General features: G+C 59.7%; 51 protein-coding genes, 1 tRNA gene and 1 pseudogene (2 of these 53 only partly in view). 29 read left to right on the top strand and 24 right to left on the bottom strand.

The window, feature by feature from the left end:
- On the bottom strand, positions 1–1,037 hold the 5' portion of the coding sequence (locus tag SH664x_RS18955) for a M20 family metallopeptidase (RefSeq protein ID WP_437203541.1). It extends 100 nt beyond the left edge of the window; 1,037 of the gene's 1,137 nt are visible here — the first part of the coding sequence; the start codon lies at positions 1,035–1,037; its stop codon lies off the left edge, out of view.
- Positions 1,038–1,158: 121 nt separating this feature from the next.
- Positions 1,159–1,974 (bottom strand): DUF4912 domain-containing protein, encoded by an 816-nt coding sequence (locus SH664x_RS18960; RefSeq protein WP_437203543.1) that lies wholly within the window; start codon positions 1,972–1,974, stop codon positions 1,159–1,161.
- Between the two features lie 260 nt (positions 1,975–2,234).
- On the opposite strand from SH664x_RS18960, the gene SH664x_RS18965 reads away from it, so the two are divergent.
- The 14 genes from SH664x_RS18965 to atpC all read left to right on the top strand — a co-directional run bounded on the left by SH664x_RS18965 (position 2,235) and on the right by atpC (position 11,893).
- Complete coding sequence (locus tag SH664x_RS18965) at positions 2,235–2,483, top strand: AtpZ/AtpI family protein (RefSeq protein ID WP_437203544.1); 249 nt, start codon at positions 2,235–2,237, stop codon at positions 2,481–2,483.
- Entirely contained in the window at positions 2,480–2,902 is a 423-nt protein-coding gene (locus tag SH664x_RS18970; RefSeq protein ID WP_437203546.1) for a hypothetical protein, read from the top strand. Before SH664x_RS18965 ends, SH664x_RS18970 begins: the two co-directional genes overlap by 4 nt.
- Entirely contained in the window at positions 2,896–3,804 is a 909-nt protein-coding gene (gene atpB / locus SH664x_RS18975; RefSeq protein WP_437203548.1) for a F0F1 ATP synthase subunit A, read from the top strand. Before SH664x_RS18970 ends, atpB begins: the two co-directional genes overlap by 7 nt.
- Positions 3,805–3,943: 139 nt before the next feature.
- A complete protein-coding gene (locus SH664x_RS18980) occupies positions 3,944–4,171 on the top strand; it encodes an ATP synthase F0 subunit C (protein ID WP_437207272.1) in 228 nt (75 codons plus the stop codon).
- 58 nt (positions 4,172–4,229) lie between these two features.
- A complete protein-coding gene (locus SH664x_RS18985) occupies positions 4,230–4,892 on the top strand; it encodes an ATP synthase F0 subunit B (protein ID WP_437203550.1) in 663 nt (220 codons plus the stop codon).
- A gap of 22 nt (positions 4,893–4,914) precedes the next feature.
- Positions 4,915–5,565: a F0F1 ATP synthase subunit B family protein gene (locus SH664x_RS18990; RefSeq protein WP_437203552.1), complete on the top strand. Its 651-nt coding sequence runs from the start codon at positions 4,915–4,917 to the stop codon at positions 5,563–5,565.
- 56 nt (positions 5,566–5,621) lie between these two features.
- Positions 5,622–6,260, top strand: coding sequence for an ATP synthase F1 subunit delta (gene atpH / locus SH664x_RS18995; protein ID WP_437203553.1), 639 nt, complete (start codon positions 5,622–5,624; stop codon positions 6,258–6,260).
- Positions 6,211–7,743, top strand: a complete 1,533-nt coding sequence (gene atpA, locus SH664x_RS19000; RefSeq protein ID WP_437203555.1) for a F0F1 ATP synthase subunit alpha — start codon at positions 6,211–6,213, stop codon at positions 7,741–7,743. The genes atpH and atpA overlap by 50 nt, the downstream gene beginning before the upstream one ends.
- 191 nt (positions 7,744–7,934) lie before the next feature.
- Positions 7,935–8,813, top strand: a complete 879-nt coding sequence (gene atpG, locus SH664x_RS19005; protein WP_437203557.1) for an ATP synthase F1 subunit gamma — start codon at positions 7,935–7,937, stop codon at positions 8,811–8,813.
- Between the two features lie 61 nt (positions 8,814–8,874).
- Positions 8,875–9,180: a four helix bundle protein gene (locus SH664x_RS19010; RefSeq protein ID WP_437203558.1), complete on the top strand. Its 306-nt coding sequence runs from the start codon at positions 8,875–8,877 to the stop codon at positions 9,178–9,180.
- A gap of 91 nt (positions 9,181–9,271) precedes the next feature.
- A complete protein-coding gene (gene atpD, locus SH664x_RS19015; RefSeq protein ID WP_437203559.1) occupies positions 9,272–10,720 on the top strand; it encodes a F0F1 ATP synthase subunit beta in 1,449 nt (482 codons plus the stop codon).
- Positions 10,721–10,809: 89 nt separating this feature from the next.
- Entirely contained in the window at positions 10,810–10,998 is a 189-nt protein-coding gene (locus SH664x_RS19020) for a hypothetical protein (RefSeq protein WP_437203561.1), read from the top strand.
- Positions 10,995–11,381: a Uma2 family endonuclease gene (locus SH664x_RS19025; protein ID WP_437203562.1), complete on the top strand. Its 387-nt coding sequence runs from the start codon at positions 10,995–10,997 to the stop codon at positions 11,379–11,381. The genes SH664x_RS19020 and SH664x_RS19025 overlap by 4 nt, the downstream gene beginning before the upstream one ends.
- 107 nt (positions 11,382–11,488) lie before the next feature.
- On the top strand, positions 11,489–11,893 hold the full coding sequence (gene atpC, locus SH664x_RS19030; RefSeq protein WP_437203564.1) for an ATP synthase F1 subunit epsilon: 405 nt from the start codon (positions 11,489–11,491) through the stop codon (positions 11,891–11,893).
- A 63-nt stretch (positions 11,894–11,956) separates the two neighbouring features.
- Here atpC and SH664x_RS19035 read toward each other — a convergent pair whose 3' ends face one another.
- Entirely contained in the window at positions 11,957–12,289 is a 333-nt protein-coding gene (locus tag SH664x_RS19035; RefSeq protein ID WP_437203566.1) for a thioredoxin family protein, read from the bottom strand.
- 294 nt (positions 12,290–12,583) lie between these two features.
- On the opposite strand from SH664x_RS19035, the gene SH664x_RS19040 reads away from it, so the two are divergent.
- Both SH664x_RS19040 and SH664x_RS19045 read left to right on the top strand, forming a co-directional pair.
- Positions 12,584–13,618 carry a class I fructose-bisphosphate aldolase gene (locus SH664x_RS19040; protein WP_437207273.1) on the top strand — a complete coding sequence of 345 codons (1,035 nt, stop codon included), beginning with the start codon at positions 12,584–12,586 and terminating at the stop codon, positions 13,616–13,618.
- A gap of 123 nt (positions 13,619–13,741) precedes the next feature.
- Positions 13,742–14,332, top strand: coding sequence for a histidine phosphatase family protein (locus SH664x_RS19045; RefSeq protein WP_437203568.1), 591 nt, complete (start codon positions 13,742–13,744; stop codon positions 14,330–14,332).
- Positions 14,333–14,482: 150 nt separating this feature from the next.
- Here the strand turns inward: SH664x_RS19045 and SH664x_RS19050 are convergent, their stop codons facing one another.
- The 5 genes from SH664x_RS19050 to SH664x_RS19070 all read right to left on the bottom strand — a co-directional run bounded on the left by SH664x_RS19050 (position 14,483) and on the right by SH664x_RS19070 (position 18,863).
- Entirely contained in the window at positions 14,483–15,673 is a 1,191-nt protein-coding gene (locus SH664x_RS19050) for a ribonuclease D (protein ID WP_437203570.1), read from the bottom strand.
- A gap of 179 nt (positions 15,674–15,852) precedes the next feature.
- Entirely contained in the window at positions 15,853–16,410 is a 558-nt protein-coding gene (locus SH664x_RS19055; RefSeq protein WP_437203572.1) for a hypothetical protein, read from the bottom strand.
- A 25-nt stretch (positions 16,411–16,435) separates the two neighbouring features.
- Positions 16,436–16,618 carry a CPXCG motif-containing cysteine-rich protein gene (locus SH664x_RS19060; protein ID WP_437203573.1) on the bottom strand — a complete coding sequence of 61 codons (183 nt, stop codon included), beginning with the start codon at positions 16,616–16,618 and terminating at the stop codon, positions 16,436–16,438.
- 167 nt (positions 16,619–16,785) lie between these two features.
- Positions 16,786–17,484 (bottom strand): hypothetical protein, encoded by a 699-nt coding sequence (locus tag SH664x_RS19065; protein WP_437203575.1) that lies wholly within the window; start codon positions 17,482–17,484, stop codon positions 16,786–16,788.
- Between the two features lie 170 nt (positions 17,485–17,654).
- Positions 17,655–18,863 carry a 2,3-bisphosphoglycerate-independent phosphoglycerate mutase gene (locus tag SH664x_RS19070; RefSeq protein ID WP_437203577.1) on the bottom strand — a complete coding sequence of 403 codons (1,209 nt, stop codon included), beginning with the start codon at positions 18,861–18,863 and terminating at the stop codon, positions 17,655–17,657.
- Between the two features lie 245 nt (positions 18,864–19,108).
- On the opposite strand from SH664x_RS19070, the gene SH664x_RS19075 reads away from it, so the two are divergent.
- Positions 19,109–20,230: a GTPase gene (locus tag SH664x_RS19075; protein WP_437203578.1), complete on the top strand. Its 1,122-nt coding sequence runs from the start codon at positions 19,109–19,111 to the stop codon at positions 20,228–20,230.
- 120 nt (positions 20,231–20,350) lie between these two features.
- On the opposite strand, the gene SH664x_RS19080 is transcribed toward SH664x_RS19075, so the two are convergent.
- Positions 20,351–21,424 (bottom strand): substrate-binding domain-containing protein, encoded by a 1,074-nt coding sequence (locus SH664x_RS19080; RefSeq protein ID WP_437203580.1) that lies wholly within the window; start codon positions 21,422–21,424, stop codon positions 20,351–20,353.
- A gap of 706 nt (positions 21,425–22,130) precedes the next feature.
- On the opposite strand from SH664x_RS19080, the gene SH664x_RS19085 reads away from it, so the two are divergent.
- From SH664x_RS19085 to SH664x_RS19095, 3 genes are all read left to right on the top strand, one after another.
- Positions 22,131–22,565: a hypothetical protein gene (locus tag SH664x_RS19085; protein WP_437203582.1), complete on the top strand. Its 435-nt coding sequence runs from the start codon at positions 22,131–22,133 to the stop codon at positions 22,563–22,565.
- Positions 22,566–22,575: 10 nt separating this feature from the next.
- On the top strand, positions 22,576–24,102 hold the full coding sequence (locus SH664x_RS19090) for a hypothetical protein (RefSeq protein ID WP_437203584.1): 1,527 nt from the start codon (positions 22,576–22,578) through the stop codon (positions 24,100–24,102).
- Between the two features lie 496 nt (positions 24,103–24,598).
- The gene (locus SH664x_RS19095; RefSeq protein ID WP_437203586.1) at positions 24,599–26,245 is read left to right on the top strand and encodes an Nramp family divalent metal transporter; all 1,647 of its coding nucleotides are present in this window, start codon (positions 24,599–24,601) and stop codon (positions 26,243–26,245) included.
- A 139-nt stretch (positions 26,246–26,384) separates the two neighbouring features.
- On the opposite strand, the gene SH664x_RS19100 is transcribed toward SH664x_RS19095, so the two are convergent.
- Both SH664x_RS19100 and SH664x_RS19105 read right to left on the bottom strand, forming a co-directional pair.
- Complete coding sequence (locus SH664x_RS19100) at positions 26,385–27,134, bottom strand: helix-turn-helix domain-containing protein (RefSeq protein WP_437203588.1); 750 nt, start codon at positions 27,132–27,134, stop codon at positions 26,385–26,387.
- Between the two features lie 174 nt (positions 27,135–27,308).
- A pseudogene (locus tag SH664x_RS19105) lies at positions 27,309–28,217 on the bottom strand (DUF1501 domain-containing protein); the annotation flags it as partial.
- Positions 28,218–28,360: 143 nt separating this feature from the next.
- Here SH664x_RS19105 and SH664x_RS19110 point away from each other — a divergent pair.
- Positions 28,361–28,483 carry a hypothetical protein gene (locus tag SH664x_RS19110; protein WP_437203590.1) on the top strand — a complete coding sequence of 41 codons (123 nt, stop codon included), beginning with the start codon at positions 28,361–28,363 and terminating at the stop codon, positions 28,481–28,483.
- A gap of 310 nt (positions 28,484–28,793) precedes the next feature.
- Here SH664x_RS19110 and SH664x_RS19115 read toward each other — a convergent pair whose 3' ends face one another.
- The 6 genes from SH664x_RS19115 to SH664x_RS19140 form a co-directional block, all read right to left on the bottom strand.
- Positions 28,794–30,260: a hypothetical protein gene (locus SH664x_RS19115; RefSeq protein WP_437203592.1), complete on the bottom strand. Its 1,467-nt coding sequence runs from the start codon at positions 30,258–30,260 to the stop codon at positions 28,794–28,796.
- Positions 30,257–32,275 (bottom strand): hypothetical protein, encoded by a 2,019-nt coding sequence (locus SH664x_RS19120; protein WP_437203593.1) that lies wholly within the window; start codon positions 32,273–32,275, stop codon positions 30,257–30,259. The genes SH664x_RS19115 and SH664x_RS19120 overlap by 4 nt, the downstream gene beginning before the upstream one ends.
- Before the next feature lie 188 nt (positions 32,276–32,463).
- Positions 32,464–34,392, bottom strand: a complete 1,929-nt coding sequence (locus SH664x_RS19125) for a hypothetical protein (protein ID WP_437203595.1) — start codon at positions 34,390–34,392, stop codon at positions 32,464–32,466.
- A 10-nt stretch (positions 34,393–34,402) separates the two neighbouring features.
- A complete protein-coding gene (locus tag SH664x_RS19130) occupies positions 34,403–36,385 on the bottom strand; it encodes an RAMP superfamily CRISPR-associated protein (RefSeq protein ID WP_437203596.1) in 1,983 nt (660 codons plus the stop codon).
- Positions 36,378–37,028 carry a hypothetical protein gene (locus SH664x_RS19135; protein WP_437203598.1) on the bottom strand — a complete coding sequence of 217 codons (651 nt, stop codon included), beginning with the start codon at positions 37,026–37,028 and terminating at the stop codon, positions 36,378–36,380. The genes SH664x_RS19130 and SH664x_RS19135 overlap by 8 nt, the downstream gene beginning before the upstream one ends.
- Positions 36,988–37,899 carry a hypothetical protein gene (locus tag SH664x_RS19140; RefSeq protein ID WP_437203599.1) on the bottom strand — a complete coding sequence of 304 codons (912 nt, stop codon included), beginning with the start codon at positions 37,897–37,899 and terminating at the stop codon, positions 36,988–36,990. The genes SH664x_RS19135 and SH664x_RS19140 overlap by 41 nt, the downstream gene beginning before the upstream one ends.
- 827 nt (positions 37,900–38,726) lie before the next feature.
- Between SH664x_RS19140 and SH664x_RS19145 the strand changes: the two genes are divergently transcribed.
- On the top strand, positions 38,727–39,059 hold the full coding sequence (locus SH664x_RS19145; RefSeq protein ID WP_437203601.1) for a transposase: 333 nt from the start codon (positions 38,727–38,729) through the stop codon (positions 39,057–39,059).
- 474 nt (positions 39,060–39,533) lie between these two features.
- Positions 39,534–40,016 (top strand): hypothetical protein, encoded by a 483-nt coding sequence (locus SH664x_RS19150; protein ID WP_437203603.1) that lies wholly within the window; start codon positions 39,534–39,536, stop codon positions 40,014–40,016.
- A gap of 255 nt (positions 40,017–40,271) precedes the next feature.
- Here the strand turns inward: SH664x_RS19150 and SH664x_RS19155 are convergent.
- Positions 40,272–40,344: transfer RNA gene (locus SH664x_RS19155), tRNA-Asn, on the bottom strand.
- 614 nt (positions 40,345–40,958) lie between these two features.
- Between SH664x_RS19155 and SH664x_RS19160 the strand changes: the two genes are divergently transcribed.
- A complete protein-coding gene (locus SH664x_RS19160) occupies positions 40,959–42,131 on the top strand; it encodes a GNAT family N-acetyltransferase (RefSeq protein WP_437203605.1) in 1,173 nt (390 codons plus the stop codon).
- Between the two features lie 165 nt (positions 42,132–42,296).
- Here the strand turns inward: SH664x_RS19160 and SH664x_RS19165 are convergent, their stop codons facing one another.
- Together SH664x_RS19165 and SH664x_RS19170 are read right to left on the bottom strand one after the other, a co-directional pair.
- Positions 42,297–42,644: a hypothetical protein gene (locus SH664x_RS19165; RefSeq protein ID WP_437203607.1), complete on the bottom strand. Its 348-nt coding sequence runs from the start codon at positions 42,642–42,644 to the stop codon at positions 42,297–42,299.
- Positions 42,631–43,485: a DUF1559 family PulG-like putative transporter gene (locus SH664x_RS19170; protein WP_437203609.1), complete on the bottom strand. Its 855-nt coding sequence runs from the start codon at positions 43,483–43,485 to the stop codon at positions 42,631–42,633. The genes SH664x_RS19165 and SH664x_RS19170 overlap by 14 nt, the downstream gene beginning before the upstream one ends.
- A 372-nt stretch (positions 43,486–43,857) precedes the next feature.
- Here SH664x_RS19170 and SH664x_RS19175 point away from each other — a divergent pair, with 372 nt between their 5' ends.
- Positions 43,858–44,625: an undecaprenyl-diphosphate phosphatase gene (locus SH664x_RS19175; protein ID WP_437203611.1), complete on the top strand. Its 768-nt coding sequence runs from the start codon at positions 43,858–43,860 to the stop codon at positions 44,623–44,625.
- Positions 44,626–44,646: 21 nt separating this feature from the next.
- Here SH664x_RS19175 and SH664x_RS19180 read toward each other — a convergent pair whose 3' ends face one another.
- Complete coding sequence (locus SH664x_RS19180) at positions 44,647–46,164, bottom strand: carboxypeptidase M32 (RefSeq protein WP_437203612.1); 1,518 nt, start codon at positions 46,162–46,164, stop codon at positions 44,647–44,649.
- 632 nt (positions 46,165–46,796) lie between these two features.
- On the opposite strand from SH664x_RS19180, the gene SH664x_RS19185 reads away from it, so the two are divergent.
- The gene (locus SH664x_RS19185; RefSeq protein WP_437203614.1) at positions 46,797–49,400 is read left to right on the top strand and encodes a zinc-dependent metalloprotease; all 2,604 of its coding nucleotides are present in this window, start codon (positions 46,797–46,799) and stop codon (positions 49,398–49,400) included.
- A 159-nt stretch (positions 49,401–49,559) separates the two neighbouring features.
- Here SH664x_RS19185 and SH664x_RS19190 read toward each other — a convergent pair whose 3' ends face one another.
- The 3 genes from SH664x_RS19190 to SH664x_RS19200 form a co-directional block, all read right to left on the bottom strand.
- On the bottom strand, positions 49,560–50,135 hold the full coding sequence (locus tag SH664x_RS19190) for a hypothetical protein (protein WP_437203616.1): 576 nt from the start codon (positions 50,133–50,135) through the stop codon (positions 49,560–49,562).
- 72 nt (positions 50,136–50,207) lie between these two features.
- The gene (gene rseP / locus SH664x_RS19195; protein ID WP_437203618.1) at positions 50,208–52,211 is read right to left on the bottom strand and encodes an RIP metalloprotease RseP; all 2,004 of its coding nucleotides are present in this window, start codon (positions 52,209–52,211) and stop codon (positions 50,208–50,210) included.
- Entirely contained in the window at positions 52,160–53,359 is a 1,200-nt protein-coding gene (locus SH664x_RS19200; RefSeq protein ID WP_437203620.1) for a 1-deoxy-D-xylulose-5-phosphate reductoisomerase, read from the bottom strand. The genes rseP and SH664x_RS19200 overlap by 52 nt, the downstream gene beginning before the upstream one ends.
- A 389-nt stretch (positions 53,360–53,748) precedes the next feature.
- On the opposite strand from SH664x_RS19200, the gene lpxK reads away from it, so the two are divergent.
- The 3 genes from lpxK to recJ form a co-directional block, all read left to right on the top strand.
- Entirely contained in the window at positions 53,749–54,834 is a 1,086-nt protein-coding gene (lpxK, locus tag SH664x_RS19205) for a tetraacyldisaccharide 4'-kinase (protein ID WP_437203621.1), read from the top strand.
- A 213-nt stretch (positions 54,835–55,047) separates the two neighbouring features.
- Positions 55,048–55,818 carry a methyltransferase family protein gene (locus SH664x_RS19210; protein WP_437203623.1) on the top strand — a complete coding sequence of 257 codons (771 nt, stop codon included), beginning with the start codon at positions 55,048–55,050 and terminating at the stop codon, positions 55,816–55,818.
- Between the two features lie 471 nt (positions 55,819–56,289).
- On the top strand, positions 56,290–57,671 hold the 5' portion of the coding sequence (recJ, locus tag SH664x_RS19215; RefSeq protein WP_437203625.1) for a single-stranded-DNA-specific exonuclease RecJ. Its footprint extends 328 nt past the window's final position; the window shows 1,382 of its 1,710 coding nt (coding positions 1–1,382); its start codon is at positions 56,290–56,292; its stop codon lies off the right edge, out of view.

Genomic DNA, 57,671 nt, shown 5'->3' on the forward strand with positions numbered 1-57,671 from the left:
GCAATGCTGCCCGGCCCCATCACCACACAATTGCGAAGCTCCGTAAACCGCGCGGCGTCCGTCCCGTAGGAGACCGTCCGGGGAACGGGATTCGTGGAATACTCCAAGCATTCCCGCACAAAGGGTGACTGCGGATCAGCACGAAACGGGGTGGCCCGGAACCTGAGTTCGAAGTCCAGTCCCTGCTTTGCGGCGGCTGTGCGAATGCGATCGAGCACCGGATCGGTGTCGACCCCGGGCATCGCCCGGAAGTAGATCGTGCAGACGCTTTGAGGGGCAGTGATGTTGAGCGCCGGGTTGTGATCGTTGATGCCCAGATTAAGGCTCATCGTCGGGGGATCGAACTCCTCGTTCTGCCAGCGGGGATCGGATTCCAGCTCGTCATGCAGAGCTTTCATTTCCGCCAGAAAGGGAATCATCTTCCAGTTAGCGTTGATCCCCTGACTGGTACTCGAATGAGCTGCTCGACCATGCGCGGTCAGCTGGACTCCGCAACCACCTTTGTGACTGTAAATCACGTCAAACAGGGTCGGCTCGCCGACGACGGCGCGCGTCTGGTGCTCCACCATTTCCCGGTAAAGCTGCGAGTGGCCGACCACCTGCATGGCTCCCAGCATGCCGACCTCTTCATCGGCCGTCACGCAGAAGTAAACGGGCTCCCGCAGCTTCTTCTGTGTCAGCGATGCCATGACCGCCAGCATGCAGCTGACCGAGCCCTTCATATCGCAGCTCCCCCGCCCGTAGAGTCGCCCGTCACGGACCGTCGGCTGAAACGGTCCGTGCTCTGCGAATTTCCAGTCGTGAGCGGGGACCACATCGGTATGGCCGAAATATGCAAAGCCACCGTGGCCCGACCCCAGTCTGGCGATCAGATTGGCTTTGGGAACTCCGCGGGGATCACGAAAATCGACCCGCTCTGTGTCACAACCAAACCGCTTGAGCAGTTCCTCGAGGTGATCGGTGATCAGCAGGTTTGACTTCGAACTGACGGAGTCAAATTCGATCAGTTCGCTGGCGTAGTCCAGTGCAGTCTGCATGGGAGAGAACAGGATTTCAATGAAAAATCAAAACGCCGGGACAGCCCCAGCGAACAGCTTCGACCGACCGTTACATTTTATCAAGCATCCGGAATTTCCCCCGCTCTACCCGTGCAAATCGTCAGTCCTCATCGACGACCTCATGGGGCAGGATATGAAAGTTGACGTCGACCGCCAGCAGCGCCCGCTGCAGTTTTCCTCGATCCGAAACAATGATCGGCAGGACCCGACGCCCATTGGCCAGCGAAAGCTCCCAGCGGAACTGCCCCGTCTGCGGATCGATCGCGACCGGTTGGTCGTCGATGGTCAATTGGGCCGCAGGACGGGTCTGCCCCAGAACGAGGAGCCGGCCGGCCAGCGTCAGCGGCGGAGGAAGACCGGCATCCGGCAGATTGGTGAGGGGGGTCGGGTCAAACACTTCACGTGCCGCGTCATTTCCTTCACGACGGAGAACGAGCATGATTGGCGTCGTATGCAGCAGGGAGAAGAACCGCTCCTTGCCGAACACAAACCCGATCTCCACAGCCCAGGCGGCCTGTAACCGGGGAACCGCCAGGAACCACTCCCGTGCCTCTTCGGGAATCTCCACCTCGCTGGCAAAGACTTTGGCTCGCGGCCCGGTTTCATCCTGATCGACCCGATGCAGGCGCAACACTTGCCGTCGACGAAATCCGTCGCGTCCCATCGACGAGTGGGCCCGCTCAAGCGTCCGGGCAGAAACAGTCCACCGCACGTGCAGCCAACTCTCCCCCGCCTGAACCACTTCCAGTCTGTCCGCTTGCGGGTCTTCGCGGCCTGAAGCCGCTGTATTAGTGCGAGACGGAGGGGTCTTCCCCATTCCGGTCGGGGAGTCGAACGAAGACGCCTCCCCCGCTCCTGGTGCCCCCTGTGGCCTCTGCTTGCCCTGCGCCATCTGCACCCCCTTTTTTCCCATCATCAGGAAACGGCATTCCAAAGAAAAGGGTACGGTGCCGAACTGCGGGGAAACCAGCGAAAACCGGCCTGTTCCCGATGCGCCTCTGCCCCTCGACGAATGGGATTAGAACGGGAGTGTCGCCTGTGCGGATCACGGTGCTCGCCAAATTTGGGGAAACCTGCGGCAAGTAAATCACCGGCTTTGACTTCATTTTGGGGCGTCACTAGACTCCTCGGGACACCTCGCGCACGTCTTCTGTACCCAATTTATTCCGGGTCAAAGTGATCAAGGCCAACAGGAAGCCGACGCTAGGATTAACCCTTTACTGGGCCACCCAGCTTTCCGGAGTTGCTCTGGAAGTTGCGGTTTGTGTGGTGCTCGGCTACTGGGGAGACCGCCGCTGGGGAACAACCCCGTGGCTGCTGATTGCGGGAAGTATTGTCGGGATGACCGTCTCGACATGGCATCTCTGGAAGCTCGTGAGGTCGATGGACCGGTACACGAGCACCGGATCGGGAAGTGATTCGTGAAAACCTTTGGGGTTCAAATTGCCGCCATGATTGCCGCGACTCTGGTCGCGGGTGTCGCGTGCGCAGTTGTCGCCCAGGTGCTCGACGTTCCCGATGTCCTGCGAGCCACTGCCTGTGCGGTCCTCGCCTCCCTGATTGTGGGGACAGCGGCCGTGACATTGCTCACGGCTTTCGGAGCGGCGCCGCCCGCCATCCTGCTGGTGACGGGGGTGCGAATTAGTCTGACCCTCGGCCTGGGTTTCGTCCTGGCCAAGGGAATTGAAGGTTTGTGGTCACCCGTGTTCTTCGTGACACTGGGTGTGATTTATCTCGCGAATCTGGCCGTCGAAACCTGGTTTCTGTACCGGGCTTGCCTGTCAGGCGGAACAGTTCACCAGCCCGGCCCTTTTCCGGCCGCAAGTGAGAAGGTTGCATGTTAGCCGCTCACGGAACATTTCATCACGTTTACGACTTCCAGGAGTTCGAGCTTCCGTTCGGGATGAAGGTCCACATCCCGGAGTTTCTCGGCCTTCCCTTGACGAAGTTCATGCTGCTGCAGCTTATTGCAGTCTTGCTGGTCTTCATCATTTTCCGGGGTCTGGCCAAACGGGGTGCCAACGGGCAGCCGGTCAACGGCTGGTTCTGGAATTTCTGGGAAATGCTCGCCGTCTACCTGCGGGATGAACTCGTTCGCCCCGTGATCGGCGATCCGCATGCCCACCACGAACACGACGTCGGGCACGGGCATCAGCCGAATCAGGTTGCGGCTTCGCATACCGATGCCCACGAGATCGTTAAACACGCCAAAAGCGGACACCCGGCCGACAAGTACCTGCCGTTCATCTGGTCCTGCTTTTTCTACATTCTGTTCTGCAACCTGTTGGGGGCCTTCCCCTGGGCCGGGTCCGCGACCGGAAACATCAGCATGACCGCCGCACTGGCCCTGGTCGCCTTTGCAGCGACATACTACTACGGTGCCCAGCAGCATGGGGCCGTCGGCTTCTGGGCTCACCTGGTGCCTGGAATCGATGCACCCGGAGCATTGAAGCCGATTCTGATCGGCATGCTGTTTGTCATTGAAGTCGCCGGTCTGTTCATTAAGCACTCTGTGTTGGCCGTCCGTTTGTTCGCCAACATTATGGGTGGCCATACCGCCCTGGCAGCCATTCTGACCTTCATCGCCTCCGCCTCCCATCACTGGAGCTGGGGACTGGTGACCTTCGGCAGTCTGGTCGGCCAAGTGGGTGTGGGGCTGCTCGAGTTGCTCGTGGCCTTCATTCAGGCCTACGTGTTCGCGTTCTTGTCCACAATCTTCATTGCCATGTCGCTGCACGAGCACTGAGTCGGCAGCCAGGGGAATCAAGGTTCAAAATTCCGACGAATTAGGTTCGCATTTCCAAGTAGAGGAGTTTCCAGTGAATCGCGCAATTCAAATCAGTTTCACCTTCGCAGTGGCGTTGCTGGCATTTGCAGTTCCGGCCATGGCTCAGGAAGGTGCCCGTGCGTTCATCGACCTGACGCCGACCTTCGGTGCGGGCCTGATCATTCTGGGTGCCGGCTACGGCATCTCCAAGATCGGTGCTGCCGCCATGGAAAGCATCGCCCGCCAGCCGGCTGCTGCTGGTGACATCCGCGGGGGCATGATTCTCGCCGCCGCTCTGATCGAAGGGGTGACGCTGCTCGCCCTCATCGTCTGCTTCATCAAGTAATTTGCAGTTTTGCGAATTTCACATTCGTCGTGAGAGTTCCTCGTCCCAGCGGTTCAACATGCAAGCACAGCCAATCATTCAAAGCCGAATGTGGATCGTGATCGCGATTTGCGTCACGGCCTGGAGTTCGCTGGCGTGGGCTGAACCGGCTGCCACCGCCACCAAGGCGTCCGGTTCCAACGCACACGACTCGATCACTCATGGAGAGTTCGACAAGATCATCGAACACGCCACGGGCGAGCATGTGGTTGATCCTGGTCACGTTGACGGTCATCCCGACTACAACGTTCCGCCTCTGGCGTTCGACCTGACGATGTTTCTGTTCACGCTCATCGTGTTCGGAAGCTTTGTCTACTGGATGCGGCCGCTGGTGTGGGTGCCGCTCATCAACAGCCTCAACAGCCGTGAAGAACGGGTGTCACAGGCGACCGCCGATGCGCGGGCCGCCCGGCTGGAGATCGAGCAGCTCAAGCAGCAGGCAGACCGGCGGCTGGCTGAGATTCAGGAACAGGTGAGCTCGATTCTCGCGAAAACTCGCGCGGAAGCCGAGGCCCGGAAACTGGAGATCGTGGCCGCTGCCGAACAGGAAGCCCGCCGGATCAAGGAATCTGCTCTGGCGGAAATTGAACAGGCCAGAAAATTCGCGATCCAGGATCTGGAATCGCGGGTGGAAGAACAGGTGGCACTTGCAACAGAACATGTTGCGGGTCGCCGATTCTAGGCTTCGAAAAGGATACCTCTTCGTGTTTCAGTCGATTCGCCTCTGGCTGACGTGTCTGACAGGCATGGCTCTGATCTCCATCGGAGCGATGGACGCAGTCGCCGCGCCCGAGCAGCACGCCGCTCCGCATGAAGCCTCCTCCGCGGATGCCCATGCAGACGCTGCCGAGGCAGGCCATCACGATGCCTATTCCCTGAAGTCCGACCTGCCGCTGTGGTCAGCCATTGCCTTTGTGCTGTTCCTGGCGGCAATCAAGAAGCTCGGACTGTGGGATCACATGGTGTCGTCCATGGCCGACCGGGAACGAGCCGAAACGGAAGCGATTCAACTCGCCCAGGATGACCTCGACACGGCACATAGCCTGTTGCAGGAAGCCCGCGGACGAATGGAATCGCTCGATGAGACCGTGAGAGAGATTCTGGCCGAAGCGGACCGTGATGCGAAGTACACACGGGATGAGATCATCGGCCTCGCCCAGAAAGAAGCGCAGGCTTCCGTCGAGCGGGTCCGACACGAGATCAACCGGGTCAGCAACCAGACCCTGAATGAATTGTTTGAAACGCTGGCAGACAAGGTCACGTCCGCAACCGAAGCCCGGCTGCGAGCAGGCCTGCAGGCCAGCGATCAGGCGCGACTGGTGGACAAGACATTGGGCGAGATGGCCATTCGCTGATGCAGCGGATGCCCCTCGATTTTCCTGACGCTCAAGATTTCAGTTGAGACAGACAAATGGCCGAAACCCCGAAGACACGTCCGTCACATGTGCTGGAAGATCCCAGTGCGCAGGCGGTCGCGCGGGTCTACGCGATTGCCTATCTCGATGCAGCGAAGTCAGCTGCCGTGGAACATCCGCTCGAAGAACTGACGTCATTCCACGATGACGTGCTGGAGCGGAACCCGCAGTTTGCCCAGCTGCTGACGTCGGAAATGATTGGCCGGGACGACAAGGTGGGCTTGATTGAACGGGCGATCCAGCCCAGCGCCACCCCCTTCCTGGCGAACTTTTTGAAGGTGCTGGGACGACATGAACGGCTGGACCTCCTGCCGCTCATTCTCAGCGAAGCCTGGCAGGAACATGAACGCCGTGCCGGGCAAAAGCGGGTACAAATCAAGAGTGCCGTCCCGCTGAGTGAAGAACAACTGGCAAGTATTAAAAGTCGACTTCATTCCGTACTGGGCAGCGAGCCGATTCTGCTTCCTTCGGTGAACGAAGAGTTGATCGGCGGACTGGTGATTCAAGTCGGTGACACAGTTTACGACGGGTCGCTCAGCACGCGGTTGAAAAACCTGCGGCAGCGCCTGCGCGAGGGATACCTCAATGAAATTCAAAGCGGACGAGATCGCTTCAGTTATCCAGAAGGAAATTGAAGACTTCCAGGGTCAAATCCAGACCGCGGAGGTGGGACGCGTCATCGAAGTGGGCGACGGAATCGCCCGCGCGGTCGGCCTGTCATCAGCCATGGCTGGTGAAATGGTCGAATTCGCCAACGGCGTGCGCGGCCTCTGCTTCAACCTGGAAGAGACCTCGGTGGGGATCATCATCCTGGGGGACTACCTGTCCATCCAGGAAGGGGACGAAGTCAAAACCACGGGCGAACTGCTCTCGGTGCCCGTGGGCGATGCGCTCATCGGCCGTGTGGTCGATCCGCTCGGAAATCCGCTCGACGGCAAAGGTCCGATCGTCACCGCCGATTCCCGACCGGTCGAATACCCCGCCCCCGGTGTGGCCCAGCGGCAGCCAGTGAAGCAGCCGCTGCAGACCGGAATCAAGGCGGTCGACGCCATGACCCCGATCGGACGCGGCCAGCGCGAATTGATCATCGGTGACCGCAAGACCGGAAAAACCGCCGTCGCGATCGACACGATCATCAACCAGAAGGGGGGCGACGTCATCTGCGTGTACGTCGCCTGTGGACAACGTGCCGCCAACGTGGCCGCTGTGGTGGAAGCTCTGACCGCCAACGGAGCGATGGACTACTCCATCGTCGTGGCCGCCTCCGCCGCCGACCCGGCTCCGCTGCAGTACATCGCCCCATATGCCGGTGCGGCCATTGCCGAACACTTCATGTACCAGGGGAAGCACACCCTCTGCGTGTATGACGACCTGACCAAGCAGGCACAGGCTTACCGCCAGCTGTCGCTGCTCATGCGTCGTCCGCCAGGACGTGAAGCCTACCCCGGGGACGTGTTCTACTGTCACAGCCGTCTGCTCGAACGGGCCGCCAAGCTCAATAATGAACTCGGCGGCGGATCGATGACGGCACTGCCGATCATTGAGACACTCGAAGGGGAAGTGTCGGCCTACATTCCCACCAACGTGATTTCGATCACCGACGGGCAGATCTACCTCGAGCCGGACCTCTTCTTCGCCGGGGTTCGTCCCGCCATCAACGTGGGGATCTCGGTCTCCCGCGTGGGGGGGAACGCCCAGACCAAGGCGATGAAGAAAATCGCCGGCTCCCTGCGACTCGACCTTGCGGCCTTCCGCGAACTGGAAGCTTTCGCCCAGCTCGGAACCGAGCTCGATGCCGCCACCCAGCGGCAGCTCGACCGCGGTTACCGCATGGTGGAACTGCTCAAGCAGCCGCAGTTCGAACCGCTGCATGTCGCCGACCAGGTGATTTCGATCTACGCCGGAACCAAGGGATATTTCGACCAGATCCCCCGAAACCAGGTGGCCCGCGCCGAGAAAGAACTGCTGCAGTTCATTCGAGACGAGAAGAGTGAGATCCGCAACGCCTTGGTGGAAACCCAGGCGTTGTCGGACGACCTCGAAAATCAGCTGAAGACAGCACTGAGTGAGTTCCAGCAGCGGTTTGCCACTTCTCAGCAGGCCGTCGCAGCCAAGTAACAAGCAGCAACGACACACATCGGAGAGCAACCCGCCCTGGCGTTTTGCTCTCCGATCCCGTCGACACGATCTGAACACCGTAGAATTTGGCAAGGATACAGCAGCGACTCACAGCAGTGAACCGGGAATCTCACCGGCTTTCATTGTCCGAGTGTCACTTCTGCCCACTGCCCTGACCCCTCTTCCATTCCATGGCCAAAGCCCGCGCACTTGTGAAACGGCGTAAAGCCGTCCGAAACATCCGCAAGATCACGCGGACGATGGAACTGATTGCCACCGCGCGTTTCAAAAAGGCGATGGACCGCGCCACCGAGGCTGCCGCCTACACCCGCAAGATCAACGAGATCGTGGCGGATCTGGCGCAGTCGGACCTGACCTTCAGCCATCCTCTGCTGAAACAGCCGGAACAGACAGAGAACGTGACGGTTCTCGTTCTGACCTCCAACCGGGGTCTGTGCGGCGGTTACAACGGCGGCATCCTGCGGACGGCAATTGCCCGCATTCGTGAGATCAAGGCGGCCGGACAGCAGGTTTCCATCGAAGTCTCCGGGAAGCGGGGACTCTCCTTCATGCGGTTCGAAAAGATTCCGGTGGACCACCACTATACCCAGTTTGAAGACCGTCCCGGCTTCGCTGAAGTGGATGCCATCGCCGACCGTTACGTTGCCGATTTCATTGCCGGCAAGCTGCATCGTCTCGACGTCGTTTACCAGCGGTTCCTGTCCTCCGCTCGGCAGGCACCGGTCGTGGAAACGCTGTTGCCGTTCGGCGACCTGGCAACGGGGACCAAGTCAGACCGGATCTCGACGGCGGTCGATTACGAATTCCTTCCCAGCTCGGAAGAAATTCTGACAGAGATCGTCCCGGCGGCCTTCAAGGCGCGGTTCTTCAAGTGCTTCCTCGACGCCGCGGTCGGCGAACAGATCGCCCGGATGGTGGCGATGAAGTCCGCCACCGAGAATGCCGACGAGATGATCCGCGACATTTCGATGGAATACAACCGGGCCCGACAGACACAGATTACATCCGAACTGGCCGAAATCATCGGCGGAGCAGCGGCACTGGAATAGGGGATCGGAAACAGGAGTCAGGATTGAGGAAATCAGGAGGAAGGTTGCGAGTCACCGCGATTTGCCGGTTTGGCACGAATCGATCGAGCTCGTAACAACCTGTTACCCAGACAACCCAATCGTTTCCGAAATCAGAACAAGATGGTCATGCCTCATCGTTGCAGCGGTGTCCGTTCCAGCGATGATCGCTGAAGGAACAAGGCGAGGCTCAACCGGAACCTATTTGAATCACCTGAGCATCGCAGCAGCATCACTGGCGGAACTCGACATACATTTCGAAGTCGCACAGCGACTCGGTTTTATTTCAAAAGATCAAACAGCACGCATTACGGAACAACTCGAGGAAATCGGGAGAGAGTCAATCTGATTCAGAAAATCATTGGACACGCCTGTGTCCTGATTCCTGGATCCTAACTCCTAATTCCTCTCTTCATCAGCGAAGAGAAAGAAGACCCATCATGTCCACAGCAGCAGCCACCGGCACCGGTCGCATCACCCAGATCATCGGTTCGACTTTTGACGTGGAGTTTTCCGAAGAGAACCTCCCCGAGATCTACAACGCATTGAAAGTCACCGCCAACGTCAAGGGTGTGAACATCAATGTGACAGGGGAAGTGCAGCAGCACCTCGGCGGCGGACGTGTCCGTTGTGTGGCTCTGGGCTCCACCGACGGGATGGTCCGCGGGATGGAAGTCGTCGACACCGGCGCTCCCGTGTCGGTCCCGGTCGGAAAAGAAACGCTCGGTCGCGTGTTTAACGTGCTGGGCGACCCGATCGACGGCCGCGGCCCGGTGAACACCACCGAACACTGGCCGATTCACCGTGCTGCCCCCAAGCTGCAGGACCTCTCATCCAAAACCGAGGTCTTCGAAACCGGGATCAAGGTGATCGACCTGCTGACTCCGTTCGTCCGCGGTGGTAAGGCCGGACTGTTCGGCGGAGCAGGTCTCGGTAAAACCGTGATACTGACCGAGTTGATTGCCCGTATCGCCCAGCAGCACGGGGGCTACTCGGTGTTCGCCGGTGTGGGCGAGCGGACCCGCGAAGGAAACGACCTGTGGCTCGAAATGCAGGAAACGCAGATCGGTGATACCGGACGCAGCGTCATCGAGCAGACCTGCATGGTCTTCGGCCAGATGAACGAACCGCCGGGAGCACGTCTTCGCGTCGCCCTGACCGGTCTGACGATGGCCGAATGGTTCCGCGATGCGACCGGTGCCGACACCCTGCTGTTCGTCGACAACATCTTCCGGTTCTCACAGGCCGGTTCAGAGGTCTCCGCACTGCTCGGGCGGATGCCCTCCGCTGTGGGTTATCAGCCGACCCTCGGAACCGAACTGGGACAGCTGCAGGAGCGGATCACCTCGACCAAGAACGGGGCCATCACTTCGGTGCAGGCCGTGTACGTGCCGGCCGACGATCCGACCGACCCCGCACCGGCCACCGCGTTCAGCCACCTGGATGCGTTCATTTACCTCGAGCGCAAGATCTCGGAAAAGGGGATTTATCCCGCGATTGACCCGCTGGCCTCCTCCTCCCGAATTCTCGATCCGCAGGTGGTCGGCGAACGGCACTATGCTGTCGCCCGCCGCGTGCAGCAGATTCTGCAGCGGTACCGCGAACTGCAGGACATCATCGCAATTCTGGGTGTTGAAGAACTGTCGGAAGAAGACAAACTGGTCGTGCATCGCGCCCGCCGCATCGAGCGCTTCCTGTCGCAGCCGTTCTTCGTGGCTCAGGTGTTCACCGGTAAGGAAGGAAAGTTCACCTCCCTCGAAGAGACCATCACTTCCTTCGAAGAAATCTGTGACGGCAAGTGGGACCACCTGCCGGAAGCCGCCTTCATGTACGTCGGGGGTGTGCAGGAAGCGGCCGCTCAGGCGAAGCGGATGGCAGAAGGGGGCTGATCAGCAGCCCGGGAAAGCGACTAACCAATCGACGGTGACCACGTTAGAATCAAGGAGTTGTCAAGTTTGTGTCTGGGGGAGAATGTCCCATGTCCGCCACGACCGAGTTCACCACAGCATCCGATGCCCACGAGTTGTCTCCTTATCCAGTCCGGAAATGGTCTCTGGAGGAATATCACTCGCTGATCAACCAGGGGATGTTCGATGAGGAACGGGGCGAACTGCTGGAAGGGTGGGTGGTTCCCAAGATGACAAGAACCTTCCACACGAAGCGATGATTTCGATCATTGCGGAACTGTTTCGAGGTGTGTTGCCATCGGGAAGCAGCATTCGACAGCAGGCTGCGGTGACCTTTTCCCAGAGTGAACCAGAGCCGGACATCTCGATTGTTCGCGGAGAACATCGGGACGACCTGAGCCGCCATCCAGCAGGAGAAGACATTTTCCTGCTAATTGAAGTCGCAGACTCGTCATTACGAAAAGACCGTAGAAAAGCGGCCATCTACGCATCTGCAGGAGTCCCGGCGTACTGGATCGTGAACCTGGAACAACGACAGATCGAGGGATTTCAGCGACCCGAGCCAGAACAGCGAGAGTTCCTGGGATCGAAAATTTACCGAAGCGGCGAGAGCGTGGAGGCCCTTTGCCCGGAATCTCGATGACGATTTCCTTGGAATCGTTTCTGCCTCCGAAATAACCTTCCGCCCCACAAGCTCTCCCCTGGCTCCGCTTGGGGGTTGAAGTTGATGAGCAAGAAAATCAAATCACCATGATCGCAGCTACCGAACTCCGCCTTGTGCTCGTCACTCCCGAAAAGACGCTGTTGGATCAGCCGGTCAAGTCGCTCCGTTTTCCACTGTTTGATGGACAGATCGGCGTGCTCCCCGGCCGAGCTCCACTGGTCGGTCGCCTGGGAACGGGAGAACTCCGGTTCGAAACTCCCACCGGCTCCGAGCAGTATTTCATTCACGGCGGCTTCGCGCAAATCAAAGGCTCCGTGGTCACGCTGCTGACCAGTCAGGCCATGCCTGTCGCGGCCATTGATCCGGCGAAGGCGCAGAAGGAACTTGAGCAGGCGCTCGCCAGCACCCCTTCCGATGAAGCGGGGTTTGCGCAGAAGCAGCAGGCGATCGAGCGGGCCCGGCAGATGCTGGCACTCGGCCGTCGGCAGTAAGATCAATGGCAGTAAACCATTCCCCAACAGGGCGGCAATCGCCGCTTATTCGGGATCCTGGCATTACTCCTCAACCGCTCTCGTAATTGCCTCGAGTCCTTGCCGAGCTTCTTCCAGTTCCGGCCGGGCTGACTGCTGTACCAGCTCGCCATCTTTCATGAAGACGAACGTCGGCCAGAGCTTGACGTGGAACGATCGCCCCAGCGGCAATCCCCTGCCATCTTCCACCCGGAGATGCCGCACCTGCGGATAGCGGCCAAGGAGCTTTTCGAATTTCGGGCGGAAGCCCTGACAGATCGGGCAGTGCTCGGCTCCGAATTCGACGACCACCGGCCCCTCCATCTGGTCGAGGTCAGCGCGGGTCAGCAGCACAGCGGCACCGGCTTTTACGGTCATGGTCACTTCTCCTCAGTTGAGAGCCGTGCTTGTTTCCCTCGACGAGTGTGTCCCGATGGATTCCACTGCACGACTCCGATTCGCAACACCGGGCGGATCAAATGCAAGTTACATTTCTACAGTTTACGTGCCGAAGACCGGCCCGTCAGCGCGCGGCCGCGCTGTCACAGTTTTGATGTCGTGGAGTGCACCTCCCGCTGATAGGATGGTGGCGTCGGCTGTGGCTGACGTGGCTGCTTTGCAAGAGTCACAACAGACTCCCCTTTCCTGTCCCCCTGGCGGCGCGAGGCGATGATGGAAGAAAAGCTGCTGACATCAACCGTCAAGGCGATGATGGCCCCCGGAAAAGGGTTGATCGCCATGGACGAAAGCCTGTCCACCTGCCACAAGCGGTTTGCGCGGCTCGGCATCCCGCTGACCGAGGAAGCCCGGCGGCAATATCGGGAACTGATCATCACGACTCCGAACCTCGGGCGCTGGATCAGCGGTGCGATTCTCTTCGATGAAACGCTCTCTCAGAAGTCTGCCGAAGGGAACTCCTTTGTCAGCCTGCTGGAGAAGCAGGGAATCGTCCCCGGAATCAAGGTCGACGCCGGGACGGTCGATCTGCCTGCGTTTCCGGGCGAAAAAATGACCGAAGGGCTCGATGGCCTCGGCCAGCGGCTCGCGGACTATTTCCAGCGCGGGGCCCGGTTCGCCAAGTGGCGCGCGGTGATCACCATTGCACCGGGGCTCCCCACCGACACCTGCATCGCCGCCAACGCCCAGGTCCTGGCCCGCTACGCCGCGATCTGCCAGTCGCAGAACATCGTCCCGATTGTCGAGCCGGAAGTGGTGATGGATGGCGACCATTCACTGGAACGTTGCCAGCAGGTGACGGAGCAGATGCAGCGGGCCCTGTTCGCGGAACTGGCCGTCCACCGCGTTCTCCTTGAGGCTGCGATTCTGAAGCCGAACATGATTCAGGCGGGCAACAGCAGCGTCTCACAGGGGACCGTGGAGGAAGTCGCCGCTGCGACACTTCAATGTCTGCGACGAACCGTCCCACCCGCGATGGGCGGGGTCGCTTTTCTCTCTGGTGGACAGGAAAGCCTCTTCGCCACAGCTGCACTGAATGCCATGCATCTCCCGGCGGCGGGGCCGCTTCCCTGGCCGCTCACGTTTTCATTTTCGCGGGCGCTCCATCAGCCTGCGATGGATGCCTGGGGAGGCCATGATCAGAATGTCGCTCTGGCCCAGCAGGTGCTCGCTCATCGCGCCTGGTGCAACTCAGAAGCGAGTCAGGGAACTTACCGGCCGGACATGGAACGGCAGACCCCTCCCGTCTGAGCGATCGGCCCACACGAGCCCCTCTGCACGGCGCTCGGCACGGCTCCCGTTTCAAGTACCGACGATTGCTGCTCTGCGGATCGATCAGAGATCAATCCAGAATCCTCATTGCAAAGACCTCTCATGAGCCCCTCGCTTCCCGAAGTTTATCTCGTCCGACATGGTGATACCGCCTGGTCACTAACGGGCCAGCACACCGGTCGCACGGATCTGCCGTTAACAACTGCGGGTGAACAGGCCGCCCAACACCTGCGCGAACCGTTGTCCCGGATTTCCTTCACACATGTGTTCACCAGTCCGTTACAGCGGGCTGTCCAGACCAGCGCACTGGCAGGCTTCGGCGAGCGGGCGATCCGCAATCCGGATCTCATGGAGTGGGACTATGGGGCGTACAACGGACGAACGAGTGCGGAGATCCAGACCGAGCGTCCCGGCTGGCTGGTCTTTCGAGATGGCTGTCCGGAGGGGGAATCTCCCGAACAGATCACCGCGCGGGCGGACCGGGTGCTGCATCAATTGCGGCGGCTGGAGGGAACAGTTCTCCTGTTTTCCCACGGCCATTTTCTGCGAACTCTGACAGCCCGGTGGTGTGGCTGGGAGGTCGCTGCTGCCGCTCATCTGATGCTGCAACCTGCCGGCGTCAGTGTCCTGAGTTATGAGCGGTCACTGGAGAACCCGGCCATCTTGCGGTGGAACCAGTCGTTCACCCGATAATGTGCACGACGTACAACCCCGTCGCGATCAACGCCACCCGGACAGGACTCGAGAGCAGGTTGCTCTTTCCAATCCCGACGCAGCCAGCGTTTCGTGTGAGGAAATACTCACTTGCGTGGCGAGGACGGGTCCATCCAATGCGAATCTGCTCTATTCGGGAGTCTGGCTGTCGCGGGCGAACGTCAGCGGGTACTCGGATCTGGGGTCGGCAACACGCAGGGTCACTTTCCCCGCGAGAACGTCGGAGAGCAGCTGCCCGCAGACTTCGGAGCGCCACCCCTGCATCAGCCGGGGAGCCACCCCTTTCCGCCCCTCGAAGACATGCCAGCGGACAAAGTCCTTGAGGTCGGCGGCCGTCGAGACCAGTGACATCGACAGTCCCAATTCCTGGCAACGGTTGGCGAGGGCCAGCCCCAGAATGCGGCCGAGGACTTCGTCCTGCGCGGGATGCTGGTTTCCGCTCACTTTGTTCGGCAAGGCATCGTTCGGCAACTCACAGGCCTGCCTGATAATTTCCACGAACGTTTCGGCGTAGGTCTGATAGTCGCGACGATTCATGTCGCGGGTCATGTTGAGTTCGCGGACCGTCTTCGGTTGCCGGTGTGCCAGTTCGATCAGCAGATCGTCTCTCAGCAGCCTCCGCTGTGGGCGGTTGAGGTGCTCGGCCTCTGCGGTGCGCCACTGATATAACGCCCGGGCAATGGCCATTTCCCGTCGACTGAGGCGACCATACCCCGGCAGCCGCAGCCAGCCTTCCCGATCTTCTTCCGCGAGCACGCCGTCGATCAGCCGCTCGAATTCTGCTTCCGCCCAGGTCAGTCGCCCCGCCTGACTCAGCGACTTTTCCTGTGTCTTCCAGACATCAATCAGATGCCGGACATCTTCAACCGCGTAGTTCAGCTGGGTAAGGGTCAACGGGCGTTGCTGCCAGTCGGTCCGAGTTTCTTTGCCATGCTCGATGGAGCGCCCGAGGACGCGCGACACCAGCGTGGTGTACGAGATCGGGAAGCCGCGGGACCGCAGCCCTTCCGCGACCTGCACATCGATTAACCGTCGCGGACGGGTGTTGGTCGCGAACTGGCAGAACCGGATTTCCTCGCGACCGCCATGCACAACGACTGTCGTCTCGTCGTCGGTCATCAGCTTCCACCATGAAGAGAGATCTTCGACCGCGAAGGGATCGACACAGATCGCCTCGGAGGGGGTTGCAAACTGCAACAGGCAGAGCCGGGGGCGGTAGTAGGATTCGGAGACGAATTCCGTGTCAAAGGCCACGATTCCTGCGGCGCGAATCCGCTCGCAGAGGGCTTCGAACTGAGATTGTTCGGTAATCAAAGACACAGGAATTGCGTTCGCTGAATAGAGTGGCCTCTGGAGGAAGGTCACAGATTACGGAACAATTCCCATCGTGGCAAATGCACCGGAAGAGAGTTTTCCGACCATTCCCTATTCAGAGCCGAGTGATAACCAATGCGCGGATTACGCGGCAGCCACGGATCATGCGGCAGCGGCCCTGCCATTCAGACTGCTGATGGGACCGATTCATCCAGCTTGCGTTCACGCCGCACCGCCTTCACCTCGTCGTACACCAGTTGCACCAGTTGACCGTTGCGGACGATCTGCCGGTACTCCACCAGACTGACGAAAGCGTTCAACGTCAACGTCCCGACCGCCAGCAGAAAATGGGTGATCGCGGCATGATCCCAGCGGGTGTTCGACGCCGGGTCAGCCACCGCCCCGAAGGCTCCGGTCACGATCAGCATCAGCAGACAAAGCCCCATGGCCGGCAGGACCCGGTACTTCAGGCGAATGTTTTCTTCGCGGGCCGCGCCGTCAAAGCGGTAGGCAGCGCTCGTCTCTTCGATCCAGCGACCGGTTCCCATGAAGTAGGTCAGCACAATCGCATGCACAAGCAGGGCGAACATGACCGCTGCCAAGGCGAACAGAAAATGGGCAGAGACCTGATTCCGGGCGGTGTCCGACAGGGAACCAGGATCGCCGATCCGTAGTCCGAGGGCGAAGGTCACCCACAGGCTGAGATTGGCAAGCGTCGACAGACAGACGAAAATCCGGTTCACAGATCGCTTTCCATCGAAGTCGGCGTCACTCGGCGATGGCCCGGCAGTGCACGCGGCCATCTTCATCAAATTCGACCCGGATAATGACCGGACCGCAACAGACAGGGCAGTCTTCGACGTACTCCTGCTGTTCTCCCTGAGTGGGATCGACCGGAATTACAATCTCCTCTCCACAGAGAGGACAGAGATAGGTTGCTTCATCGTCCACAGTCGTGCTCCGTCGTCAGCGCCGGTTGGCACGGCGCTGCTGCAGCGCTGCGCGTACTCTTCATCTCTATGGTCGCCGATCCGGCCGGAGAAAGTAAAGCGGGCCGCCCAGATTCCGCGTCACCGCGCAGTTCCGAAACAGTCCCCCCGTCCCGCCGGGCGAAGCCATCAGTCGCGAACCTGCACCTGCAGTGCCCCCAATAACTTGGTGATCGCTTCTTCTTTCTGGTTGATTCCCAGCACGTTGTCGAGCACGATCGCCCGCGGCTGATTGCTGGGATGAATGATCAACCGGCCGCTGCGGGCCAGCATGAACTCGAACACGTCATTGATCTCTTTATCGATCCGCAGATTCGGTGTGGAAAACCGCTCCAGATCGCTGAGCATGCCGTGATGGTGCAGCAGTTCGTTGGGTCGGACTTCCCAATAGTCAAAGCGGGAGATGACCAGCACGAAGGCATAGATCAATCCGAGCCCGGAGGCAAATGTCAAGTAGAACGACGGGCTCGCCACGGGACGGATCTTCGACAACAGCGAATGCAACCCCGGAAGGAAGTTCGGGTTGTAAACAATGATCAGTGCCGCCCCCAGAATGATCGACACGATCACCGCGAACAGCAGCAACGATGTCGAGCGGGGAAAATCGAAAGCCAGTACCACCAGATTCAGCATCAGGATGACAAGAAACGTCCAGCCGACGCTGACCGCCAGGCTCGTATTCTCCGGCCGGAAATAGATGATCAACCCGCCGATGATGGAGACCACCCAGGCGGGCCAGAGAAACACAATCTTGGGATACGAGACCAGAAAGATGCTGCTCTCCGACGGTGAAGGCGAAGAGGGGCGAGGTGAATTCAGGTCTGACATGATCCGTGATCCGATCACAATGTGAAGGGGTACTGTGAATTGACACAGAATGGTCTGAGAGCAGTTTGATTTTGAACCAACCCGCACCTGTTCCGGTCCGGGTCGCGGTCCACTCAGCCTGCACTCAACAGAACGGGAATTCACCCGCCAACGGATGAAGGCATTTCCGCTCAGGCACCAAATTTCTCCAGCCGGCCTGCATGAGCCAGCGCCAGGGGCATCAGATACTTCGCCGGGAACTGTCCGAGTCCACCCAGCCGACACTGGGCTTCGCCGAAACCGGTGCTGCCATCAAACCGGCAGGTGTCGGCAACGATCATCGTCGGGACCGGATGCCAGCTGTGAGAGCGGAGCTTGCTCGGTGTGCTGTGGTCCCCGGTCACGATCAGCACGGTCGGATTCAGCGCCGTGATGAGCGGAATGGCGGCATCCAGTTCTTCGGTCCGCTTGACCTTCGCGTCGAAGTTGCCGTCTTCTCCGGTCGAATCGGTGTACTTGAAGTGGATGAAGAAGAAGTCGTAATCATTCCACGCCTGCTTGAGGCGTTCACATTGATCGCCAATCGTCTGACCAGCATCCAGCACATCCATGCTGACGAGTCGAGCCAGCCCGCGGTACATCGGATAAACGGCAATCGCCCCGGCACGGGTGCCGTACACTTCTTCGAAGGTCGGAATGGGAGGACGCTTCGCAATGCCGCGGAGCATCAGGAAGTTGGCAGGGGAGTCGTTCTTCAGAACTTCGCGAGCCTGCCGCAAAAATTCCTGAGCCACCTGGACCGTCTTCCGGGAGGCTTCATCCCGGGCGACCGGATCGAGCGGCGGCACTCCGGTGGCCTGCGGGTCGGTGTCATCGACATGTCCCCCGAGTCCCTCTCCCCGGAAGACGACCACCAGCCGGTATTCCTTGACGTGCTGAACGAAGACTTCAACGCCCGGAATCTTGATCTTGTTCAGTTTCTCACACAGCGGTGCCGCCGCCTGGGAGGAGATCCGGCCAGCACGACGATCGGAGATGTTGCCCGCAGCATCAAGCGTGCAGAAGTTGCCCCGGATCGCGACGTCATTGGGGCCGAGATCGAAGTCGATCCCCAGAGCTTCGAGCACTCCCCGGCCGATCTGGAATTCCAGCGGATCGTAGCCGAACAGGCCGAGGTGGCCGGGACCGCTGCCCGGCGTAATGCCGGGAATCACGGGTGTGCTCAGACCGAGTGTCCCCCGCTGGGCGAGAGCATCAAGATTTGGTGTTTTGGCTGTTTCCAGCTCTGTCTTTCCACCGGGAGCCAGCGGCAATCCGCCCAATCCGTCCGCAACCAGCAGGACGATCTTGGAATCATTTTTCTTCTGCAGCTCTCGTGTCAGTTGGTGGATTTCGCTCATCGCAGGTACTCGGCAGACAAGATGGTGATTCGCTTTTTTCCCCGTTCTCAGGGAAGGAATCCAGAATCTAGCAGGTCCACCCGAAGCCTGACAGCGCACCGACATCGGCGCTGATGGTCCTGCCACTTCCTCTTTCGCAGGCAGGGTGGCAACAGCCCCGCCCGGGCTGCCATAATCAGGATCGACTGGCGGATTCCTGGCCGCCTTCTCGAACACGTCCCGCCGCGTTCCCCCTGAAATCCGCGATGCCCCGCTCGTTTTCTTCTCCCGATTCCCGCCCACTCACAGCCCGTGAGTTGACACCGGGAGGACGTGGAGCCGTGGCGACGATCGGCCTCGCGGGTGAACTCCGTGGGCTTGAGCCCTGGCTGCGCTGTGCGAACGGCAAATCCCCTGCCGAACAACCTGTCGACCAGATCTGTTATGCGCTGTGGGGGACGGAGCTGCAGGAGGATGTCGTCTATCTACGGACCGGCGAGAATTCGGCAGAGGTCCATTGTCACGGAGGACGGGCGGCTGTGGAGCGGATCCTCGCACCGTTTCGCGAGGGGGCCGCAATCGGCTCCCCTTCTCCTGAGGGGAACGATCTCCTTCCCGCGGTCGACGCCATGAAACAGGAGCTGCAGGCTGCGCTGGTCGCCGCCACAACCCAGCGGACAGCCCATCACCTGCTTCGCCAGCTGACGCTACTACCGAACGCGTGGCACTCATTGAGCGCAGCCGACCCCGCCCAGCGGCAAAAGCGGATCGATCAGCTCCTCCGCTGGAGCGAGTTCGGCCGGCACCTGACAACTCCCTGGAAGATCGTGCTGTGCGGACGCCCGAACGTCGGGAAATCGAGCCTGCTGAATGCGCTCGTCGGGTTCACTCGCTCGGTGGTGTTCGATCAACCGGGAACGACGCGCGACGTCGTGTCGGTTGAGACCGCGTTCGATGGCTGGCCGGTCGAACTGGCGGACACGGCCGGACTTCGACAATCCGACTCGGAACTCGAAGCGGCAGGGATCGCCCGCGCCCGCAAAGAGATGAGAAGCGCGGATCTTCTGCTCCTCGTTCTCGACTCCGCAGTCGGTCTGACCGACCCGGACCGCCGGTTTCTGGACGACTTCCCGACAGCGGTTGTGGTCTGGAATAAAGCAGACCTGGTCGCTTCCGCAACTGAGCCGGTGCCTCCCGCCCCTGATGAGGCACTCCGCGCGCGACAGACCGTTGCGGTCTCCGCCACGACGGGAGCGGGAATCGAGCAGTTGATCACGACGGTGGTGCAGCGGCTCGTTCCGGTCGAGCCCCCGGCGGAGTCGCCGTTTCCCGTCACGCTTGAGCAGATTTCCCGGCTGATGGACATGCGGGCTCTTCTCTCCGACTGATTCAAAGAATCCGCGTTTGGAACCCGAAAGATACAGGTCTGCTCGGCGACAGCCGGAGTGGTGCGATCCAACAAACGGCATTCGTGCAAAGAGGAAAGTACCGCGTGTGCTCCGGTGTCCCTAAGGGAGTGCGACTGACTCGTTGAGCCGACCGGCGACTGCATTGGCCTCGCGGGAGTCGAGCACCCGATCTAACCCTTGTCGCTGTTTACGATAGGCCCCCGGAGTACAGCCCAGCTTTCGATGGAAGACATCGCACAGGTACCGGGCGTCACGCAGGCCGACACTCCGGGCAATCGCTTCGAGTGAGTCATCGGTGTCGACCAGATGTTTTGTCGCCCGCTCAATCTGCACGCGCGTAATCTCTGCCTTGGGAGTCCGGCCGATTGTCTCCCGAAACCGCTTTTCGAGGGTCGCACGCGACAGGGGCACGACTTTCAGCAGATCACCGACCCGCAACCCGCGACAGGCCTGTTCCTGAATGACACGCAACGCCCGGACCACATTCGGATCATCGACCGCCAGCAGATCGGTCGATTGCCTCGGGACCACTCCCCGCGGCGGAATCAGTGTTGAACCGCTGAGGGTCTCCTCGCCATTCATCATGCGGTTCAGGAGAGCGGCCGCCTCGTAGCCGATCTGCTCCGCGTTCAGATCAATGCTGGTCAACGGGGGACAACAGATATTGCACTGCAGCTCATCATCGTCCACGCCAATGACCGCCACCTGTTCAGGAACACTGATCGCAGCCCGTCGACAGGCTTCAATCACCTGCAGGCCACTATCGTCCTGACAGGTCATAATTCCGATCGGCTTGGGGAGCGCCTGCAGCCAGCTTGCCAGTTGGGTCTGTCGAGCCTCCCACGATTCCAGCATCGCCTCGTTGATGACCGGACCAGGGTGGACCTCCCCTTTCCTTTTGGCGACACGCCGGGCAAACCACTTGAACCGCGCTTCACGATAGTTGGCGGTACTGGGAGGGAGCGCGCAGAAGCTGAAATGTCGCAACCCTTTTTCCCAGAGGTGATCAATCGCCACTTCTCCCACAGCACGATGATCACTCCCCACATAGGGGATGCCGAGATCGGGGACAATCCCTTTCAGATCGACGACGGGACGATTGAGGCCGCGGATGGTTTCTCCCAGCGCCTGGTTCCCGATTCGAGCGAGAATTCCTTCGCCGGACCAGGACATGAGCCATTCTGACGGAGGGTCTTCCGCCCCGTGCGGCCGAAAACAGACCGACCACGCGCGCTGACTGGAATTGAAGGCGCTGATGCCCCGGATCAAACCTCTCCCAAAGGCCCGGGACGATTCAATCAGCACGAGCACCTGACGCACGGCTTTCGGCTCCATCGAACAAGATGCTGAGACAGCACTTCAGAACGCAGCCGTCGCGGTCGCCGTCTGCTTCTCTGACAACGTTATCAGAGTCGGATTCCACGGGCCAGATCGACGTCTTCCCCCTTCGCTCGGGCCCACGCATCCCGATGCTGAAACGGCGATGTGGCACGCACTTTCATTCCCGAACCCTCTCCAGAAACCACACGAGCTGTCGTGGTGCGGAACTTTCCGGTGCAAGGTCAGCCATGTCTGCATGAGACTTCCCCTGAGACGATATCATGCGATCTTGCGAGACAGGAGACGCCGTCCCTCTCCGGATCAGGCAAAAACAGGAAGACAACAACGCAGATTTCGGAATGACAACGCGGGAGAGCAGAGGTATCGTCAGACTCATCAGAAAATCAACATACTTAAGCTTCCAGATCAACGAAGGACGATAGGGTATGTCTCTCCCTGTGGAGGCTGCTGCCTGATCACCGGAGACAAACTCTATTTCTACTATGCAGCCTTTCAGGGAAATGAGTCCTCGCGGGGAGAGGCAGAACACTGGAGCGGCATGTACAAGAATGCTTCCACGGGTCTCGCCATTCTACGACGGGACGGCTTCGCATCCATGCAAGCTCAGGAGCAGCAGGGAACGCTCACAACCCGACCGGTCACGTTCACCGGCAACCAGCTGTTCGTCAACGTGAAGGCTCCCCAGGGAGAACTGCGGGTGGAAATTCTGGATGAGGCCGGCAAGCCAATCGCCCCCTTTACCCGCGAAAATTGTCAGCCGGTCTCCGTCGACAGCACACGCACACGCATCAGCTGGAACCAGGCCTCGGACCTGTCCCAGTTCTCCGGTCGGCCAGTCCGGCTCCGCTTCTCTCTGTCCAACGGCGAGCTCTATTCCTTCTGGGGGTCACCCGATGTGAATGGAGCCAGTCTCGGTTATGTCGCTGCGGGCGGCCCCGAGTTTTCAGGTCCACGCGATCTCCCCTCACCTTGAAGATTTTTCCATGCCATCATTGCTTCGCAATACTCTGTTCTGCCTGTCCCTTTCCGTCATTCTCCCTCCCCTTTGCTGGTCGTCAGGGGTGCTGCTGGCAGCAGAACCTCAGGCGAGTGCTCTGCTGGAAATCGTGACGAACACGTCGAACGCATTGATCGACAACGGACGCGACCGCTGGGGCCCCGAACAGACGGCCATGATCGCCTCGGTCATGGACCGAAAAACGCTTGCGCCTCCTTCCAAGCTCCCCTCCGGATCCGTCGGCGTCCGCAATGGAGACAGAACGACTCCCTTCGGCAGCAATGTCAATATGCAGCAGAACTTCTTCCGGACGTTCTACCTGTTGAGCCAGGTCACGGGAGATTCAAAGTACACTGCGGCAGCAGATGCAGCCTTGCTCGATTTCATTCGCCGGGCTCAATCATCGGAGACCGGTCTGGTCGGCTGGGGAGAACATCTTTCGTATGACATGGAGCAAGACAAGGTCGCTGCCGTCGGCGACCAGAACCTGATTCACGAACCCAAAAAGCCCTTAATCTTCTGGGACTATCTGTACCAGCATGAACCCGAACGGATGCTGACCTACGCCACCGGCATCTGGAAACATCAGATCCAGAACCATGAAACAGGAGAATTCTCCCGGCATGCGCGGTTCGACATTCACAAGCCGGGAAAAGGGTACGACTTCACCAAAGAAGCAGGACACTTCATTGGCATCTGGTCGAAGGCGTATCAGGCCAGCAGGCAGGAACTCTACGGCGAAGCCGTCAGTGTCCTGACCCAGCGGTATCAGAAGAAGTTGAACGATCGAAATCTTCTGGACTACGACTCCGTTCGAACGGACTACTGCAACAACGGGCACAACTTGACGCTCGCCTGCGATCTGACGGACGCCGCTCCGCTCATGCAAACCTATCAGGAGGGGCAGCTGTCCCAACGCATGCAGGAGCTGGCGACCGCCATCGATCGAGGGTTTCTGAGTTGTGCCCATCGGCCCGACGTCCCCGAAGCGGGATTCATTGCCACCTGTTCCACAGCAACCGGTGAATCACGAGGCCGTGAAGGGCCGGGGCCGGAAGGGTATTCGACTCTCTGGGGGATGGGCTATGGTCGGCAAGGGACGGCGATGGTCGCCCTGCACTGCTTTCGTCGAGCCCGGCAGCTGGGAACTTCCCCCGACGCCGCGATCTACCGGCAGCTCGCCCTCGCCGCTGCCGACTGCTATGCGAGAACAGGTGCTCCCGATCCGGAGATCGATGTCTGGCCCGTAGAATATGGAACCGTCATTCTGATGTTTCTCGAGGCTTACAAGCAGACGGGGGATCGAGCCTCTCTCCTGCAGGCCCGGCGTCGTGCCGATGAGGCGGTCCAGACCTTCTGGGACGAGACCAGCCCGCTCCCCAAGTGCAGCACACACGCCAAACATTTCGAGACGATCACGGGAGCCGAGACGCTCGTCCTTGCGCTGCTCGCCGTCCACGTCGCCGAAACCGACCCCAAACTGGAACTCCCCTTCAGCGACATCGATCGCTGAGGTGATCATCCCTCCTGCCCGAACTTCCGTTCGGCGCCTGTTACTCAGCGCAGGTCTTTCTTAACCGTCGTCGAGAGCGTGGATCCGTTGCGGTTCCCGTTCTTCAGGCTCGCGATCCCCCCGAATGCCGTCGTTCCGACAGAAACATCGGGAGCAATCATCATGTTCGAATGAAGGGAATTCTTTCGCGCTGCTCAATGAACGCCCCGTGGCCCCCCGAATGGTTGAAGGTCCCTGCGACGTCGAGAAGTATCTGGCTAATACGGATTCCGATATAACGTTTACGTCAGCAGGCGTGACTGCCGGGCGATTCAGGTAGCGAACGCGGAGATCGCTGATTGCCGATGAGCGACTCTCGTTGTGCGGCGGCTTCCGTCTCGTGGTGGTCTCGCTCTCAAATTCCGTGAGCAGTCGGAGTGGTCGCTGTCGTCAAGATCTCAACCGGCAACGGGCGCGACGATCAGAATGAAAAGCTTCCCTTTGCAGGATGGTGAACATGTCTCGTCTGGCCGCGAACGTCCCTCCTTCCGAAGCCCCCCATGAGACCGTTGAGCCTGCCCAGCAGGCCCCCTGGCCCGGGACGCATGCCATGCCCTGCTGGGGTCTGGGGCAACTCGGTCCCGCTCCTGCATTCAGCTGGCGGACTCTTCCCCTGCTGATCGGACCGGGACTGGTCATGGGAGCAGCAGCCATCGGCGGAGGGGAATGGCTGACCGGTCCTTTCGTCACCGCAAAGTATGGGGGCGCCTTGCTCTGGCTGGCCACGCTGAGCATTCTGTTCCAGGTGGTTTACAACATTGAAATCAGCCGGTATGCCCTCTATTCGGGGGAACCGATCTTCTCCGGCAAGTTCCGGATTCCCCCGGGGCCCCTGTTCTGGCTGCTGGCCTATCTGCTACTCGACTGCGGCTCGTTTCTCCCGTATCTCACGTCCAATGCCGCCATTCCCGCAGTCAGCCTGATTCTGGGTCGGCTCCCCCATTTGCCGGACGAGAGGTGGATCGTCAACCTGACCGCGTCGATTCTGTGGGTCCTGATCTTTCTGCCCCTCGTGGTCGGCGGGAAGGTGTTTAATTCGCTCAAGATTGTCACCATCGTCAAGCTGGCCTTTGTGCTGACGTTTCTGGGGATGCTGGCGATCTGCTATTCCACCTGGGAAACCTGGTGCGAGATCCTCTCCGGATTTTTTCGGTTCGGGACACTCCCCTTCGAGTCGCCGACGGCAGAGGGGAGTGTCGAACTGCAGAACGTATTCAGACTGTGGTGGTCGGGTGAGTCGATTCCGCGACTCGATTTCGCACTGCTCGGAATGGTGACCGCCATGGCTGCCATTGCCGGCAATGGGGGCCTGACCAACACTCCGATCAGCAACTACACCCGGGACCAAGGCTGGGGCATGGGCCGTGAAGTCGGAGCAATCCCCAGCATCGTCGGCGGACGCGAGATCAGCCTGTCTCACGTCGGCAAGGTGTTTCTTGTGGATCAACAGTCATTACCGAAATGGTATGGCTGGCTGCGGCATATTCGACGAGATCAGATTCTGATGTGGTTCCCCGCCTGTTTGTTCGGCATGGCTCTCCCCAGCATGCTCTCCGTTCAGTTCCTGCCAAAAGGGGATGTTCCCGGCGACAAATTCCTGGTCTCGGCCATGACAGCAGAGGGAGTCGCCCACACGGTTTCAGCCGGTCTCGGAGCCGCCTGGGGTCCCGTCTTCTGGAAGCTGACGCTGTTTTGCGGCTTCTTGGTGCTCATCACCTCCGCCATTGTCACGGCCGACGGCATTCTGCGTCGATGGGTCGATCTCTTCTGGACGGCCAGCCCGACGGTCCGGTCCTGGGAGACGCGTGCCATTGGACGCGTCTACTTCGCCGCGCTCCTGATTTACGGCGTCGGCGGATTGGTCACCATGAATCTGATTACGGGGGACAAGCTGCTGGTGTGGTCGACGAACATTTACAACTACGCACTCGGATTCAGTTGCTGGCATGTGCTGGTTGTGAATCTCTGGCTGCTCCCCCGCGCTCTGCAACCACGTTGGTTCGTCTGCCTGGGACTGGCGATGGCGGGTCTCTTTTTCACTTCCATCGCGGTCCTGACGACGCTCGACACACTGAGTTATTTCAGGACTCTCGCTGCAACCTGAATTCATGTCGACGTGGGCAGGAAACCTTTTCCCAAGGTGAGAAGAATCTGCGCCGGATGAAGACAGGTTGCCGCCACAGCCGGTTCACAATCCGGATCGGGCACTGATCTGCTGGAGCCAAAGACCACGCGCGGCGGATTCAACGCGCACGATGAATTCCGTGCTGCTGTTCTCTGGCCTGCTGGCGGAACTTGAGTGGCGTCATCCCGATGTGTTCGCGAAACTGCCGCGTCAGCGCGCTTTGATCACAGAAGCCGAAGCGTCCGGCAATTTCCACAATGGGGACATCCGTATTGAGCAATGCGTCCCGCACAGCCTCCAGGCGTTCTTTCACGAGGAAATCCTGAATGCTCATGCCGATCGCCTTGTGAAATCGTCGCCGGAGCTGGCGGACCGAAAGGAGCATCCGCTCCGCGAGCAGAGCAATCGAAACCCGCTCATGCAGATGTGAGCGGATATGTCGAACGACCTGCTGAATCTCCAGATCGGGCAGCAGAGATCGCGATCTCCCCTGATAAACCTGAAAGACCCCGGCGATCCCCGCCACCCGTCCTGCATTGTCCCGGATCGGAAACTTGCTGGTGACAACCGGTTCTCCGTTTCGCCAGGCTTCGACCGTATTTGTCAGCGATTCGCCGGTCCGCAGGACCCTCTGGTCATCCTGAACAAAGTGTTCCGCAAGAATTCTCGGAAAGAGGTCGAAATCAGTCGCCCCAAAGAGATCCGAGTCGTGACGATAGCCCAATCGTTTCACCAGAGCCGCATTCACCGCCATGTGGCGACCCTGGGCATCCTTCAGAAAGAAGTAGACCCCGGTCAGATTATTGAAGAGGCCGACGATGTCCTGGGAGTTCAGACTGGAGAAAAACTCCTGTCGATGGGAGCACATCGCACCGTCTCCGAAATCGCGTTGGCCTCGAGCGCAGTTCTTTTAACAGGATCTTTATCTGTTTACCAGCGCGTTGAGGCTCCTCCAAATCGGTCGCATTCCCGTCCTCATCCCGGCAACAGGCAGAGTGCGTCTCCTGTTCCCTGCTGTTCATGGCATCCTATCGAATTCGGTTCAGATCAGGATCTTGTGCAACACTTCTCCGGCCACATCGGTCAGGCGGAAATCACGACCGTTGTACCGATAAGTCAAGCGCCGGTGATCGATTCCCAGCGTATGCAGAATCGTCGCATGCAGATCATTCAGATGAACGCGGTCGATCGCCGCTTGATAGCCTAACTCGTCAGATTCCCCATAGCTGATGCCTCCCCGGATTCCACCACCCGCCATCCAGGCAGTGAAGCAATGTGGATTATGGTCCCGGCCCGGCTTTTCGGCAATTTGCGCGATCGGCAGCCGTCCGAATTCTCCACACCAGATGACCAGCGTCTCGTCCAGCATTCCCCGCTGCTCAAGATCCGCAAGGAGCCCGGCGACCGGCTGATCGGTTTCTCCCGCGAACTGGCTGTGATTGCCGACAATGTCCATGTGACCATCCCAGGAACGTTGATTCTCCATGCCGCCGGAATAGATCTGCACAAATCTCACACCCGCTTCCACCAGCCTGCGCGCCATCAGACATTGCCGGGCGAAATGATCACAGCGGCTGTCTCCCATGCCGTACAGTTGCTGAATGTGCTCGGGCTCGGACGAGACATCCAGAGCCTGCGGTGCTGCTGTTTGCATCCGGTAAGCGAGAGAAAAGCTTTCAATACTTGCCGCGAGGTCATTTTCGGCTGCGTAACTCTCGCGATGAATTTCGTTCAGTTGCCTGAGCATGTCCAGCTGTCCGCGCTGCGATGCCAACGTCACCTGTGGCGGGTGCTGGAGATTTTCAATCGGGTTCCCTGTCGGCTGAAGATGTGTCCCCTGATACACGCCGGGCAGGAATCCAGCACTCCAGTTGGCAGCATGTCCCTTGGGAAGTCCTCGCCCCTTGGGATCACTCATCACGACGAACCCCGGCAGGTCGCGCGATTCGCTCTGCTGGCTGTGCCAACCAGCGCTCTGCGCGACAAAACATCGCGTCTGCCGCTGGTCGTGTTTGTACCCGATGCAGGCCAGACACCCGAAGCCTGTTTCGGACTTGAGGGCGGAATCCCGGAGTCGCACCAGTTCGAGATACCATGCGTTGTCGCGAAATCCAGATGCCGCTGTGGCTTCGGCCCGTGGCCATGATGGCAGAACCGCAGAGTAAGGGAGCGCTGCTGGAACAGGCCCGGACACTGGTCCGGGAAATGGAAGTCTAGCCCTCCGAGTCCGTTCCCGAACTGCTGTGGATGCTGGACGAAGAGCTTCACCAGATGCCGCACCGCCTGCGCCGGTCGATCATGCTGGACTGACCAGAAAATCTCAGGGAGAAGAGCGCTGCCCCAGGAGAGGTCCAACGATCATTCCGATTAGGATTGCCACAGTCCAGACGGATACCCACTCAACGCGAACCCCTGGTCTATCGCGAGGGCCGCAGCCTGTGGCAGCAGGAACTACCCGGGTGCGTCAATCGCGTCCGTGAAGCCAGCGGGGCTTGGAAGGCTTCAATAAAATCTCCAGGTTGGTGGTTTAATCAATGGTTCGCAAACGCTTCCGAACTGTTGACAGGAGATTCTCACAGAGTTGAGCTGGATCTGGCTCGCCGAGTTCCTTCAGGACGTCTTGAACGAGTGGCTGGCTCAGGAATTTGATGTTGTTCGACTTGTCGTTCGACCAAAGCTGAGCGGCCTCCATCCGACTACGTGCGACTTTCATCAGCGAAGGAGTCGGCTCGTTGTGAGCGACGTCGTTGCGCAGGACTTTCACCTTGTCGACGGTGACAACCAAATCTTTGAGCGACTTACTGTTCACGTAGTCGCGGGCAAAGCGACCGGCTCCGTCTTCAAAAAAAAGATACGTGCGGTTCTCAGAATGCTCAAACGGACAATTACGTTTCTTATTGTCGTCAGGTTCGTCGTTGCGCAAGAGCTTCTTCCCGTTCGGAACCTTCGCGCCAAGTCGGAGAGTCACAACTGCTGCATTGCCTTGACGTTGGTCCGAATACTCGAAGTTATCAAGCAGATGGTCCCACAGCGCCGCCTCAAAGAACGCCACAGTGCCATGCACAGCTCTGGGGATGTCGCCTGCACGCAGTGCCAGTTCGACACGTAATGCAGCTCGCACCGACATACGCTGATGGTTCAGAACCATGAGTTCGCTGTCCGATGGCAATGGCGGCTCAAATGGCAGTGAACAAGCGAATTGAGCGAGCCATTCGATAACCTGAGTCCACCCTTGACCGGGCTCATCTTTCAGGTGACTGACAGCCCCCCAGGCACCGAGCAGGTTGCCTTTCTCGATGAGCGAAAGCGCGTACCAGCGGGCTCGGAATCCCGTTGCCGGGTGGAACCTTTCTTCGATTGCGAGATCTTCGCCTTGAACTCGTTCACGGTCGGGCACTTCCAGCGCGGTCACGGTTGGGCCGCTCAATGCGTGCAGTCGTACCATCTCATTGATCAGTTCGTTAGCGGCAGCCAGTCCACCGGTTGTAGCTACGAAGACTTGGTCATTCTCCGTGAGTTGCTCGACCTGTGTCCTGATAGCGTCCGAGAGCCTGGAGACGATGGTTCTTCGGACGACCGCATCGACCTCATTGGACGGATCTTCAAGCTGCTCCGTGCCAGTCAAGAATGCCACACGCTTCACCTGGTTGACGCCACGATCGCGAAGGCGACGCTCCATGACTTCGCCGGACAATCGAGGATCACGCGCGCCTTGCCGGACGGTCTCGAAGATGAGCGTCGATGTCGGCAGCGTGCTGTCCAAGTACGCGAGCACGGCATCGAGCTTTGGAGTGCAAAGATTTAACTTCGTATCAGGGAGGGTCATGATGAGCTCTCTGTTCCTCGTGGTCGGTGTGTCCACCACCGACCACGAGCGCTCGTTGATGGCGTCGTGCAGGGTGCCGCAAGTGCTGCCGTCGAGCTTGTGTCGCTGGTTCCTGACGACCAGCTGCACGTCGGTCTGGCCAACGGTCATGACGAGAAGTGTTTTCATTGCGAGCCATCTTTCTTGTAACGGCGGTTGCGTGAATGGTCCGCTCGCAAGTGCGTGTGATAAGTGAAAATCTGCCCGTCTCGGGTTGGATAGTCCGCCGCATCCGGGTGATTTCGACGATGAATGGCGAGCCATTCGTCCTGTGTTGCCGTCTTCTGATGGTTGTTCTTCACCCAGGCGTCGAGGTCGGCTTCAGGTTTCAGCGTGGGGGTCTCGCTAAATTCATCAAGGAACAGGAGCGACTTGGCATCGATGCGCACGCTGCCCCAGCCCAGTGGACGCGCATAGCCGAGCTTGGAGCAGTAGCCGGCGCCATGAGTGCCGCCGAGCACGCTCTTGAACTGATCGGGGCAGAGGGCAACGAGGATCGCAGCCAATTCAACGGTGTCGAGGTCCCGGAAGCGGACGGTGAACCGGAACTTGCGGCCTGGTTTCGATGCTTCAAGCGCCAGCGTGCTGCGATCGTTTTGCCGATTCGTGGGGGAATTATCAGCTGCAGGCCCAGGGACCCGTCCTTTGCCATCAGTGCCGTAAGCGTCTTTGCGGTCCAGATAAAACTTGCGGCCCGCCAGTTCACCGGGAGCGTCGTAGCCAGCGGCATCACCGTAGGTGACGAGCGTGGCCTTGTCGGAAGGTCGCGATTGCGGATGATGCGGCTGCTTCAGGTAATGCTCGACAGCGCTCGGCCGGGGCATCCCTAGTTCCTTAAGAAACGTGGGCTTCAGGAAGCGGTCGTCAACGGAATCATTCTCGCCGACCACTTCGAGTCCCGCGTTGACGAAAACGCGCCCCATGAGTTGCTTGTGGTCCCCCTCGCCGATGCCCGCGCTCCCCTCGTTGTCGCCGGTGTAACCAAACAGTCGACGAACGGCTGACAGCTCCTGCGGTGCGCCTTCGCTGTCCTTTTCACACTCTTTGTCCAACGGGAAGAGTCCGTGCCGTTCGAGCTTCAGCGCATCGGCGTCTTTGCGAACTGTGTCGGTGTAGGCCCAGCGGTAATAATAATGCCAGCCGAGCGAGACGATGTACTTCTTCTCGGTATCCCATTCGACCCAGATGAGGTCGCCGGGCTGGAACGCTTGTTGGGCTCCCTGCTCCACAGCAGCTCGTCCCTGTCGTTGCTTTTGTTGATTGGTGCCGATGCACGGATGACGAGAGCTGAAATGGCCATCGTTTGTATCGAGCAAATGCGTCAATGTTTCTGTGTATCGCTGAATAACTGACGACAAAGGTCTCACCAATGCGTGCTCAACACGAAGCTGCGGCACTTTAATGTGTGTGCGGATGACCTTCTTTGGCGCATCTGCTGAAAATAAGGCATCCGGCATCGCCTCTCCTGCTCCAAGTCCGCCGCGATAGCGCTCGGCATCGCGCGGTGGAGGGATTTCAACAGCTTGGGGACCATGGCCCTTGCGACGAGGGAAGTAGGTTTGCTGGTCTCTTGTCGCCATCGAGAGGACATCAACTGTTTCGGGAATTGGCCACTTTTTGCCATCAATGTCGACAGTTGTGCTTGTTCGAATACGAGCAAGGCGTGGCTCGAGTCTCGCCGTTCCCTCACGGTAGCGATGATCATGCTGATCATACGGAAACTTGGCGTTCGGCCGATACGAGTACGAACGCTCGGCGACGCGTTCCATCGGCGCACCGAGAAGTGCTCCCAACTCGTGGCGCAGAAGCCCTTTCAGGGAGTCACCTGGAATGACGACAGGGCGTGTGTTCCATGGCGCGCGAAGCGGGCAGAGCACGGACTTCTTGTCGGCAAGACGACCAACGTCAGCGAGGTTCGCCGGCAATGGCCAGTCACTCTCTGTGTCGCCGACCTGGCCGCGTTCCCAACCGACGAGGAGTGGGGTCAGCGTTTCCAGTTCGAAGCGGACCTCACCCGAGAGTCGTTCCTTGCTGCTGGTGCCATCGTGCCAGATTGGCGATGTGGTTGTCAGATCCTTGGGGAGAGCAACGAAGCCGTAGGGCTTTTTGAATGACTCGACCCTCTCAGGAGTAAACTCTTCCAACCCGGCTGCACCGAGTTTTTCGCGAACCTGTGCGATGTGCTTCTCGTTGACGGCATTGACGACAAACTCCTGCTTGTCTTTGATGTCGCGGACATCGAGATGGGAACCTAGCAGTCCTTTGAGCTTCTGCCATTCACGCGGTTTACCATCAAGGACGCGAACAGTGATGGAATGAGGTTTGTGCGGCATCAGCGCTGCTCCTTGGTGAGGGTGAAGCCGAGGATTTGGTTGTCGACGTACCACTCACGCAGCAATACGTTGCCATTTCCGGTATTTGCCGAGGAAAACCGCTGGAAGGCGTGAAGACGTGCGGGCCTATGGACGACGCGAGCTTGCTGCGCGTTGTCCTCCTCGTTGTCGATCTCCATGATGCAGGCGAAGCGCGGGCCATTCGACGTGCGGGCGGCACGCCAGACCGCACGCTCCGCATAAAAGGCGACCTCGTCGACGTGGAGTTTGTCATTTTCACCGGGCCATGCGTTTCCGAACGTCGCGGGTGGTGAATGCAAGTTGAGGTCGATGGTCGGATCGCACCACCACGCTACCAGTTTGTCGCCAAGCGCAGCTTTCGCGAGCTTCGCGGCTTCGCTGAGCGTGAGAACTTCCGTGATCGGGCCGTTCGTCGTTTTCACCCAAGCACCAGTATCGGCTGGGGGAGGGGGCCTTGAAGGCGAGCCAGTCGACGCTTGCTGGTGAGGCTCCTTCGGTTGTGCCCACGATCTCGTGGACTTCACGTCATGACTGATCCAGGGCTGCGCCTGCCAATGGCCTGCGCCCGCTCCACGCGTCTTGTGGCCGCCGATGAGCAGATGGCCAAGTGCTCCGAGCGCGACCTCGCGGTCGATGAGTTTACACAGCGGCTCGACCTCTTCCCGCGTCGCTCCGTCAACGACGATCCGCACCGGGAACGTCCCTTGCAGCAGTCGTACCGCGTCACGCTTCGAAGTTCCGAAGGTACTCGCCGAAAACTCGTCTTCCGCGTGCATATGCAGTTTTGCCGCCGACCACTTACCGTCGGCTCTCGCATCGCGGATCAGGATCCGGCTGCTTTGGTTGACCGTGCCGAATGCCTGACCCGCAGGGTCTTCCGCACCGACTTCGCCCTCCTGCACACGGTGCGGATCCTGAACGACGATTTTCCCAGCTTGCGCGTTCTCTTTACGAGAAAAAACGTGTCGGAGCGGCCCGCGCACGCTCGCACCAGGGAGCAAAGGGCGATCGTCCTCCATCAATAGCGCACGGTCGGTAGTCAATGCGTCAGGCGTGTTTGTGTTTGTTGCCCAGACTGGCTGGGCCCATGCACCGTCTCCCGTTGCCTGCACGGTTCGCTGGGTAGCGTGCGGGCTGACGGTGAACATGTCGAGCCCCCATGCCGTCCCATCGGGGTCGGGTTTGTATTCGCCGAACGAGATGGCCACATCGAGTGTGTGGAAACACCATGAACGTGTGGGCGCGACGACGGGCACAGTGACGGCGCTGACATGGGGCTCCCGTGGACGCCCCAGTTGAATCCATTGGTCATAGGTGAGTTCGTCGAAGCGGTATGCCTTCAGGTCCTCGATATGGCACCAGCCCAGCCCGCGCGCAACACCGCCGCCGAGCCAGCAGCGCTCCTTGGCCCAATGCTCCTGAAGCACGTAGCCGAGGATACCTTCTGCTTCGTGCCCTTCGTCCTCACGCAGTTCTTCCGGGATCTGCGACCAATCGACACGAAAGCTGAGTTGCCACTTCGTGCCCGCGGGGATGACTTCGCGGTCGTACAGCACCCCGTCTGCACAAGCCCCTGTCTTCTGGCGAATGCCGACACCGGCACGGATGCTTGAGTTAGCAACCGCAGTTGCGTCCGCGAATTCCCATGCCGAGCGGCGCAGGGCTCCGAACTTGATGTCATCGGAGACTGAACGCGGCAGTGGGTCGAAGAAACGCTTTGCCATCGCGACCGCCGCCCCCTTGAGGCCACGGCCGGCGAGCGTTGGAACCAATTTCCGGTGACCATTTGCAACCACTTCAACGAGTGCGAAAGGCAGATTCGCGCTGGTCTCGCGATCGAGGCCCGACACGGAGAGCGCCGAGTCCTGCACCAGAGTGGCTGTGAACAAGGTGAGCTTTGTCGTCATCGGACCTCCTTCATCTTCTTGCGGTCTCAGCACGCAGCCGTCGCACGAAGAAGCGGGCATAATGCTGTTGTTGGGGCGTCTCGATTTTGTTCAGCTCACCCAGAACCTCCTTCGCGTCTATTTGCCTCCAACTCTTGCTACCGGCCGTCGTCGGGGTCATGCGACTGGAGAGTGCGTTCGCGTCACCTCGTTCGAGATCGCCAACGAGGTCAAACCACTGCGAAAGGCTCGGTTTGCGCTCGCTTCCGCCGCCGGTCTCGGCGAGTGCCCTGTGGGCGTCGAACCACTTCTTCGTTGCTGCGGCGATCGCTTCCTCCGGGATGTCGGCGCCCGGCGTGGGTGCGGTGTTCGTTGGATTCCCGTTAGTTACACCGGGGAGCACAGAGTCGACGCGAAATCGGCCAAAACCCTCGTGTGTGCGCTCGCCGAGCCACTCGTTCTTCGCTGCCCGCAGCGCGAGCTTTGCAACGCCCGCGCCTGACACCTCGAACACGGAGCCGCGTCGAATTGCCGCGGCCGGCATTCGCCACAAGCGTGAGGTGCCGTTGAAGCCGTGGACCATGACGGTATCTTGCAATTCCCGATGTCTGCCCCCCTCTGTCTTCACAATGGTGATGTCTTCAGTCCCCACCACCTCATGCAGCGCCTTCTCGTCGAGGGTCGTCCGCCATCTCAGGCACTCATCACGCACGAGGAGGTCGGAAGTCAGAATGAGCAGCGCCCTGTCCGTGGTTTTTGTCACAGCAGGAGCTTTTGACCATGCGAGTTGGGCCACTTCGACCGGCGCCCCTGCGCGCCCCACACGCAGCCAGCGGCGCCCTTCGAGCACGGCCGCGAGCTTCTCCGCAACCTTCTTCAGGTCCTCTGGCGATCCATGCAGCTCCGCGAGGAAGTACGTCTCCTCCACGATCTGCACCATGGCGAAGAGCGACGTATCGGCCTGTTTAGGATCGGGCCTCCCGTTGCGTATTCGCACTCGGAGGGCCGGGCGGAACGCCACCCATTCGTCGCTCGCGCCAGCGCGGGAGACGAAGAGATCGTCTTCGGGACGCTTGAGCTTTTCCTTGTTTTGCCTCTTCCTCTCGGCCTCCGCAGTCCAGGCGTCGATCCGTTGAATGGGCGCAGTTGGCTGTGCCCACCAGGGGACATCACCTGCTGCACCGTGGGGTTTCGTACTCTGAAGTGACAGGGGCGCAGGCAGTACCTCCAGACCATCGAGATCTGCTGGCACTTGACCGGGGCCGCTGAAAGGAAGCGGCAGTGCGTCGCTCACCAGAACCTTTTGGGATGTGAAGAGCGCGGCCGTTGCGGGATCGCCCTCGGCGATCAGCCAGGAAGCCAGAGAGCCAAGCAGCGCACGACCCGGCACGAATGCGAGGCTCGGGATCAAGTTGCCCGGCGTCGCTGTCGCCGTGATGCAAAGTGGATCGCGGTTCTTTAAGAGGAGTGTCAGGCGATCCGTCGCTGCGCCAACTTTACGCGTCGGGGGTGTGATCTTTGAGAGCGAGAGCTGCACCCGACCAGCACCGGTCGAGCGCCCGCCGCCAAGTGCGTCGACCTGTTGTACGAGCCGCTTCAACGTGGGCAAGTCACTCACGGGCAGTTCAACCTCACCGATAAGCTGCGTCCCCTTGGGCACGAACTCGATGACCCGCAGTGTCTCATCCTTCGGAGCACGATTGTCGAAGCTCTCGCGTGCGGTCGAGCACCAGATACGACTCTCGGGGCTCTTCGTCGCATACAGCGACGTGAACACGGCGCGTTGTTGATCGCCTCCGGACCGTCCGAAGAACTTTTCCGCCTCTTGGTCGCCACCACGCCTGCGCGCCGCGTCGCGCAATACACCCTCGATGTGCGAGGCCCAGACCACAGGCCGGTTTTCGCGGTCGCGGGCGATCAGAGCGTCAATCCCTCCTCCCCCCGAACCCGAGCCGAGGTGAGCGTCCGATTGAAACTCGGCGGTCAGACGACAGCGCACCCACTGGTTAGTCATTGGCGCCCCCCTGCTGAGAGTCAGCACACTCGACTTTACGACCGAGGCGAGCAATCTCGGTGATCTCGACCAGATCAAGTAGCGAGGTGATCCAGGCATGGCCCGCAGGTCGCCACGGCGTCGTTACGCCCGCGTTCTCAAGCAGATTCTTCGCCTCCTGTGGTAGTTCCGCAAATGCCAATTCCGAGAGCGCCCGCCCGCGGGGGAGTTGATCAACGAGATAGCGGAGCTGCGATCGCGGAACACGCTTGAGCTGCTCTGCTCTCTCCACGAGTCCTTGCAGCGAATTGAGCCCCTGTCCAAGTACATCGACCGGCCGCTGCGAGAGGACACGCAATTCGGTGCCGCTGCCGCGCAGCCAGTCTCGCTGACGCACCACTTCGGGGTCCTCAACCCACGAGGTGCTGTAGACGGCCCAGTCCACAACCGAGCGCTTAGCCTCGTCATCCCCCAGCCCGCGGAAGCGTCGTTTTGCGGAGCTGGCGAGTTGCTCGGCGACCTCGTGCAACCGATGAATCGGAATGGTGGGTTTGGCGATCACCACACCGACTCCGAGGGTCAGCTTGAAGTCAGTCCTGTTCTGCTGGAACGCGTCCAGCGTTTCACACAGCTTCACGACGAAGGGGAGCGCAACCCTGGGCACGGCATACCAGGAGCAGGTCGTCGCCACCGAGCATGAGGGGGACGAGAGGAGCGGGCGATTCGCCCTTACCGGCGACATCCTTGTCACACGCATCGTCAATGGCATCTTTCACCGCACGACGCAGGATCACGCGATTCATGTGAAAGAATGCCGCGTGTACGCTGTCGGGACTGTCTTTTGCGATGCCGCTGCCGACACCGTTGCCGTCGGCGTGGATGAGCGCGAGATAGCCGTTACCCGCCAGTTCCTTCAGCTCTTGCACAGGGTCTAAAAGCTTCAGCCTGGTCGTCGCGCCGAGCAGACTTGCAACATCCTTCATCTTCCAAGACGCATTCAGCTTCGCGACCTTATGCCGCCGCGCAACGTCGAGCGAGACTTCGCAAAGCTCGTCACCTTGTGCGACGGGGGTGGACGCGAGACCCCGTCCCGTCCACTCGCAGGGTGCCAGGACCGGCAACTCGGTCGAGAGACACACTTGGTTCCTGGTGCGTTGCTCTCCGTCCACTGTGATGCGAAACCGCAGGCCCGGCAGCGTCGTTCGGATGAGATGCTCGGCAGCGTCGGCAAAGGCATCGGCACCGTTTGCAAACTGTGCCTCAAAATGACCTCCGTCGCGTGCGAGGATGCCATCCCTTGCATCAGCGCCGGGATCATCGTGAGCCTGGAGCGGATCGTCCGGGTGGGCATCGGGGTATGCCTCACCATTGTTCTGCTTCAGCGTCCAGAGATGCCCAGCTTCTCGAGCCAGCTTCGGCAACTCCACCCGCAAAGTTTCGCCGAGGAGCGAATTGGCACCGACCATTGCGCGAAGTCGTGGCACTGCGAATAGCCAACTTTGCACGCGCTGTAGTTCGATATGGACACGCTTCATGACGGCCCTTTTTCAACGACACCTTATCCCGCGATTCCAACTTCATTCTTCATTGGAAATAACGAACAACACACCCGGAATTGAGTCGTCGAGAGCTTTGCCAAATCGCGGAATCGGATTTCCGGTCATCTGTGAAAGTTCCAGACGCTTACTCGTAGAGAACCGCCAAGACGACGCGGCGCAGCATCTTCGTACCGACCAGGACGCACGGAACCTGTCTGCCCAGATGCGAACATCTTTTAATGGCCGCCTCTTTCGCGCCGCCTTTGGACTTTCCCACGTTTGGCGGGCGATGCACCAAGCTTTGCAACCAGCCCCATAATCGATAGTTAGTCGTTGCCCCGTATCCAGAGAGGATCACTAGCACCGGAGAGCCGCCCTCATGCCATTCTTTGCACGGATATATCAGCTCCCAACTTGATAATCAAGACACAAAGCATTCCAGCCACATACTGACTTGACATCCTCTTTTAATTCGGTCGAAATCATTTTCAATTCGTTGTCCTGCATCAGCTGCGCCATCTTATCACTTAAAATTTATCCAGTGTCCGCCCATTCGATACTCTCCAGGTTACAGAGAAAGCATTGTACGATCCGAATTATTGAACCGGTAGAAGTTGGCCCGTTGGGTGTCACGAATTCGGGCAATCCCCCGAGGTGATGCCTCATCCCACAAACCCCGAGACCGCACTTCTGATTGGAGATAACATGCCTATTATTCTTTCTAAGGCGGTGTCCAATAAGAGGTGCCGGCGATCCGTTGGATGAGCGGTTATGTTTCGCAGTATGAAACGGAATTCGCACCCCACCGACCTGACCGATGCCCAATGGGAGCGCCCCCTCCGGGTTCCGCAGCCGAAGCCCGGCGGACACTCCCTGATTACACCCGTCGCAGAATCCTGAATGCCATTCTCTACCTGACGCGGAATGGCTGTGCCTGGCGTTGCCTGCCGCACGACCTGCCACCTTGGCGACATGGGCCATGGTGCAATGGTTGTGGTTGGTGCAGTTGGTCAAGCGCCCTGTCATCGGCTTCCAGTTCCTGCCCAAACGCGGGGCCGTGGAACGCATGTTTGGTTGGCTGGATCGCTCTTGACGATTGGCAAATCCATATGAACGCACTCCGGAAAGTGATCAAGCCTTCCTGCATGTCGCGATGATAAATTTGATGGTCAAACGCCTCGCATAACACACTTATTGGACTCCGGATAAGAGTCACCCCAAACTGGTCCGAATTCCGGGGTACACTTCAGTGGATCCGATGGGGCAGAATTATTCAGCGTCACCTCCTTGTTGCCTTCGAACAACCGGGCTCTGCCGGAGCTATTCAGGGGCACTTGAGAAAGATCGGTGACCGAATCCCTCGAACGCAATCAAAGTTTGGCGGCGACAAAGATGGGAAGCCGTTTGCTCGGCAACACGTCACATGAGTTTTGTAGTACCGAATCCACCTGGGAGAATTACATTGGGAGCAAGTGGGATGTCGTAACTCCCATGAACCGAACATCGATCGGAGGAAATTTGATCGTGTCCGGCGAAGGTTGAATGAGACCAATTGCAAGAAAACAAATTCCCGTCAGACACATGGTCGATGTGACATCTTGAGGGGACCTGTGCAGCATGGATGTGGGGCCATGACGACTCCCAAGAGCGCCAACAAAAAAAGGGGGGGGATACCACGACACATGCAGGCAGCACAATCACTTTGCCATCAAAACGGATTGCTCAGCTCCCACCATTCCAGCGGAGTCGTTAGAGAAGGCCATCCCTATCGCATCATCAGAATTGGCTTGGACGTTGAGAATCGGCAGGGGATTACCGAAGCAGCCAAGAGAGAAATCGATAGTGAAGGTCGCGAATCAGGATCGCGAATCGAATTCGCTCGGCTTCCCCTGACACGAATTCAAATGGACATTCGGAACTTGGTACAGGTGTTGACGCACACGGGAGCTGAGGGGATCGCCAGCGTCGGTGATGAGTTAAAAGAACTTGAAGAGGAGCAAAGTCGCCTGCAAGCGGAAATCAAGGGGTGGCTGAGCAGGAATCCCCGGCCAGCCAACCTCAAAAACCTGAACACAAGTTCACACAGGACTGAACTGACACTGGAGACATCCTGAGGGAGGCCGAACCTAAGAACAGCGGTCGATCCTGCACCACATCATTCAGTCGCTGGTGCTGACCTCCGGGGACCCGAAAGAGAAACGGGCCGACTATTCCCTGAGTCTGTCTCCGGCAGTCAAAGCGACCAGTTTCCTGTCGGATAATGGCCCCCGGAACCAGCCCTGACAACTAAAAAAGGACCGTGTCAGAAGCTGACAACGGTCCCAGTTTGTTAACCCCTGCAGCGAAAGTTCGCCGAGTGAGTGAAAGAGCTCCCCGAGTAGGGCTCGAACCTACGACCTACGGATTAACAGTCCGCCGCTCTACCGATTGAGCTATCGGGGAAAGTTGGGGCAGGTTAATGAGTTACGTTAACCGCCGCAAGCGGAATCCGGAGAGTCGCCCTGCAAAACCGGCAATTCTGACCGAACCCGCGTTCCAACACTGAACGTGTCGGGCTCGTCACTCTAGCAAAGCAGGCGGAATTGAATCAATCCGAAAGCCCGATTTTCAGCAACACGCACGGATCTCGGTTCTCCCCCGTCCCGCACCAGCCGATTTCGATACGTCCACACAGACGAATTTCGGAGTCCTGGCCCGACCTTGCCGCCCCCGCCCGGCACAACCGACACGACCATCCCACGTAAACATTGCTTTTCGATCCGCCCTCGTTCTTTTTCGGGCATCCCCCGGTCCATCTATTACGGTCGAAGAGGAGAGTCCCTGGGTGAACTCCAGAGTGTGGTCATTTCCACACGCTGCGTGCCGCCCGAAAACGTGGCCGGGCTCCAGCTATTTTGATTGTGAACACCCCTCGCCACATGCCAACGCCGGTGATTTCGTTAAGCAAACCACTGGCTGCGCACGTGCCCGAAAGAGAAACCGGGGCTCACCAGACAGAAGCCGGGGAGGGTGCACGCGCGCCGCTGCATGCTCCAGCAGGAACCTCAGAGAACAACGTGTTTTCCAGCACACTCCCCCCACTGAACGTCCGACTGCGACAACTCGCCGAGTTGCCCGCAGAGGTGGTTCATCAATGGCGGAGCCTCAGCTCAAGTGCCGCGGAACCGAATGTCTTCCTTGATCCAGATTTTCTGCTGCCGTTGACTCGAAACTTTCCTTCTGCCGAAACCCCGGCACTGTTGTCGGTCGAACAGCCTGACGGCCGGATGTTGCTGGCCACGTGCGTCGAGGCGGTCAGTTGGTCGACGGAGATCCCGTTTCCGCACCTGTCCGGCCTGCAGTCTCCCTACAGCTTCCGGGGAGGACTGCTGATCGATCGCGAGAACGCCGCTGCAGTCCTGAAGATGCTCTTTCAGCAGTTGGCGTCCACGCGTTACCGGCATGCGCTGAAGCTGCATGTCATGCGGCTCGATTCCGAACTGTATGCCCGCATCAGCCAGGGGGCCGCCGAACATGGAATTGACATCCGCACTCCGATGATCTGGAAGCGCGCAGCGCTCGACCTTCGGTCCTTGGGAGCAGGTACCGTTATTGAACTGTGCTGCTCCAAAACCCGCCGCAAGTCGCTCCGTGCAGCCCGACGGAAAATGGAAGAGCGCGGACCGCTCGCATTTCGCCTGTGCGGAACTCCGGAATCTCTCCCCGCTGCCACAGCCCGCTTCCTGCATCTTGAACAGCAGGGGTGGAAGCAGGACGAAGGGACAGCCATCGCCTGTCGACCCGCCGACCGGAAGTTTTTCGAAGAGATGATCACCGCCCTGGGCGAACGAAGTCAGGTGTTGTTCGGAGAGCTGCTGTGCGGAGATCAGGTGATCGCTTCCACCTGTAATCTGATTTCCGGGAACATGCTGTTCGCCTTCAAGATCGGCTGGGACCAGAAGTTCGCCGACGGCAGTCCCGGCATGTGGGCCGAGTTCGAATTGCTGGAAGCACTCCGCACCGAGCGACCGGATATTCGGTTTCTCGACAGCTGCTCGCGTCCCGGCTCGTACCTCGAAAAGTTCTGGAACGGTACGATGATTCTGGGGGAAGTCAATCTGCTGCAGTCACGCCGCGCGAAGGTGCTCACGCGGCTGCAATCCTCGCTGCGGACCGCCAAACGGCAGATCGTCATCTCCATCGACGAAGCGGACCCGTTTGCACTGCTGGAGCCGCTCGGCCTCGGTTAGAGCAGGTCGCTTTTTCCAGTCGCCGCGCAGCAAGCGTTCGTCTGGTCGAATGCGTCCATCCGCTTGGGAAGGACGGGGAAACAGGCAGATGTCGTTAGCTCCAGCGGCCGCGATGTGAGCGATTCTGATTGCGTGTCCTTCAGAGACCTCCGCACGGTTTGCGTGTCAGGGATACGGCTGTGCTGAGTCGGGAACCGGTCCCGTCATCGCGAGCGGAGTTTTCGATTTGGGACAGCGTGCCGCTTCGGGATGGTGCTGACGAACCTCCACCGGCGGGACCACATGCCAGACCCGACATCGGCTGCAATACATTCCGGGCATCAGTGTTTTTGTGCCCGATTGCGGATGGGGTGCCGGGATCGCCGGGAGCTGCTGCGCGACGAACACCTCGCCGGTTTTGTTGTCGACCAGGACGAGAGGCGGCTCACCTGTGTCAACGGGAGTTCCCCCCTGACATCCGGCCATTGCCAGCAGAATCAATAGCACGCAACGGACAGGACTATTCGCGGTCATACCACTCATCCTGCCGGAGCGGATCACTCAGGTTGTCACCGATATAGCCGAGCCGCTCCTTCTCCATGCGGGCATAATCGTTGATTCCAAAGAGATCCGGTCCTTTCCAGAAGCCGAACCCACGGGTCTCAACGTGTCCATCGAGAAAGGCCACGTTCGCGGAATCCGCATGTCGGAAGTGGACGCAGGGGAAGTCCTGACTGGGAGGCTCCAGCGGCCCCAGATTCTCCTGCAGAATCCCCGGCTTGCTATAGATCGCCGCGCTGTCGGCAAAGGCGATCGTCAGCGAGGTCGACATCACGTCCCGCAGTCGGCGTGTCGCCGGCTCTTTGGAATAGCCGACCGGATAAGTACTGTAGTCCCAGCCATCCGCCCGCGAGAGATAACGGGAGTTGTAGGCATATCCCGTGGCCGGGCGTTCGAACCGGACGTAGTCGACTCGATTCGCGGCAAAGTTGGGACACTGAAAAGCGTCGTAGCTCGTCTCCAGATAGGGAGCGAGAGGCCCCTTGGTGTAGTCCAGCTGCTTCTTGCCGTCCGGCTCTTCGTTATTGACGACGCCAAACCAGTACTGAGAGGCCCCTGTTCCATAGGTTCCGTTAATGACGTCGGCCAGCTGCTTCTGATTTTCAATCACGAACGGCACCAGATGCTCGGCATGCGTCCCGGCGTAGTTGTGGAGCGCCAGCGTCAGTTGTTTGAGATGATTCCGGCACTGAGTTCGACGGGCCGCCTCACGCGCCTGCTGAACGGCCGGCAGCAACAGGGCAATCAGCACCGCAATTATCGCGATCACCACCAGCAGCTCGATCAGCGTGAAGCCTCGCTGTTGTTTTCGCATGACGTCTCAATCCTCTGGCCGTGTCTCAATCTGTTCATTCAGGGCGCACCGGCGATTCTATGTCAGGGGCATGCGTCGAGGAAGCTGGTCGAAGCCCCACCCGCGTCGACCGTGGCCAGTCCCGCATTTCAACAGAATCTGATCCGTTCCTCAGAACAAACCCCGCTCCCGGGCGCGGCGGAGCGGCAATCCACAGCGACCGGACCGGCCTAGGATCAGAAATCCGCATCCGCTATCGTCCGACGGCAGCATGACCTGAGCTTCGCCCCATTGGATCTCCAACGGATGGAAACGTCCCGTTCGGGAGCGTCCGTTGTGGCGGACCTTTCTGTGTCGATCGGCACAGTGCCACACATCACGGAAGAGCAACACATGGCATTCTGGGAAATTATTCTACTGGGAATTGTGCAGGGGATTTCCGAATTCCTGCCGATCAGCTCCGACGGCCATCTGGTCATCATCGAGGCGCTGCTCGGCCATAAGACCGAGAACCTCGCGCTCAACATCGCGCTCCATTTCGGCACGCTGATGTCGATCCTGCTGGTCTTCCGGAAGGACATATTGCCGACGCTCAAACAGCCCAAACTGGTGCTGGCGGTGATTGTCGCGACCCTGCCGGTTGTCGTCGCGGCCGCGCTGTTTGGCGATCTGTTCAAGTGGGCCTCCAATCAACCCCTGATGGCCGGACTGGGCCTGCTGTACACCGCCGCGCTGCTGTTCCTCACTCCCAAAATCGACAACGGCACCCGTGATCTGGGCGAGATTCGACTGACAGACGCCCTGATCATCGGCATTTTTCAGGCTGCGGCCCCCCTCCCCGGGATCTCTCGCTCCGGTAGTACCATCGTGGCGGCCATGCTGATGGGGATTCGTCGGGATGCGGCCGCCAAGTTCTCGTTCTACATCGCCGTCCCTGCGATTGCGGGAGCCGTGATGAAAGAACTGCTGTTCGAGAATCCGCCCATGACCGTCAGTCTGAACTCTCTCGCAGCCGGAACACTGGCGGCGTTTCTGGTCGGCGTCGTGTCGCTGGCGGTGCTGCTGAAAATCGTCAACGCCGGCCGGCTGAACTGGTTCGGCTGGTATGTCCTCGTGCTGGGGATTATCACCATCATCGCCAGTCAGCAGGGCTGGATCTGAGGTTCAGGGACGCAACGCGGGTCAGAGTCCGTACAGCTCGCCGAACTTCAGACTGAGATGCCGCAGCAGCGGTTCTGAAGTGAGCGGCTTGCCGGTGACGACTTCCACCAGTCGTGTGGCAGGCAATCGACGACCTTCAGAGTGAATGTTCTTCCGCAACCAGCCCTTGAGGGGCTCGAACTCTCCCCGGCGGAACTGATTCGCGAGGTCTCCCAGATCGGACTGGGCCTGATCGAAGAACTGGCTGGCGAACATATTTCCCAGGGAATACGTGGGGAAATAGCCGAATAACCCTGCGCTCCAGTGCACGTCCTGCAGGCAGCCGAGCGCGTCATCGGGAGGAGTCATCGCAAAATACTGGGTAAACCGCTCGTTCCAGGCGGTCGGCAGGTCCGCGACAGCCAGCGTTCCGTCAATCAGCTGCTGTTCCAGTTCGAACCGCAGCATGATGTGCAGGTTGTAGGTCACCTCATCCGCTTCCACCCGAATCCAGCTCGGGCGCACATCATTGATCGCCCGGTAGAAATCTTCGATCGAGACATCCCGCAGGGCCCCCGGGAAAGTGGCCTGTGCGTGCGGATAAAAATGGTCCCAGAACGGTCGGCTGCGACCGACGAGATTCTCCCACATCCGGGACTGCGATTCATGGATTCCCAGCGAACAGGCATCGCCGGCCGCCAGTCCGAAACTGGAGGCGGGCAACCCCTGTTCATAGATGCCGTGTCCCGCTTCATGCAGCGTCCCGAAGAACGAACCCGAGAAATGGTATTCGTCGTAACGGGTCGTCAGTCGGCAGTCCCCCGGGCCGATGCCGGTGCAGAAGGGATGCGCAGCGATGTCGAGTCGACCGGCGTCGAAGTCGAAGCCAATCGCCTTGGCGGCTGCGAGACTCAACGCCTTCTGGGCCTCGACTGGATAATGCCGCTCCAGCAGTGCGGGATCGGCCTGCCGACCTGATGACTGAATGGCCGCCACCAGTTGCACCAGTGGCTCGCGCAGCTCATCGAAGGCGGCTTGCACTTCGGTGACGGTAGCACCCTGCTCATAATCATCCAGCAGGGCATCGTAGCGGACTCCGCTGGCAGCACCGAGCGCATCCGCCTCTTCCTGCTTCAGGGCGACGATCTTTTCCAGCCAGGGTTGAAACGTTCCGAAATCCTTGCGGCTGCGGGCTTCGACCCAGGCCTGCTGGGAGAGCGTGGTGACACGTGACAGTTCTTCCACGAGACGTTTGGGAAGGCGGGTCGAGCGTTCGAAGTTCCGGCGGGCATCGCGGACGTTGGCGGCGGCTGCGGAGTCTGGCCCCCCCGGCAGGGACCCTTCCGGCAGCTGATCCAGCAACGCCCCCAGCTCCGGCGACGTCGCCCGGTCATGGGCCAGTCCCGCGAGCAGAGCCAGCTGGTTGGCCCGGTGCTCGGCCCCCTGGTGTGGGAGGTTGGTCTGTTCATCCCAGCTCAGCAGGGCTCCACAGGATCGCAGCAACGCCAGCTGCTGAAGGTTTTCAACCAGTGAGTGGTAAGCCTGGGGCAGGTCGCTCATCCGTGCATACTCCGAATTCGAACGGTTTTCCAAGTGGCCTGAAATCATAGAGTCCCCGCTGCGAACGGAACATCGTCCGGACGAAAAACTGCAGGAGCTCCCTTCCTCGGCGGTGAGACGCAAGAGACGACGACAAAAAGCCTTGCAGCGCCATTCCCGTCGCGCAGACCTTCTGGAGGGGAATCACATTCCCGTCAGGCGGGTTCGAAAATCGGAGCGCATTCGTACTGGACCGACACTTGTCCCATGCGAATGATTTGAACGGTCCAAGTGAGGGGGTTTCCGATCTCGAAGCCAGAGATTGGGGGTCGGGAACCCCTGACAACAACTTCCTCAGCAGGCCGAAGTTTCCGCTGAGCCGACGTCCAAATGGGGACGAGACGAATCGTCGAAGCGGCTCGGCGCAAGCTTCGGCCTGCTCCTTTTAATACGGTCGGACCAAATCTGCCGACCTGCCTTCCGTTGCAAATCGGCAACTGCCGGTCGCAACCTGCGAATTCCCATCCTGATCTGCGGGCATCTCCCGCCCGAAATCCGGATCCCGCGACGATCTTTGTGAAAACTGCTAAAGTTTAACGATTGGAAAATCCTGGCAAACTGCAATGCGCCCCTCCGGGGCTGGAGTTTGGTTTATGGCACGACGTTGCGCCTGCATCCTGTTTCTGTTGTTCGCGGCTGGAAACCTGTACGCACAGGCACCGGCAGCCAGCACGGAAGCCGCGAAATCGAAATTCGACCAGCTGACCGACAAAAAGAAAAAAGTCGAAGGGATGTGGACGCTGTACCACACCGACCAGCAACTGCTGGTCGAGCTCTCACCGAGCGCCCTCGCCAAGGACTACATCGTCATTCCCTCGATTTCCAAAGGGATCAGCCGCGGGCTGGTCCTCGGCGGCATGTCATGGGGCTTCGGCGAAGACGTCATCTGGGGCTTCAAGAAAACCGAAGAGAAGCTGTTCGTCCTGCAGCGCAACGTGCGGTTCCGTGCCAAAGCCGGAACCCCGGAAGCCAGTGCAGTTCAGCTGGCTTACAGCGACAGCATCCTGTATTCCCTCCCCATTCTCGCGAAATCCCCCAGCGGGGGAATCCTCGTCGACATGACGTCGATCTTCATGAGCGATGATCAGGAAATCGGCAGCAGCATCGGCCCCGGATTCCGCTTTGCCAGTGACCGCTCCACGATCGCCACGCTGAAAGGGTTCCAGGAAAACGTCGAACTGCAGATCAATGCGGTGTATTCCGGCTCCTTCCCGATCGACACCGTCCCCAGTTCCCGTGGGGTGCAGGTGGGGGTGCACTACAGTATCAGCGTGCTCCCCCCGGTCGGCGCCAATGGCTACAAGCCCCGCGTCGCCGACAATCGGGTCGGCTACTTCGTCACCGCCATCAAGGATTTCTCGGACAAGGACGATCCCGATCACTTTGTCCGTTACATCAACCGCTGGAACCTGAAGAAGAAGGACGACAGCGCCGACCTGTCTCCTCCGGAAGCTCCGATCAAGTTCTACATGGAAAATACCGTCCCCGTTTACCTGCGGCCGACCGTGGCTGCCGGGATTCTGGAATGGAACAAAGCCTTCGAGAAGCTGGGAATCTGGGGCGCGATTCAGGTTCAGCAGCAGGAAGCCGATCCGAACTTCGATCCCGAGAATATCCACTACAACACGTTCCGCTGGATGACCGCCGAGGCGCGATTCGCCATGGGCCCCTCGCGGATCGATCTGCGGACTGGTCAGATTCTGGATGCCGACATCATTTTCGATGCCAGCTTCCTCGACAGCTGGAGCCGCCGCTGGGAAACCTTCCGCGGACTCGACGATCCGAAGAAACGGGTGGCCATGTCACCCGAAGAGGCCCTCGGCCTGCTGCGGGAAGATCTACATGCCCACACCTGCACCTACTGCCAGGATATGCATCATCAACGCGGGTTCGCAGCCGCCACCTTCATGGCGATTGGCGCCACGCCAGACGGCAATCTCCCCAAGGACTTCATCCACGAGGGGCTGAAAGAAGTCGTGATGCACGAAGTCGGTCACACCCTCGGATTGCGACACAACTTCAAAGCCAGCACCTGGAAGTCATTAAGCGATATCAACAACCCGGAAACCGGTCGTAAAGAGGGCATCGTCGCCAGCGTGATGGACTACAACCCGCCCAATATCTCGCTCGATCGCGAAAAACAGGGGCTGTACTACACCCAGACCATTGGCCCCTATGACTACTGGGCCATCGAGTACGGCTATAAGCCGATCTCCGGCAATGAGAAGGAAGAGCTGAAGAAAATCGCGGCCCGATCCAGCGAACCGGCACTTGCTTACTCCACCGATGAAGATACCCGCTTCGTCGATCCCGACCCGTTGTCCAATCGCTTCGACCTCGGAAACGATCCGCTGGAGTTCGTTCGTCGTCAGATGGAACAGTCGACCCAGCTGCTGCCCAAAGTCGTCGACAAGGCCGTCAAGCCGGGTGAAGGCTATGAACGGGCACGGCAGGCCTTCGTGCTGTTGTTCGAAGAATACTGGCGGGCCGCCAATCTGGCTGCCCGTTACCCGGGGGGGATTCTGCTGAGCCGTCAGCATAAGACCGCAGAAAATCCCAAAGCTCCCTTCGAAATCGTTCCGGCCGAAAAACAGCGGGAAGCGATGAAGCTGCTCGCCTCTTCCGCGTTTGCTCCGCCGACGATCAATGGTCCTGACCTGAACTATCTGGGAATCTCCCGCTGGAACCACTGGGGAACCTCGGATCCGCTCCGTCTCGATTATCCGATCCACGACAACATGCTGATGGCTCAGGAAGGAATCCTGAACAAGCTGCTCAGTTCGTATGTGCTGACCCGCATCCTCGACAGCGAGTTCAAATCGCCTGCCGACAAAGATGCCTATACCCTCGCCGAACACATGCAGCTGCTGACCGACAGCGTATTTGCCGAGTGGAAACAGGCTCCTGGAGATCGCAAGATCGACAACCGGAATCCGTTGATCACCAGTTTCCGCCGGAATCTGCAGCGATCGGCTATTCAACGTCTCGGACAGCTGCTGACGCAGGGCTATGGAGCCCCCAGCGATGCCCGCACGCTCACCCGCATGCACCTGCAACAGTTGCGGGATGCGGCGGACAAGCTGCTGAAGACCGAGAACATCACCCTGGATGACTACACCCGGGCTCACCTTCAGGATTCGGTCGCCCGTATCGACATTGCCCTGAAGCCGGAACTGATCGTGCCGTCGGTCAACTGAGGCCCGGCCAGCGGTGCCCGTGGGGCACAAATCATCCTCTGAAGTTGGACCGTATCTCCGCCTGGAGCTGCGGTCCAACTTTTTATGCAGTAGGGGACCACTGCAGAAGAGGAAGCAAACAGACAACCGGAAGCGGGACTGCAGCGGGCACACGCTTCCTCAAACGACTTCCAGCTCGAACGAACGCTGGTAGTCGACTGCTCCCGGCCGTTGTCCCCAGACCTCCAGCCGCCAGCGCACGCTGCGGCGGGGATGCTCCGAGGAAGCCTCCGCCCCTTCCGGAAAGCGGATCGGAACAGCGAACTCCCGAGTGGTCTGGCTGATATCGACCTCTCGGAAGTCACACAGGTTCTGCTGCACCGGATAGCTCACCCGCCGCGGCTGCTGGAGTGGAGTCTCTGTGACTTCACACACGAGATTCACGCGCAGGGAAGCGAGCGAAATCGGCCCTGCCTGAACGAGGGTTGCTGCTGTTTCCTCATCCCGACGGAGAGGTTCTTCGGGGAGCCGCACCGTCGTCGACGGGATGACGGTGCCGAATAACGCGTGCAGGGCATTGAGCAGCATCGCTGCACAAAACACCGCCGGCAGCAGCGACAGCCAGTGCAACAGGCCGTCGTCTCCCCAATAGAAGAGCGCCGCCATGCCCCCAAGGGCCGCTGCGCAAAACAGACTCAGCAGGGAGCGTCCCCCTTCTGTCATCATCGGGCGACGCTCGACCGGTCGGTGTGCCATCTGTTTTCGCGGACAACCCCCGCACGTCTCACCGCCACAGCAGCGCGGCGGCGAACGTGCGAACGGCGCTCATCAGGACCGTTCAACGAACAGGTCGACCCAGATCACGAACATCATCAGGCCGAGAACAAAGGCCAGTCCGAAATAGGTGGCGGTCGCGACGACCTTTTCGCTCGGCTTCTTGCGGGTCAGTCCTTCCCACAGCAGGAAGACCATATGCCCCCCGTCGAGCACCGGAATCGGCAGGAAGTTGATGACCGCCAGATTGATGCTGATCAAGCCGAGAAACAGCAGGAAGTGGGTCAGACCGACACTGGCAAAACTGTAAGCCACCTTGGCGATGCCGATCGGCCCGCTCAGACCCTGATAGGAAATCGACCCGGTGATCAGTCCTCGCAGCGTGAGGTAAATATCTTCCATCGAGCTGATCGTGCTGTGGGCTCCCATGGAGAAGGCCTCGGGAAGGCTCGCAGCCTGGCGTTTCGTTTCCAGTCTCAGGAAGACAAGCCCGCGGTCCGTTGGCAGAAACCAGTCCTCCGCCGCCTGCGGAGTCAGATCAACCGTCCGCTCCTGTGAATTGGTGGCCGACTTGACCGTCATCTGCACCTTGCGGGTGCGGCACTGCTCCTGCAGCGTCCACAGGGCGTGAGCCCAGTTGTGCTTCTTCTTGGTCAGGTCAAATGTCAGATCCTTGTTGTCGTTGATGCTGTCTTTCTTCGCCCCTTCCGAGAGCTGCAGCTTCAGCGACACAATAGTATCCCGGGCCTGAATCCCCTGAGTCGCAGCCGGTCCCCCTGGTTCCACCGAGAAGATGTGCGGAATGAGATGATACGCCAGTCCCAGGCTCGGGACCGAGATCGGGCTCTCTTCCATCAACGGCGGTTCCGACCAGGGATTCGCCGTTTCCGGGACCACCGTCAGCGCGATCACTTCGGGAGATCCGCCGGACACTTCCCGCTGAACCTTCAGCTGGACTTCTTTTCCGGCGCTTTCGGAAAACACTTCGGTCAGCCGGAACGGATCGAGGTCACGCTCAACGTCGAGATCGTTGATGGTGACGAACCGGTCACCTTCGCGGAGGCCCGCCTGCTCGGCAACGGAACCCTTCCGGACCGCCGCCACTTTCCCCATGCCGGTTTTGATCCCCAGCGTCAGGAACCGCTCCGGCTCCAGCGTAACAACTCGCTCTTTCTTGGAATTCGGCTCGGTCACTTTCACCTGGACCGGCTGCGAGCTGCGAGTGCCGAGCTGGTTGATCAGGTCCTGATAGGTCTCTACGGGAACATCATCGATGGCGACAATGGTCTCCCCCGGCTGGAAATCGGCGTGCGAAGCGGCCGTCCCGGGAAGCGATGGCTTTCCGTCTTTATCTTTCTCCCAGTTAGCGACCGTCAGGCTGGGGCTCGGTCCGACACCGATGATGTTGTGGATGCCCGCTTTGATCGGCGTCATCGTCATCCGGAACTCGGTACCATCAGGCCGTTCGCCGTCGATGGTGATCGGGCCGCGAGAAAGTGCGGTTCCACGGAGGATATCGTCAAAATCATTGACTTCCCGGCCGTTGATCGCCTGAATGGCGTCGCCGTTCTTCAGCCCCTGTTTCCAGGCGGGACCACCGGGCATGACCACCCCGGCCACCCGGTCGACCTTCATCACTCCCCAGCTGAAAGCCAGCATGAAGAACAACGTACCGGTGATGATGTTCATGATCACGCCGGCCGAAATGATCGCCATGCGCTGCGGCACGCTTTTGGCCGTGTAGCTGCGCGGATTTTCTGCCACCTGATCATCGGTCATCTGACCAGGATCCATGTCGTCCTGGCCGAGCATCTTGACGTAACCGCCGAAGGGGAGCCACGCCAGCACATATTCCGTTTCGCCCCACTTCCGGGACAGAATCGGCTGGCCGAAGCCGATGCTGAACCGCTCCACGTACACACCGCACCACTTCGCAACCAGGAAGTGGCCCAGTTCGTGGAAGAAAATAACCAGCCCCAGGCCAACTGCGACGGTGACAATATTGATTATTGAAGCGACGCTAAGCAGACCGAGGGTGACACAGCTTGTGAGTTCCAACGCAAAGCCTCCTGACGAGCCCAGCGATCCTGCCGCAGAACTTCGTCGAGAGACGGTTCCGACTCAAAATCGTGGGCATCGAGTATCGAGCGACAGAGTCGCGGTATATCCAAAAACGTCAAATCATCATTCAGAAAACGTTGAACGGCAATCTCATTGGCCGCATTCAGCACAGCTCCCGAGGTGCCGCCGCGACGGGCGATCTCAAATCCCAATTGGAGCGCCGGGAAGCGTTCCAGATCAGGGGGTTCAAATTCCAGCGCAAACCTCTGGGTAATATCCAGACGGGGAAAATTCGAAGACCGGCGCTCGGGCCAGGTCAGCGCGTATTGAATCGGCAGCCGCATATCCGGAGGGGACAACTGGGCAATCACCGAGCCATCCATGTACTCAACCATCGAGTGCACAATGGATTGCGGATGCACCACCACTTCGATCCGCTCGGCCGGCACAGGGAACAGCCACCGCGCTTCGATCACTTCCAGCGACTTGTTCATCATCGTCGCCGAATCGATCGTGATTTTCGGCCCCATGTCCCAGGTGGGATGATCCAGAGCGCTGGCGGCGGTGACCTGCTGCAGCTGTTCATGCGACCATTTGCGGAAGGGCCCGCCGCTGGCCGTCAGAATCAGGCGGCTGATTTCCCGTTCATGGCCGCAGTCCAGAGCCTGAAAAATCGCAGAGTGCTCGCTGTCGACGGGGATCAGTTTCGCCCCGGTCTCCGCAGCCAGACGGGTCACCAGACCTCCGGCCACCACCAGCGTTTCCTTGTTGGCGAGTGCCACTGTTTTCCCGGCGGCCACGGCCGACCAGGTGCCCCGCAGGCCGGCAGCCCCGACAATTCCCGACACGACAACGTCGACGTCGTCAGCAGCAGCACACCGGGCCAGATGTTCTTCCCCGAACAGCAGGCTGACCGACGGAGGAAACGCGTTTGCGGGAAGGTCCTGAGGCTGCACTCCGGTCAGAATGGCAAAATCGGGCTGAAACTCGTGACAGGCGGCCGCCAGCTCCTGCCAGCGGGAATGTGCGGTCAACGTCACGAACCGCATGACATCCGCATGTTGACGGACGACATCCAGACAACTGGTTCCAATGGAACCTGTTGCTCCGAGCAGGACGATCCGTTTCTGTTGTAATGTAGCCATGCCATCCGTGAATGTCAGATCGTCGCCAGACCCCGTCAATGGACGAGAGGCTGACCACGGCACCGAGAGCATTTTGACTTCTGATTGCCCCGTCTTCGCCCCGCGGACGTCAGCATTTCATCCTGCGAAACGCTTGCTGCGCGGGCACTGGAAAAAGCAACCTACTCTAAACTGGTTCGATTCTAGGGGTTCGCAACGAATTGCCGCAACGCCAGTGACCCCGTCCCCTTCCGGCCCCCCCGGGAGCAGTCTTGAGAGGGACCGCCGCCGGGGCCTACACTCCACAGGGATGCGTTCGGCCTCCGTTTCGGAGTCCGCACCGCACACGCACGATTCCACCCCGCGACGCACAACTCTCACAGGCATCTGTTCACCATCAGGGGTTTCGAGTGACGGAGCGGGACTTACTCGAAATCATCTCCGGGCGGCGTCAGTCCCTGTCAGCCAGTGCACTCCGGGGGGCTCTTGCGTTGGCGGCGGGACCCTACCGGTGGGGTGCAGACCTCAAAAACTGGCTGTACGACCGCCAATGGCTCTCCGCTGCGGCAGCTCCTGTTCCGGTGTTCTCCGTCGGCAACCTGACGACCGGGGGGACTGGCAAAACTCCGGTTGTCGCGTGGCTGGTCCGCCAGCTGATCCAGGATGGGCTGCGTCCCGCGATCATCAGCCGGGGCTACCGATCACTCGAAACCGGGGAAAACGATGAAAAGCGGCTGCTCGACCAACTGTGCGCTGGGGTCCCCCATGTTCAGAGTCGCGACCGGGTCCGCGCTGTCCGGGATCTGTTGAACCAGACTCCCGTCGATGCGATTGTCCTGGATGACGCCTTTCAGCATCGACGGCTCCAGCGCGATCTGGATCTGGTCCTCATCGATGCCCTGAACCCCTGGGGCTTTGGCAGGCTGCTCCCGCGTGGCCTGCTGCGGGAGGCCCCCCGGCATCTGCGTCGGGCGAGCGTCGTGCTCCTGACCCGCTGCGATCTGGTCGGCGCTGAAGCGCGTGAACAGCTTCAGCGCGAGGTTCAACGCTGGACCTCAGCCCCGGTGATTGAATCCGGCTTCACCCTGAAGCGGTTCATCAACACCGCTGGGGAAACAATCGTCCCCCGCGAGCTGTCCAACGCCTCGGTGCTCGCCTTCTGCGGGATCGGCAATCCCGCGGGCTTTCGTCAGACCCTCTCCCGCGTCGGGATCGAACTCGCTGATCAGGCATTCAGAACCTTCCCCGACCACTACCATTACACGTCCGACGATCTCAAAAGTCTGGCCGAGTGGGGGGAGGAACAACAGGCAACCGGATTTCTCACAACGAGGAAGGATCTGGTGAAACTCGCAGGCCCTCAGCTGGGCCGGCTGCCGCTGTGGGGTGCCGACATCGAGCTCGATTTTCTTTCCTCGGCCGATCCCCTGCTGCACCGAATGCAGCAGGCTCTGCAGCGCCCCTCAGGCTCTTCCCTCACAGCGAACCCGCGCTGATTCCCGGGTCTCTGGGGCACGCGGAAGATGCGGAAGCCTCATCTTCCTTGCCTGTCGACTTACCGACATCGATCAGGGCGAGGCATGCTGAAAAGTCATCTTCAGGCTGTTGATCTTGACCATTTTCACGCGGAACGCGTACAAGCTCGCCGCGTGATGCGAGAGGATCAAAGAAGACTTTGAGACGGGTTCACAGAAGGTTCCGCTGCTGCCATGACGAACTTAACCGACTCTCTCACTCGACCGGATCCAATCCACTCCGAACTCGAAACTCCGGGAAGTCACGATCTGCTCTCCGCGTCCCTGTCGGCACTCGCTGCGTTTCGAGATCGCTGTCTCCAGCCAGATGCCGGAGCAGACCTCACGGACCTGCGGGTGCGTGATTTCTGGGTCTATCAGATCCGCCTTCCGATCACTGCGGTGTGCCTGCTGACGGGACTGGGACTGACGTTTCTCTCTCCCCCCAGGGTCCCTCAGGGCTGCATGCTCGATGTCTGGCTCAGCCTGCTGGCTGTCGCGTTTCTGGTGGGGGGGATCTCGCTCCGATTGTGGGCAATTGCCAGTATCTACAGCCGCAAGACGTCCGGACTCGTCTCGACCGGTCCGTATTCCCTGTGCCGCAACCCCCTGTACGTCGGCACGCTGCTGATCGTGCTGGGCTATCTCTGCGTCTGGAAAAGCCTCACGCTCACCTATCTGGCGATTCCCGTCGTTCTGCTCTATGCCGTCGGCGTGGTGCCGATCGAAGAACAGGTGATGCTGCTGCGGCACGGCGAGAGCTTTCGCCGCTACTGCGCCGCGGTTCCCCGCTGGATTCCCCGCTTCCGGGGCTACACCAGCGGACCGACCTGCTCTCTGCAAAGTTCCGGCTTCTCGCGGGAACTGCAGTGCGGACTGTGGTGGCTGGTCATCGCGATGCTGATGCAGATGGCGTACAACGCCCGGCTGACACCGAACTGGGTCCATCCGCTCGACCTGCTGTAACTCGCGAGAACATTCCACCCGTATCCACTCTCGGAGGTTCTCCTGCACCGAGTGGGGCATTCTCCGCGAACTCCGTTTTGCAGCGTTTTTACTGAGCGTACCTACTCCGGCCGCATTCTGACATTTTCTCTCTCCGCACCCGCCACACGGGGTCACGAGGCAGGCTGGTCACCTCCCACTTTGACTTGTGTGACGGACTCTGGTGTAATTTCTCCGTAAGCATGACCGCGCCCCGGAGAGGCGGCCTACGCCAGAGCATTTCCACTGTTGATTCCCCATCCTCGCCACAAGGATGGAAGCATTTCACCAGACGAAACGCCTGCTGCGCGGGGACTGGACAGAGCAACCTGCTCGAGCCCTTCCGGAAGTGAAGTATCGAGCGGTCATGCATGGCACGTGAGGGATCGAATGTCGCGTCAGTGGAGGTTCTCAACGCATGACCGGGCGTTGGTCGCACGCATAGCCGGAGGAATGGGCTGTTCTCCATTGCTGGCACAGGTGCTGATTTCGCGCGGCATTGACTGCCCGCTCCGGGGACAGGAATTTCTCTCCGCCCGGCTGGCCGATCTGCATTCCCCGGAATTGCTGCCCGGCATTCCTGAGGCGGCCGATCGCATCGTCTCCGCCCTGCGTTCCAACCGGCGCATTACGATTTATGGCGACTACGACGTCGACGGAGTCACCGCCACCAGCCTGCTCTGGCATTGTCTGAAACTGGCGGGAGGCCAGGTCGACTACTACATCCCCAGCCGGCTCGAAGAAGGTTACGGCCTGAATCTCGAAGCGATTCGAACACTGCACGCGGAAGATCCCCATCGACTCGTCGTGACGGTCGACTGTGGCATCTGCAGCCTCGCTGAAGCGGCGCTCGCGAAAGAACTCGGACTTGAACTGATCATTACCGATCACCATACCCTGCTCGACCAGCTCCCCGATTCCGCGGTCAATGTGCATCCCCGCTTGCCGGGAAGCCCGTATCCCTTCGGAGAACTGTGTGGCGCGGGAGTCGCCTTCAAGCTTGCGTGGGCGATCTGCACCCGGCTCGGTGACGGCACCAAAGCATCACCCCGCATGCGCGAGTTTCTGAAGTCGGCGGTCGGTCTGGCGGCGATGGGAACGGTTGCCGATGTCGTTCCCCTGATCGGAGAAAACCGGATTCTCGTCCGTTACGGCCTGCTCTCCCTGTCCGAAGGCAACGGCCCCGGACTGGAAATGCTGATCAAGGTTGCCGGACTCGATCGCTCCAAGCAACTGTCGACTGAAGACATCGGCTTCAGTCTGGCGCCGCGCATCAATGCCGCCGGTCGATTAGGGCAGGCCCGACTCGCCGTGGAACTGTTGACGACCGATCAGCGCAGCCGTGCCGCCCAGCTCGCGGATTACCTCGATCAGCTCAACAAGAACCGTCAGACCGTCGAACGCAAGATTTTCCGGGAAGCCAAGGAGCAGGTGGAAGCCCATCCGGACTGGCAGGCCCAGGGGGCTCTGGTGCTCGCCAGCGACGATTGGCATCCCGGCGTGATCGGGATCGTCGCCAGCCGCGTCGCAGAACATTACCAGAAGCCCGCCATCATGATCGCCATGAACGGCGAGTCACGCATCGGCCAGGGCTCCGGAAGATCGTTCGTCGATTTTGACCTGCACGCCGGTCTCTCGGCCTGTCAGCATCTGCTGGAAGGCTTTGGAGGACACCGGGCCGCAGCCGGACTCCGGGTCCACGCGGATCGACTTGATCAGTTCCGTTCGACATTTGCAGCGCTGGTCTCCGAGCAGCAGGGAGAAGGGGAATCCCTGCAGCCCGAATTGCAGATCGACGCCGAAATCTCGCTGCACGATCTGTCACAGAGTGCGGT

This window comes from Planctomicrobium aquicomposti (assembly GCF_051466325.1).
In the GTDB taxonomy this organism is placed as follows: domain Bacteria; phylum Planctomycetota; class Planctomycetia; order Planctomycetales; family Planctomycetaceae; genus Planctomicrobium.

What these genes read in the sequence shown, in the direction of transcription:
- SH664x_RS19090 (WP_437203584.1), top strand. Translation starts at nt 22,576, where the DNA reads ATGCCATCATTGCTTCGCAATACTCTGTTCTGCCTGTCCCTTTCCGTC.
- SH664x_RS19065 (WP_437203575.1), bottom strand. Translation starts at nt 17,484, where the DNA reads ATGTCAGACCTGAATTCACCTCGCCCCTCTTCGCCTTCACCGTCGGAG.
- atpA (WP_437203555.1), top strand. Translation starts at nt 6,211, where the DNA reads ATGAAATTCAAAGCGGACGAGATCGCTTCAGTTATCCAGAAGGAAATT.
- SH664x_RS19025 (WP_437203562.1), top strand. Translation starts at nt 10,995, where the DNA reads ATGATTTCGATCATTGCGGAACTGTTTCGAGGTGTGTTGCCATCGGGA.
- SH664x_RS19100 (WP_437203588.1), bottom strand. Translation starts at nt 27,134, where the DNA reads ATGTGCTCCCATCGACAGGAGTTTTTCTCCAGTCTGAACTCCCAGGAC.
- SH664x_RS19125 (WP_437203595.1), bottom strand. Translation starts at nt 34,392, where the DNA reads ATGACGACAAAGCTCACCTTGTTCACAGCCACTCTGGTGCAGGACTCG.
- SH664x_RS19045 (WP_437203568.1), top strand. Translation starts at nt 13,742, where the DNA reads ATGAGCCCCTCGCTTCCCGAAGTTTATCTCGTCCGACATGGTGATACC.
- atpG (WP_437203557.1), top strand. Translation starts at nt 7,935, where the DNA reads ATGGCCAAAGCCCGCGCACTTGTGAAACGGCGTAAAGCCGTCCGAAAC.
- SH664x_RS19130 (WP_437203596.1), bottom strand. Translation starts at nt 36,385, where the DNA reads ATGACTAACCAGTGGGTGCGCTGTCGTCTGACCGCCGAGTTTCAATCG.
- atpB (WP_437203548.1), top strand. Translation starts at nt 2,896, where the DNA reads ATGTTAGCCGCTCACGGAACATTTCATCACGTTTACGACTTCCAGGAG.
- SH664x_RS19185 (WP_437203614.1), top strand. Translation starts at nt 46,797, where the DNA reads ATGGCACGACGTTGCGCCTGCATCCTGTTTCTGTTGTTCGCGGCTGGA.
- SH664x_RS19170 (WP_437203609.1), bottom strand. Translation starts at nt 43,485, where the DNA reads ATGCGAAAACAACAGCGAGGCTTCACGCTGATCGAGCTGCTGGTGGTG.
- SH664x_RS19190 (WP_437203616.1), bottom strand. Translation starts at nt 50,135, where the DNA reads ATGGCACACCGACCGGTCGAGCGTCGCCCGATGATGACAGAAGGGGGA.
- SH664x_RS19070 (WP_437203577.1), bottom strand. Translation starts at nt 18,863, where the DNA reads ATGAGCGAAATCCACCAACTGACACGAGAGCTGCAGAAGAAAAATGAT.
- SH664x_RS19040 (WP_437207273.1), top strand. Translation starts at nt 12,584, where the DNA reads ATGGAAGAAAAGCTGCTGACATCAACCGTCAAGGCGATGATGGCCCCC.
- SH664x_RS19085 (WP_437203582.1), top strand. Translation starts at nt 22,131, where the DNA reads ATGTACAAGAATGCTTCCACGGGTCTCGCCATTCTACGACGGGACGGC.
- SH664x_RS19145 (WP_437203601.1), top strand. Translation starts at nt 38,727, where the DNA reads ATGGGAGCGCCCCCTCCGGGTTCCGCAGCCGAAGCCCGGCGGACACTC.
- SH664x_RS19080 (WP_437203580.1), bottom strand. Translation starts at nt 21,424, where the DNA reads ATGTCCTGGTCCGGCGAAGGAATTCTCGCTCGAATCGGGAACCAGGCG.
- SH664x_RS19140 (WP_437203599.1), bottom strand. Translation starts at nt 37,899, where the DNA reads ATGAAGCGTGTCCATATCGAACTACAGCGCGTGCAAAGTTGGCTATTC.
- SH664x_RS19180 (WP_437203612.1), bottom strand. Translation starts at nt 46,164, where the DNA reads ATGAGCGACCTGCCCCAGGCTTACCACTCACTGGTTGAAAACCTTCAG.
- atpH (WP_437203553.1), top strand. Translation starts at nt 5,622, where the DNA reads ATGGCCGAAACCCCGAAGACACGTCCGTCACATGTGCTGGAAGATCCC.
- atpD (WP_437203559.1), top strand. Translation starts at nt 9,272, where the DNA reads ATGTCCACAGCAGCAGCCACCGGCACCGGTCGCATCACCCAGATCATC.
- SH664x_RS19020 (WP_437203561.1), top strand. Translation starts at nt 10,810, where the DNA reads ATGTCCGCCACGACCGAGTTCACCACAGCATCCGATGCCCACGAGTTG.
- SH664x_RS19115 (WP_437203592.1), bottom strand. Translation starts at nt 30,260, where the DNA reads ATGAAAACACTTCTCGTCATGACCGTTGGCCAGACCGACGTGCAGCTG.
- SH664x_RS18960 (WP_437203543.1), bottom strand. Translation starts at nt 1,974, where the DNA reads ATGATGGGAAAAAAGGGGGTGCAGATGGCGCAGGGCAAGCAGAGGCCA.
- SH664x_RS19035 (WP_437203566.1), bottom strand. Translation starts at nt 12,289, where the DNA reads ATGACCGTAAAAGCCGGTGCCGCTGTGCTGCTGACCCGCGCTGACCTC.
- SH664x_RS19075 (WP_437203578.1), top strand. Translation starts at nt 19,109, where the DNA reads ATGCCCCGCTCGTTTTCTTCTCCCGATTCCCGCCCACTCACAGCCCGT.
- SH664x_RS19150 (WP_437203603.1), top strand. Translation starts at nt 39,534, where the DNA reads ATGACGACTCCCAAGAGCGCCAACAAAAAAAGGGGGGGGATACCACGA.
- SH664x_RS19095 (WP_437203586.1), top strand. Translation starts at nt 24,599, where the DNA reads ATGTCTCGTCTGGCCGCGAACGTCCCTCCTTCCGAAGCCCCCCATGAG.
- SH664x_RS19110 (WP_437203590.1), top strand. Translation starts at nt 28,361, where the DNA reads ATGCGTTGTCGCGAAATCCAGATGCCGCTGTGGCTTCGGCCCGTGGCC.
- SH664x_RS19165 (WP_437203607.1), bottom strand. Translation starts at nt 42,644, where the DNA reads ATGACCGCGAATAGTCCTGTCCGTTGCGTGCTATTGATTCTGCTGGCA.
- SH664x_RS18985 (WP_437203550.1), top strand. Translation starts at nt 4,230, where the DNA reads ATGCAAGCACAGCCAATCATTCAAAGCCGAATGTGGATCGTGATCGCG.
- SH664x_RS18980 (WP_437207272.1), top strand. Translation starts at nt 3,944, where the DNA reads ATGGCTCAGGAAGGTGCCCGTGCGTTCATCGACCTGACGCCGACCTTC.
- SH664x_RS19200 (WP_437203620.1), bottom strand. Translation starts at nt 53,359, where the DNA reads ATGGCTACATTACAACAGAAACGGATCGTCCTGCTCGGAGCAACAGGT.
- SH664x_RS19175 (WP_437203611.1), top strand. Translation starts at nt 43,858, where the DNA reads ATGGCATTCTGGGAAATTATTCTACTGGGAATTGTGCAGGGGATTTCC.
- atpC (WP_437203564.1), top strand. Translation starts at nt 11,489, where the DNA reads ATGATCGCAGCTACCGAACTCCGCCTTGTGCTCGTCACTCCCGAAAAG.
- SH664x_RS19210 (WP_437203623.1), top strand. Translation starts at nt 55,048, where the DNA reads ATGACGAACTTAACCGACTCTCTCACTCGACCGGATCCAATCCACTCC.